Raw genomic sequence first — 46,513 nt, 5'->3', positions numbered from 1 at the left:
CGCCGGTTGGTACGAAGAGAAAACCGAGCCCCTCTCCCAGCGCCGTCTCTGGGCCGGCTACGGTGCGGAGCGGCTGCATTACGATGATCTGGTGAGGACATATGGGGTTGAGGCTGCCGACCGAACCTTCCGATTTCTGAACAGCTGGAAGACGCATTACCGTCGGGCGGCCTTTATCGATACCGGCGCAGGGAAATCGTTGAAATACGAGCAATACGCCCGGGACATGGCTGAAGAATACGGCTGGGATTTCGAGCGGATCGAAGGTGACCATGCGCTGATGGAGAGGCTCCTGAAGGCGATGGAAAGCAGCGACGACATACTGGTGGTGCCGCCCCATCACGTCATTGGCTTCGACGCGCTTCGGGCCGGTCTGACCGCCAATCCCGCCTGGACGGGTCGAGCTGCGGACGCCTCCGGTCCCCAGGTGATGGTGGTGGACGACGTCCGGCCCTCCCTCCCGCGGCCCGACACCCGTCCCGCTTATGGGCGTGAAGAGGGGCCTCCAATGGTCAAAACCGGCTTGGGGATCGATGCGGGGGGCACCTACACTGATGCGGTGATCTATGACGTTGCCCGTGGAAAAACTCTTTCAAAGAGCAAGGCCCTGACCACAAAATGGGATTTTACCCGGGGTATCGGGGAGGCGCTCGCCGGCCTCGACGGCGAGCGCCTCCGGACGGTGGAAATGGTGGCCCTCTCCACGACGCTTGCCACCAACGCCATTGTTGAGGGGGAAGGACAGAAGGTCGGTATGATCCTGATGCCGCCCTACGGGCTTTTCGACAGCCGGGACATCGCCTATGAACCCAAGGCCGTGGTCTCCGGCTCTCTCGAGATTTCGGGTCAGGAGCGGACCCCCGTCGACCCGGAGGAAGTCCGACGCATCGTCCGGCGGATGGTCGACCGGGATCAGGTTCGGGCCTTTGCGGTATCGGGGTTCGCGGGCAGTATCAACCCGGTTCACGAACTGGCGGTAAAGCGGATCATCCGGGAGGAGACAGACCTCTTCGTGACCTGCGGTCATGAGCTGTCGGACATCCTCGATTTCAAGGTCCGGGCCCACACCGCCATGCTGAACGCCAGGATCATCCCACGCCTGGCCAGGCTTCTCGTGGATCTTGAAGCGGAGCTTTCCCGCTTCCACATCCACGCCCCAGTGGTGGTGGTAAAGGGGGACGGCACGCTCATGAGCGCGGCCATGGCCAAGGAGCGCCCGGTGGAGACGATACTTTCGGGACCTGCGGCCAGCGTGGCCGGCGCCCGGCACCTTACGGGGCTTGCCGACGCTCTGGTGGTGGACATGGGGGGCACCACCACGGACACGGCGATCCTTCTGGGTGGAGGGGTATCCCTTTGTGACAGCGGCTCCAACGTGGGGGGGCACAAAACCCACGTCAAGGCTTTGGAAATCCGTACCCGTGGCCTGGGCGGCGACAGTCTGATCCAGATGGAGAAAGAGTCGATCATCATCGGTCCCCGTCGGGTCGCCCCCATGGCCTGGCTGGGGACCCGTCACCCGGCCGCGGACCGGGCCGTCGCCTACCTGGAGACACGGATCCACCGATATGCAGCATCCACCCGGGGCATGCAGATGCTGGCCCTGAACGGGACCCCGGAGGATATGGACCTGACCGATTCGGAGCGGGAGATCGTCGATCTCCTTGCCGAGAGGCCCTTCAGCATCGACGAAATTCTCGAAAGAACCGGGGCCATGATCGAACGGGCGTTGCCCATCCGGCGCCTCGAGGAATACGCCGTTATCCAGCGTTGTGGCCTCACCCCGACGGACCTGCTTCACATTACCGGTCGCTTCGATCGATGGGATGGTCGGACTGCGTCGCGATATGCCGCCATATACGCGGCCCTGGAGAAAAAAGATACGGCGGAGATGGCCGAAGCCATGCTGGATAAGGTCGTCCGGGATCTGGCCTTGGAATTGCTCAAGCGGGAGTTGGACGGCAAGATCGATCCGGAGGCCGTTCACACCTGTCCCGTCTGCCGCACTTTGGTGGAGAACATGTTTGCCGGCGGCAGCGATCACTACCGTGTAAAGATTGACCTCAAACGCCCCGTCGTGGGTATCGGCGCACCCATCCACTACTTTCTGCCCCGGGCGGCAGCGGTTTTGGGGGCCAAGGCGGTCCTGCATCCGGATGCGGACGTGGCCAACGCGATCGGCGCCATTACGAGCGACGTCGTGGTCAAGCGCCACGTGCGCATCGTTCCGGATCAGGCCGGAGGATTTTTAATTGAAGGCATTTCCGGCATCCGGCATTTCCGGCGGTTCGAAGAGGCCGACGAATATGCCCGGGATCGGCTCGTTGCCCTGGTTCGGGACCAGGCCGCCGTTTCAGGCACCAGCGCCCGAAGGGTCGAGCTCATCACCGAGGATCAGGTTCCCAGGGCTGCCGGGGGCGCGGAAATCTTCATCGGCCGTGTCATCTCTGCCACGCTGGTGGGTCGACCCGATCGGGTGCTGCAGAAAACATGATGCCGCGTGTCGCGGACATGCAGCTGAGGCTGCGACGGTGATGGCCGCCGGCATGACGCACCTCCCCTTCAAGGTTGATGCCGCCATACACCCCCTTGGCACGGGAAAAGGCGAGATCGTCGAAGCATATGACCAGAATATTCGAATCGGTTTTCGAAGGTCACCTGTTTTTGCCGGATATCTTATTTTATACCGGGCGGATGCGGGAGTATCGTATTGGTGGCGGCGGGGTGCTGATTCGGCTTATCACCCGAGCAGGGTGTTTATTTTTTTCACAAGTTCCGTATTGGAGAACGGCTTGGTGATGTATGCGTCAGCCCCGAGATTCAAGCCTTTGGCGATATCCACATCCCGGCTCCGGGCCGTCAGGTAGATCACCTTGATGTCATCCCACTCCGGTCTTTCGCGGATCATCTGAAAAATTTCATACCCATCCAGATCGGGCAGCATGATGTCCAGAAGAATCAAATCCGGCTTGGACTGGGCAATGGTTTCCAGGGCGTCCTTACCACTTTGGGCCAGTTCCACTTCAAACCGGTTTTTTTCCAGCAGGAACTTGAGGGGGACAAGGATGCTCAACTCATCATCGACGATCAGTATTTTCTTTGAACCCATACACCCCTCCCATCTGTGTGGCAGCGATGCCGCGCCGTATCGTTTTTTGAGCCGTTTCCCGGGGTTGATGCCCTTTCGACAGATTGACGCCTATTCAAAATTGGATTATGCTGTCACTATCTGAATTATATCTGTTATTATAAGTATCAATAAATCCGACCGGCGACAATCGCAAATTGTAGTCGTGACGTCCGTTTCACCTGCGGCGAAACCGGATTTCCGGTATGGAGGAGGCTGTCATGGCACCGGACTCTCTTTGCAACAAAAGGCTTATCGCCTTGTTTTTGTTGGGCTATATATTACTGAACAACCCGTTGCTGTCGTTGTTCAATCAGCCCGGAATGGTTTGGGGGATTCCCCTGTTTTTTGGATATATTTTTGGCGTCTGGCTGTTGCTGATCATCCTGATCCTATTGGCCGTCGCTTCCGTCCCTCCGTCGTCGTGACGGCGCCATCCATGTTCCAACGCCCTCCCGCGGTACCAGGACATTAGCCCGTGTCGCCAATGCTGTCCACCGAGACCATTCTTTTCGCTTCCGTGTGCTATCTCGGCGCCTTGTTCGCCATCGCTTATTATGGCGACAAGCGCGCCGACGCCGGTCGCAGCATCATCAGCAACCCTTATGTCTATACCCTGTCCCTTGCGGTCTACTGTACGGCATGGACATTTTACGGCAGCGTGGGCCGGGCTGTCCGATCGGGCCCTGAATTTCTGGCCATCTATATCGGCCCGACCCTGATGGCCGCCCTGGGATGGGTGGTGATGCGGAAAATTCTGCGGATCAGCCGCATCCACCGGATTGCCTCCATCGCCGATTTTATCGCCTCCCGGTATGGGAAAAGCGTGGCACTGGGGGGGGTGGTGGCGGTCATTGCCGTGTTGGGCGTCGTTCCTTACATCTCCCTTCAACTCAAGGCCATCTCCGTCAGCTTTCTATTGTTGAGTCATTATTCCGAAGGTGCCGTTGCCGTGGGCTTCGGGAGTCTCTTCTTTCTCAAGGACACGGCGTTTTATGTGGCTGTTCTGCTGGCGGTGTTCGCCGTTCTTTTCGGTACGCGAAAACCGAAGGTGACCGAACGCCATGAAGGCCTGGTGGCGGCCATTGCCCTGGAATCGGTGGTCAAACTGGTCGCGTTTCTGGCCATTGGGTTTTTCGTGACTTACGGGCTTCATGACGGTGTGGCCGATCTCTTCTCCCATGCGGAGCATCGGCCTGATCTTCGTGATCTTTTCACCCTGGATATGTCCGCCGGCGCTTCCGCCGACTGGACCGTCCATGTCCTCCTCAGCATGCTGGCCATCGTTCTCCTGCCCCGACAATTTCAAATGGCCGTCGTTGAAAACGTCGATGAGGCGCATCTGAAAAAAGCGATGTGGCTATTTCCGCTTTATCTCCTGGCCATCAATCTGTTTGTTCTGCCGGTGGCCTTTTCGGGTATGATCCAGTTTGGCGGTCAGGCCGTCGATGCCGATACTTTTGTGCTGCGTTTGCCGCTGGTTTACGGTCGGCATGCACTGGCGCTTCTGGTATTCGTCGGGGGCATGTCGGCGGCTACGGGGATGGTAATCGTGGAAACCATCGCCCTTTCCACCATGATCAGCAATAATCTGGTGATGCCCCTGTTGCTGCATATTCCCGCCCTGAGACTGGGGCGACACAGCGATTTGGGCGCCTGGCTGGTGGCCGTCCGACACGCGGCGATTCTGTTGACGGTTCTTCTCGGCTATATCTACTTCCGTCAAACCGCCGAATATTACCCCCTCGTCGCCATCGGCCTGGTCTCTTTTGCCGCGGCGGCCCAGTTTGCGCCGGCGCTTCTGGGCGGGATATTCTGGAAGGGCGGCACCAAGGCCGGGGCCTTGAGCGGCCTCATCGCGGGCTTTCTGGTGTGGCTCTATACCTTGGTTCTTCCCACCATGACGGATGCCGGCCTGCTGTCTTCGGGATTTATCCGGGAAGGGCCCTTCGGCCTCCATTGGCTGCGGCCGTTCCATCTCTTCGGGCTTACGGGCCTGGATACCATTTCCCACGGCGTCTTCTGGAGCCTTCTCATCAATACCGGCGCCTATATCGGTGTATCGCTTTTCAGTGAACAGTCCGTTTTGGAAAAAAACCAGGCGATCCTGTTTGTGGATGTCTTCCATTTCTCCCAGAAAGCCGAAGATTCCGCCATCTGGCGCGGGACGGCAAGAGTTCCGGACCTGACATCGCTTCTGGAACGATTTCTGGGGAAGGCGCGTACCCAGGAGGCCTTGGATGCCTATGTCCAAAAGCACCACGCGGACCGGAATCGGCCTCTGACCGCCGATCCGGGGTTTGTCACCCATGTCGAAAAAGTCTTGACCGAAGTGATCGGTTCGGCCTCGGCTCGTGTCATGGTGGCCTCGGTGGTGACCGAAGAAAGCTTCGGCATCGAGGCGGTGATGGATATCGTTGACGAGACGCGTCAGGTCATCATTCACAGCCACGAGTTGGAGAAGGCGACCGCCGATCTCAAGGCGGCCAATGAGCGGCTTCAGGAGCTGGATCGCCTCAAGGATGAATTTATTTCCACGGTGACCCACGAGCTGCGCACGCCGCTCACCGCCATTCAGTCGATTGCCGAGATTTTGAGAGAGTATCCCGATACAGACAAAAAAGAACAGGGTGAGTTTCTCGAAATCATGATCAACGAAATCCATCGCCTGGCGCGTTTGATCAATCAGGTGCTCGACTTTCAGAAAATCGAAGCGGGCCGGATGGCATGGCAGGTCACCGCTTTGGATCTCGGCGGGGTGATTCGCCACGCCGTCACTGCTACGCGTCAGCTTGTCGCGGAGAAAGATCTCCGATTGACGGTGGCTTTGCCGGAACATACCCCTGAAATTTCAGGAGATCGAGATCAATTGGTGCAGGTTATGGTCAACCTGATTTCCAACGCGGTCAAGTTCTGCGACCCTCATACCGGCCGAATTCATATCGCCATGGTTCATCAGGACAACATCCTGACGGTCAGTGTCAGAGACAACGGCGTCGGTATCAGTGAAGATGCCCAGTCGTTGATATTTGAGCAGTTTACCCAGGTTTCGTCCGCCGGTCGCGGCCGGCCCCAGGGCAGCGGCCTGGGCCTTGCCATCACCAAGCGCATCGTGGCGTTTCACGGCGGCACCATATCCGTTCGGAGCGCGCCGGAGCAGGGGACCGTCTTTACGGTTGCCCTGCCGGTTGACCGAACGGGCGGCATGCACTAACTCTGGCGGTGAACATTGGTGGACATCTTGTCGACAGACCACATGTGGTAAATCAGACCTATTTGAGCGGGATGTCGTTTTGAGCTTTGCCGTCCTGATAGACAGCCGAGAGCGCGGCATAGGTGCGCTTCAGCCGCGCCACACGCTGATTCATCACACATGTCTTCTCCAAAGTCATGAGGGCGCCGGAGAAGGTGACGATCAGGAAGAGATGTCGGTGTCGTCCGAGGCCGTTCGCTTCCGGCTGTAGCGCGTCATGCATTTATCCAGGCAATCCGGGCAGTTGGACTCGACGATCCTGTTCCTTGAAAAAAAGGTGTTGAAGTTGGCGATCCAATCCTCTCCGGCCCGGGGACACTGGTGAACATAGTCGATGAACTGCACCAGGCGGTTGATGGCGACCTTGTCCATGGCGTGCTCCATCCGGCAGGCGTTCTCTTCCGCCCGGTCTTCGTCGAGAAGGAGAACACAGTGCAGGAAATCTTTGATGACATGGTGGCGCCGCAGGACTTCCATGGCGATCCTTTCGCCTTCAGGAGTCAGGGTGATAAAACTGTAGGGCTTGTAGTTGACCAGCCCTTTCTCCGACAAGGTTCTCAGGGCGGAAGTAACGGTGCCGCTCAGCACGCCGATCTTCTCGGCGATGTCCTTTACCCTGGCCACGGTGTTCTCCCGCTGCAACTCCAGAATTGTTTCAAGGTAATTCTCTAAATTTTCGGAAAGCCCCTGCATGCGCCCTCTTGTGCTTTTTTCCGGGATTGACGACGTCGGATGATGCGGCGAATTTTTTAACGATCGCATACATCAGATCAGCTGTCAAATTTTTTTCCCTCCGTCATAAAAATGTTGTTAGGCGTATCAAAATTTTGACAAATCAAATATTTTTTGATTGATGCGTCGTTTCCCGGACGGGAGTGATGGATCCGGATGAATCTGCCGTTCAGGAGCCGGTGTCGTTGTGGAAGCGTGAATAGGATTCATCCAGAGCTTTTTGAATGGCGAGGATGGCATTGCCGACGTCATTTTTTCGGCCTGGCCACTCGCTGTCACCAGAGGCTTTCATTTTTTTGAATTTGGCCCATGCTGCCTCGTTTTTCTTTTTGAGGGCATCCAACTCACGGTTATATGCCGCCTTGTCCGCGTTGGCGATCCGGTCTTTTCGGGATTCCAGTGCCTCAAGCCTGGCCATGCAGGTGTTGAGTTCTTCACCGAATTTGCCTTCACACGCATCTCGTGTTTCCATGTCTCGCTCCTTTAATTATGCAGATTATGCAGATGGTTGTTTTTCAACTTTCGACTTTTATGATGGTGACCGGTGAGGTGCCGGGCCGTATCCGCCCGGCACCGGCCTATCAAAGTCGAAAGTTGCGTTATTTGTCGTACGGTTTTTCCCGGTATGAACACATGGTAATACCTGAGACGAAATGCTCAAGTGCGAAATTGGGCGCGCTATGGATCGTTGCATGTGCAGGAGCCCTCCAGGCCGGCGGTTGGATGCCGGCCCGGCCTGAAGGTTTCCAGAATATGCTGCATTTATGCAACATCCTCGTACTCGGCGTCGATGACGTCATCGACGTCCCGGGACCGACCGCCCTGCGGCGATGTCGAGGGGCCGCCGGCCGTCTTCGTTTCCGGACCCTGAGCGCCTTGGGGACCTCTCTGGTACATGGCCTCGGTCATACGATGCACAGCCTGGGTCAGGATTTCCGAGCGCTGCTGAATTTCCGCCGCATTATCGCCGGCCATGGCCTTTTTCAGGTTGTCGACGGCTGTCTCGATGTCGCGTTGAATTTCCCCGTCCACGGTGGAACCCTGCTCCCGCAGACTTTTCTCCGTCGAGTAGATCAGGGTGTCGGCCTGGTTACGGGCGCTCACCAATTCCTTTCTACGACGGTCCTCTTCCTGATGCAACTCGGCCTCACGGATCAGCCGCTCGACTTCGGCCTTGTCGAGGCCGGATGCAGCCGTAATGCGGATGGACTGTTCCCGGCCGGTGGCTGTGTCCTTCGCCGATACGCTGACGATGCCGTTGGCGTCGATGTCAAAGGTCACTTCGATCTGAGGGGTTCCCCGGGGTGCCGGGGGAATGCCGACCAGTTCGAATCGCCCCAGGACTTTGTTGTCTTTGGCCATTTCGCGCTCGCCCTGCAGCACCTGTATGGTCACGGCTGTCTGATTGTCCTCGGCCGTTGAGAAGATTTCGCTTTTCCTGGCGGGAATCGTCGTGTTCTTTTCAATCAGCTTCGTCATGACGCCCCCCAGGGTTTCGATGCCGAGAGAGAGCGGTGTGACGTCGAGCAGGAGCACGTCCTTGACGTCCCCCTTGAGAACGGCGCCTTGAACGGCAGCCCCCATGGCCACCACTTCATCCGGGTTGACGCCTTTGTGGGGTTCCCTGCCGAAAATCTTCCTGACCCGCTCCTGGACGATCGGCATCCGGGTCATGCCGCCGACCAGAATCACCTGGTCGATGTCCGATGTGGATAGACCGGCGTCTTTCAGCGCTGTTTCGCACGGGCCGGTCAGCCGATCGAGCAGATCCGAGACCAGGGATTCGAGTTTGGCCCGGGTAATACGGATGTTGAGATGCTTTGGGCCGCCGGCGTCCGCAGTGATGAACGGGAGATTGACGTCGGTTTCCAGGGTCGTGGAAAGTTCGATTTTGGCCTTTTCGGCAGCCTCCTTGAGCCGTTGGAGAGCCATCTTGTCCGTCCTCAGGTCGATTCCCTGGTCTCTTTTGAATTCGTCCGCCAGGTAATCGACCAGCCGCAGGTCGAAATCCTCCCCACCCAGGTGGGTGTCACCGCTGGTGGCCTTGACCTCGAAGACGCCGTCGCCGATGTCGAGCACCGAAATATCAAAGGTGCCGCCGCCCAGATCAAAGACGACGATCTTGCTGTCGCTGCCTTTGTCCATGCCGTAGGCCAAAGCTGCTGCCGTGGGTTCATTGATGATTCTCAGGACGTTCAATCCGGCGATCCTGCCCGCATCCTTTGTCGCTTGACGCTGACTGTCGTCAAAATACGCCGGCACTGTGATGACGGCGTCCGTGACCGCTTCCCCGAGGTAGGTTTCGGCGCTTGCCTTGAGGTTGGACAGAATGAAGGCGGAAATCTCCGCCGGGCTGTAAGACTTGCCCTCCAGATTGATCCGTACGTCCCCGTTGGCCGCTTTTTCGATTTTATACGGCAGAACGAGTCGGTCTTTCCGGACTTCCGGAGAGTCGAATTTTCGCCCGATCAGCCGTTTGACGCCAAAGACCGTATTTTCCGGATTGGTGACTGCCTGGCGTTTAGCGATCTGTCCTACGATCCGATCGCCGTTCCGGGTGACGGCGACTGTTGAGGGCGTTGTTCGGCCGCCCTCCGTATTGTTGATAATCACGGGCTCGCCGCCCTGCATGATCGAAATGCAGGAATTTGTCGTTCCAAGATCGATACCGATAACGTGTTTCATGGAATGTCCTTTCTTGTGCAGTGATATTATTTTTATCAATTTTTAAAAAAAGTAATATGCGTAAAAAATAAGTCAATATAAATTTGTTGGGTTTTTGTTTTTTTCGAAGTTTCCTGGGAATGAAATTCCATCCTCAAAAAAATGAAAAAACCTTTATTGATCTATTGGTCACAAATGGATAAATTTCGAAACTGAACAGTTGAATGAGGAAAATGTCGTGATGAAGGATGAAGATATCAGGGATAAGGTTGACATCCGGGATGAAGACATCAGAAGGCTCAACTTCATTCGGGATGCCGGGCGGTATGTGTTTCGAAAACACTTTCGTCAGGGCCTCCGATCCCGAATCATGGCGGTGCTGGACGCCGATGATGTTGTGCGGGAGACCTCGGGGGAGATGGTGGACGGTATTCGTGTCTTCCCGCGGGCTCGCCCCAGAAAAATGCTCCGGATATTTACGAAACGATTTGAGCGTTCGGCTCATGCCCACGAAGAGGCCCGGACCTACAAGATCATCGAGGCGGGCCTTGGTAACCGACATGTGGCGACGTCCAGCGAATTTATCGTGACGTATCGCCGAACGGGCCGGGGCCGTCCATGGGAGATCGTGCTGTGTGGCCTTCAAGAGTACGTTGCGGGAGAAATTCTTGATCCCTGGGGTTTTTTTTATGAAAAGCACCTCGAGGCGCTCTGCAGCAGCATTCAGGCCAAAGACGGCGATCCTCGGGGGCATTCATTCGAAAATTGGGTCCGGAACGTCCGCAAGAGCGCCGAAGATCTCATCGTCCGGCTCAAGGAAATGATTTTGAAAACAGGGTTCATCCCGGATTTGTCGGGCTTTGGCAACCTGATTCTGACCCCTGAAGGCGACATCAAACTCGTAGACATCAACAACGTTTCAAGAGTGGTATTTGACGATGTCGTCCGCACAGACGACAGAGGGTATCCGGTATGCGACAAATCCATCGAAGTTATGGCCGTGCTGGAGCAGCAGCTGCTCGGACGGGCCGTTGATATGAATGCGCTCCTCTACAGGCACTTTCTCGACACCGAAAGAACGAACCAGGTTAAAATCCTCGAGGAAAAATTTTACGCAGCGCACTCCGGCGGCGCGTAAGCGCCGTGTTATCGAGGCGATGGGATAGAGAGGACATTCCCCATATCATCTTTTCGGATCTCAGGCTTCAGCGGCGACGGCGAAGGTTGACATCGCCGGGAGAATACCGGACCGACGCATGATTCGGATACCGGGTTTTTCGGCGGAAGGGTTCCCGGAAACGGGATTTTCGCCGGCCTTGTACTCGGCGCGGCACCTGTGGTATAGGCGAGGATCATTCAAAATCGCAGCAGGAGAAGATTCCATGACAGACGCCAGACGAGACGATTCGGCCGCTCCGCCGAATTTCATTCGACATATCATCAAGGAAGACATCGCCGGCGGCAGGTACGACGGTCGGGTCGTCACGCGTTTTCCGCCCGAGCCCAACGGTTACCTCCACATCGGGCACGCCAAATCCATCTGCCTCAATTTCGGGCTGGCCAAAGAATTCGGGGGCGTCTGCCACATGCGGTTCGACGACACCAATCCCGCCAGGGAAGAGACGGAATACGTCGATTCGATCCTGGAGGATGTGAGGTGGCTTGGCTTCAGCTGGGGTGAACATCTCTATTATGCCTCCGATTATTTCGAGCGGCTATACGATTTCGCCGTTCGCCTGATCGAGATGGGCAAGGCTTACGTGGACAGCCTCAGTCCCGATGAAATAAGGGAATACCGGGGAACCCTGACGTCGCCGGGAAAGGAGAGTCCTTACCGGAACCGCTCCGTGGCGGAAAATCTCGATCTGTTCCAGCGCATGCGCGCGGGTGAATTCGAGGACGGCGCGCACGTCCTGCGGGCAAAAATCGATATGTCCGCACCCAACATCATCATGCGGGACCCGGCCCTCTTCCGTATCCGCAAAGTCGGTCACCACCGGACCGGCGATACATGGTGTATCTATCCCATGTACGATTTTACCCACTGTCTTTCGGATTCCATCGAGGGAATCACCCATTCCATCTGCACCCTGGAGTTCGAGAACAACCGGGAGCTTTACGACTGGGTCCTTGACACACTGGCGGTTTACCATCCGCAACAGATCGAGTTCGCTCGGCTCAATCTCAGCTATACGGTGCTCAGCAAGCGTAAACTGATTCAGTTGGTGTCCGAGGGGCATGTGTCCGGCTGGGATGATCCGAGAATGCCCACCATCTCGGGATTGCGACGCCGGGGATACACGTCCGCGGCCATCCGGAATTTCTGTGAAAGGATCGGTGTGGCCCGCCGGGACAGCATGGTGGACATCGCTCTTTTGGAATACAGCATCCGGGAAGACCTGAATCGACGTGCCCCGCGAATGATGGCCGTCTTGAGACCCCTCAGGATTGTCATCGAGAACTATCCCGAGGGCGAAGTGGAAGCGCTTGAGTTTATCAACAACCCCGAAGACCCGGCGGCCGGCACCCGTAAGGTCCCGTTTTCCAGGGAGCTCTACATCGAGCAGGAGGACTTCATGGAAAATCCGCCCAAAAAATTCTTCCGATTGGCGCCGGGCCGGGAGGTGCGGCTTCGATACGCCTATTTTATCACCTGCACCGAGGTGGTGAAGGATGATGCAGGGCGGATCGTCGAGCTGCGCTGCACCTACGATCCGGCGACCAAGGGCGGAGACGCTCCCGACGGCCGGAAGGTCAAGGGAACCCTCCACTGGGTTTCGGCGGCCCATGCCGTTCCCGCGGAGGTGCGTCTCTACGATACGCTTTTCACATTGGAAAATCCAGCGGAGTGCGAGGATTTCCGGTCGTGCCTCAACCCGGATTCCCTGAAGGTCCTCACCGACTGCCGGGTGGAGCCCGATCTGGCCGATGCCCTGCCGGAGACCGGCTTTCAATTCGAACGGACGGGCTATTTCTGCGCGGACCGCGACAGCCGGCCCGGCCGACCGGTTTTCAACCGCACCGTGACGCTGCGGGACACCTGGGCCAAGATCCAGAAAAAAGAGCAGAAGCAGGCCTGATAGGCTGAACCGCCATAAACCGAGGACTGAAGGCGCAGCAGCGCTTTCTTTTCGGTCTTCAGCCTGATGTTCACACAACCTTTGGGAAGGCAGCATGACGACATCAGAGTCAACCGACTGCTGCGAGCTCACCGTCTGCACCCTGGCCAGCGGGAGCCGGGGCAACGCCGTTTACATCTCGGACGGACGGACCGGACTTCTAGTGGACGCCGGGCTTTCGGGGGTGGAGATCGAGCGGCGTCTGGCCGCACGAAATCTGTGCCCGAAGAACATCGACGCCATTCTCGTCTCCCACGAGCACACGGATCACATCAAGGGCGTAGGCGTCCTCAGCCGGAAGTATTCCCTTCCCGTCTACATGACCCCCAAAACGGCCCGGGCCGTTGGGTCCAAACTGGGACGGATCGACGAGGTGCGGCACTTCGAGCCGGGCGTCCGGTTTCGGGTGGATCGACTCACGATCCACCCTTTCTCCCTTTCACATGACGCGGCCGACCCTGCGGGATTTACCATCGGCCGGAACGGCACCAGTATCGGCCTGGCCACCGACCTGGGCGTGGCCACCGCCCTTGTCAAGGCCCACCTCCGGGCTTGCACCCTGCTGATCCTCGAGGCCAACCATGATCCGGACCTCCTCATGCACGGTCCCTACCCGTGGCACCTCAAGCAGCGGGTCAAAGGTCGGACCGGCCACCTCTCCAACAGCCAATCCCGGGAACTGCTCCAGGAGGTCATCCATGAAGGGATGCGTCACGTCATTCTGGGGCACCTGAGTCAGCAAAACAACACTCCGGACCACGCCCTCCGGGAGGTCGCCCTGGCCCTGAACGGCCACAAGACCCGTATTTCCGTCGCACTTCAGGACACCTGCGGGGAACTGATCCGGGTGCAGACACCCGCTGAAAAAGCGCCTTAATCCCGCTGATGGATGTGCCGGAGGACGGTCCGCTGGATGCGCAGACCGAAACTTAGCCGTTAGCCGAATGGAGGGGCTCTGATGAAAAAAGGAGCTGTTGCGCTTTTCCTGGAAAAACTGGCCCGGCATCTGGCCCTTCTGGCCTGCCTGGCGATCGTGGCCAGGGCCTCGGGCTGGACCGATGCCGGCCCGACGTCCATTATGGTTCTGATCGTCCTGGCCACAGCTACCCATTGGGGCGGCAGAGCGTTGTCCGGTGCCCGCCGGGAGCCGAGGTCCAGATGATCCACGAACGCCTTCAACCGGATCACGTTCACCTGGACGTACGGGGGGCTCTGGAGCCGGTCCTCCGGCGAATGGCAGGAGGGCTGCCCCACGGGGAAGAGCTGCTGGAGAGGCTGCAACCGCTTCTCGAAGACCTGGACACCCTTTTGCTCATGCCCTCCGACGATGTGGTGTTGCCCCATTTCCGGATGGCCGGCCTCGAGGAGCCCCAACTGGCCCTGGGGATCTCACGCCGCGGGATCGCCTGCCGCGGGAAATCCCCACGCATCATCCTGTTTTTGGTGTCGCCGGAGGAGGATCCCTCGGGCCATCTTAAGCTGCTGCAGCGGGTGTCGGCCCTGCTGCCGGAGCTGGCGAAACGTCTGGCCGCCGTTCGGTCCCCCAGCCAGGCGATCCGTATCCTGGCGGAGGGGGAGCAGCACTCCATTCGCCCCACCTTTCTCAATCTTACCCAGGACCAGGTCGCCCTTGAACTCCGAACGGATTTTACAACCGGTCTGAGCGCGCCGGAAGCGGCGCGTCGCCTGGGCCTGCACGGTCCCAACCTGATTCGAAAGAAACGCCGGGTGCCCTGGCATCTGAAGCTGCTGCGCAATTTTTTCAGCTTTTTTGCGGTGCTTCTGTGGCTGGCGGCCCTGCTCTGCTATCTCCCCGGCGTGGACATGCCCCAGTTGGGGGCGGCCATCCTGATCGTGATCCTTCTGAACGGCTGGTTCTCTTTTTTACAGGAATATCGCTCCGACAAGGCCGTGGAAACGCTTCAACAGCTCATAGCCCAGCGGTGCCGCGTGGTTCGGGACGGCAGCGTCACGGAGATCGACGCCGCCCGCATCGTTCCCGGGGATCTGCTGCTGCTGGAGGCCGGCGACATCGTTCCCGCGGACGCGAGGCTTATCGAGGCGAACGAGCTGGAGGTCGACAACGCCTCCCTCACAGGGGAGTCGACCTCGGCCAAGCGCTACAAATCGGACCGGCCGGCGCTTCTGCCCGGTCGGTTTCTCTGGATCGAACTGCCCAATGTACTGTTTGCCGGGTCCATCATCATCACCGGCACGGGAAAGGCCTTGGTGTTCGGAACGGGTATGAACTCGGAGATTGGCCGGATCGCGCAGTTGACCGAGGCCGTGGCGCCCGAGAAGAGCCCCCTGCAGAAACAGCTCCAGGGCACGGTTTATGCCATTGCCCTCCTGGCCACCGTCCTGGGCATCGCCTTTCTGCTCCTGGGATGGTTGGTGGCGGGTCTGGGGTTCCTTCAGGCTATGATCTTTTTTATCGGTATTTTCGTGGCCAATGTTCCGGAAGGGCTCCTACCCACCGTCACGCTCTCCCTGGCGATGGGGGTCTCCCGGATGGCCAAGCGCAACGCCCTTGTCAAACACCTCTCCTCCGTGGAAACCCTTGGGTGCACCACCGTGATCTGCAGCGATAAAACCGGAACGCTGACCCAGAATCTCGTTATGGTCAGCCGCTTCTGGGCCGGCGGCGAACTCTACGAGGTCACCGGCGAAGGATACTGTCCAGAAGGCGAATTCCGCCTTGGGGGCCGGAAAATCGAACGGGAGCAGGTGACCGAGAATATCGCTGCCGCCAGGCTGCTGGAATGTGCCTACATCTGCAACAACGCCCATCTGGAAAAGAACAGGGGCGGGTGGCGGATTCTGGGCGATCCGACCGAAGGCGCTCTGGTTGTTTTCGCCCGAAAGGCCGGTTTGCTGGGCATTCACCAGCGCCTGCATGTCAATCCGTTCGAATCGATGCGCAAGCGCATGAGCGTTTTGGTGAAGGTGGCGGCCACCCGGGAAAAAATTCTTTATCTCAAGGGCGCTTTGGTGGAGACCCTTGAACGCTGCGACCGTATTCTTCACAACGGACGCCCCCGGGCCATTTCCGAGGACCAGCGTCGGGAAATTCTCACCGCGAGCGACACATTTGCACGCAGAGGGTATCGGATTATGGCCTTTGCCTACCGCGATGAACCCAGCTTAGCCGGCCTTCAGGATTTCGGCATTGAATCGGCCGAACAAAAGCTGATCTTCATCGGGTTCACGGCCATGTCCGACCCGGTGAGGCCGAATGTGCCCGAGGCCGTCCGGATCTGCCACAAAGCCGGCATCCGGGTGATCATGATCACCGGCGATTATCCCCTTACCGCCGCGAGCGTTGGCCGGGAGATCGGCCTCGGCGAGGGGAGCGACGCTCCGCCGAAGGTGTTCACCGGTGCGGAAATCGCCGACATGGCGGACAGCGAGCTCAAGGATATCCTTGCCCGGGAGGAGACGATTTTTGCGCGGGTTTCGCCTGAACAGAAGCTGCGAATCGTTTCGCAGCTCAAGGCCCTGGAAGAGGTCGTGGCGGTGACCGGTGACGGGGTGAACGACGGCCCCGCCCTGCGGCGGGCCGACATCGGCATCGCCATGGGGCGCCGCGGCGCGGGGGTGGCCAAGGAGGCGGCCCATATGATCCTGAGCGACGACAACTTTGCTTCCATCGTCGCCGCGGTGGAGGAAGGGCGTGGCGTTTTCGAGAACATCAAGCGTTTTGTCGCCTACATCCTCAACAGCAACCCCCAGGAGCTTTACCCTTACATCTTCTGGATGCTCTTTCCCGGAACGCCCCTGGCCATGACGGTCATGGGCGTGCTCGCGGTGGATATCGGCACCGATCTGATTCCAGCCATGGGACTGGGTATCGAACGGCCCGAAAGCGGCATGATGGATCGGCCCCCGCGGCGAAAAGATGAAAAACTGCTCTCCATGGGGTTCATCCTGCGCTCCTATTTCGTCCAGGGCACCCTCCTGGCCCTGGCTTGTTATACCAACTATTATTTTGCGGGCTGGTACATGGGGTGGTGGTCGCCGTCATCCTCTCTCGCCGTCATGCCGGCCTCACCCGAAGGCCTCGATATGAGCGAGGCATCAACAGCCTACCTGATGTCGCTATCCGCCTATTTTTTGCCCACGGTGACCACCCAGATCGCCAACGTTCTTTGCAAGCGATCCTGGGCCACCTCTCTTTTCAGCCGGGATTTCCTGCCTCCCCATCACCGGGAGGAGATCCTGGAGCGTATCCGCACCTGGCGGCCATTGGCATATCCGCTCCCCGAGAGGCTCGATCGAAGCATCATCGAACAAACCTCTCCCGGCGCCGTGCGCCGACCCATCACGTTGCTCTGGCACTGGTTCGCTTTTCCCCCGCGTCTTGCGCTTCACTATCTTTCGCGCTTTTTCCTGCTGCTGGAGCGTCCCTTGGTGCGGCCGGCAATGGCGGGATCCGGCCGTTTTCTGGCGCGACATCCGATTCTGTTGAATTTCATCTCCAACCCATTGATTGACCTGGGGATTTTGTTCGAGGTAGTGCTTTGCTGGGCCTTTTTCTACACCGACCTGTCGCATATTTATTATTTTGCCCCGGTGCCTTGGCCCGTTTATCTCTTTGCCCTTCATGGAATCCTCATCCTGTTTGCCTTCGAGGAGACCAAAAAATATTTTCGTCGGCGGGGCCACCGATTGGATTTTCTGGGATGAAAGCCCCGAGACCCCATGATTCTTCGGAATCCCTGGAAAACCACGTGTGTTATGGATTCAACCCGGCAGCCCTTTCTCGGCCCTTTCCTTGAGCAGCAGGTGATAGATAATGTCACAGTACCGGTCCATCTTGACCATCCCTTCTTCGGCCGCGCTGTAACGCCAGAATCCATAGAGATTGGTGAGGTTCAGAAGTTTTTCGGAATAGAGTTTCCATGTGAAATGTTCCCGGACCCTTCGAATGCCGGCATCGGAGATCTTCTTCCAATGTTCTCCGTCCTCCCGGCAAGTCTCGAAAAATTTCCAGACGGCTTCGGCGATGAGTTCCGGTTTGCTGGTATTCATCAGGAATCCGCATCGGCAGTCCTCGATGATCTCCGACGGTCCCCCGAATTCGGGGCCGAAGGTCGGCAACCCCGAAAGCATGGCCTCAAGGATGGTCAGTCCGAAGGCTTCGAACAGCGCCGGCTGAACGAAGATGCCGCCCTGGTCGGCGATAAGCCGATAAACCTCGCCGGTCTCGCTTTTTTCAACGCTGGGCAGCCATCGCACCAGACCGCCAAGATCGAGGTTTTCGATGAGCGCATGGGCTTTTTGGATCTGCTCCTTCTCTTCCCGGTCCCGGGATTCTTCGACCCGCGTGGTGCCGGCCGCCAGGATGAGGTTGCAGTGTTCCCGCAGCTTCGGGTGTCCGCCAAAGGCCTCGATGAGCCCGGTGATGTTCTTGATCTTGTCCAGCCGCGCCATGGTGAAGATGGGCGGCTTTTCAGGATCCTCGAGATGCCCGACGATGTCTGGAGCGTCGTCGGTGAAAAGGCGCTTCTTCCAATGAAGCTTAGGGCCCTCCACCCGGCGGTCTTTTTCGGTGTAGGGGAAATAATTGTTTTCATCGACCCCCGGCGGAACGATATTGAATTTCGGATTGAACAGGTTGACGCCTCCCACAGCCTGATAGAGCCCGGGCAGGGTGAAAAACTGGTAGGATTCATATTGCCCCACCGTGGTGTCGGTGCCGGCAATCTCCTGGTAGGTGCTGGTGATGACGAAATCGGACTTGTTCATGGCGATCATGTCCGCGGTGAATTGGAGGGAGAAGTTGTAATCCGGCTCCATCTGCTCCCAGTAAAGATCGGAAAACAGGTACTTGGTCTTTTCCAGAGCGTGGGCGATAGTGCATTGGATAACGTCCAGCCGGTCCGACAAAAGGCTCGCCACCAGGTTGCCGTCGGAGTAATTGCCGATAATGAGATCGGGGCGGCCTTCGAATTCGCTGACCAGCTCCCGCCGGGCATCATAGGCAAAACGATCGAGATAGGGCCAGATGTCGAACCGGGAGATCCAGTGTCGCACCGTTGCCATGCTCGCGTCCCGGAAGGGCAGACGGAGGATCCAGCAGTTCTGGGTGCCGTGGATCTTTTCGATGCGGTGGTCGCAGGTGGTGCCTTCCGCCTCGGGAATCAGGCGGGTCAAGACAATGATTTTTGGCATGACGTGGATGCCCGCCAGGTGGAATCGCTGGATCATATGGTTTTCCAGTGCCCGAACCTGATCGAGGATATAAATGACCTGACCACCGGTGTCGGGGCGGCCCAGGACGTTCTCCTGGCCGAACCATCCGTGGGGAGAGATGACGGCGATCTTGGAGATCATGGGAATACGGGAAACGAAGCGTTCGAGGAGATCGCTCTCGGGCTCGTTGAAGAGGTCGTAAACAAGCGACATCGTTTCCCGAGCCCGGGCCACGTTGTGACCCCATCCTTCCTCGAATCCCCGTTTTTTCAGGTAACCTTCGAATTCGTGGTAGGGGGTTTCCGGAGGCTGATTGCCCAGCCAGTCGATGGCTTTCCCCAGTTCCTCCATGAATTCCGGGATGCTGCTCAGGATATTGCCGTTCACCAGAAGCGGGTTGCCGTTGATTTTGTGGAGTTTGATGAAATTGAAAAGTTTGATTCCCCATTCCTCGGATGCCTGGAAGAGGCTGCTGGAAAGGTGTTTGTTGAGAAACCGGATGCCGTTCCCGATACTCTTGCTGTCCCGCATGGAAGGCGAATAGTCGTGGAAAGGCATGAAGTCGATGACCAGAGGCGCTTGGCGGCGCCAGGCATCTTTATCCATGACGCAGCGGTCTTTCTGTCTGAGGTAAGCTGCCGTGGAGATCTCCTCCATGAATTCGCAGTGGCGGTTGGTTTGATAAAATCGATATTTGGCGATGGCATAGCGATGCAGAATCAGAATCGTCCCGTCAATGGCGAACATCTCCGGGATCTGATTCAGAAAACGCGCCATTGTCGAGCCGGTGAGAAACACCTTGTCCCGGTCCTCGAAAACCGCTTTGAATTTCAAAAGGATATCATTTCTGAGCAGATACTTGTGATCCACGTCGAACAGAATGAGGATGAACTCTTTGAAATCCTTCTGCTCCTGCTCCGGTATCAGTCGATCTAAAAGTGATGTCATCATCAACTCCTGCTGATAAGGCCGTAGTGGTGTAACCCATCGATAATTCCGGCCGCATAGTTTTCAGGGGAAAAATAGATTCGCCGTTTTCCCTTCAGGGTTTCGAGTTCCTGAGCGTAGTTGCCCACCACTACTCCCATGGCGCTGCCGACGAGCATCTCCTGGTCGTTGCCCGAATCCCCGCAGACGATGATGTTTTGAAGCGGGATATCCCATTTGTAGCTGAGGTAGCGGACGGCCTTTCCCTTGGAGGCCCTGTGGGGCAGGATATCGAGGTACTTGTCATGCGAATAGATGACGGTGCAGTGGCATTTGTTGTGGTTGAGGATGGCGTTGATTTTGGCAATGCGATTATTTTTCGGCGACATGTAGTAGCTCAACTTGAAGGGGAGCTGATGCTCGCGTTCCTGAAGCTCGAGGAAGTCAAGGGATGTCAGGAGGTTTTCGATTTTTTTCCGATCCCACCATTTGGAGATGTGGCGCTGCCAGCCTTTGTCCGTAAACGCATCGGATCGGTAGTAGATTTCCGATCCCACCGAGGTAATGAGTATCTCGGGGAGCGCCAGCCCCTTGCGCTCGAAGAGGGCCTGAGTCGAGGTGATGGAGCGTCCTGTGGCCACGCCGAATCCAATGCGATCCTTGTGGGTTTCCAGCAGATCGAGTAACTCATGAAGGGCGGCATCGTCTCCCATCAGGGTGTGGTCGATGTCCGTGATGACCAGAAATTCCAGCCGGATCAGCCGTTCGCCCACCGGATTCTGGGCTGATCGCTTGAAGACCTCCCGGCCGCCGAATCGATCGAAGACTTCGATTCTCTTTAGATATTTTTCGACATGGGCATCCCAGCTGTAGTGCTGTTGGACCCCCTTGATGCCGCTGTCGGAAAAATTGCGCCAGAGGTCGTGGTCTGCGATGATGCGCTTGATGGCGTTGCTGATGGCCTTGACATCCTTGGGGTCCACCAGAATACCGTTTTTACAGTTGCGGACGATGTCCCGCGGCCCGCCGTCATTGGTGGCCACGATAGGCACCCCGCACGAGGATGCCTCGATGAGCGTAAGCCCGAAGGGTTCCACCAGGGCGCAATTGACGAAAACTCCCTTCCGTTCGGCGGTGATGCGATAGAGCTCCGGGACTTCGTAAGTGAAGTCGTGTTTTTTAGGGATGGCCATCTTGCCGTAGAGATCGTAGCGATCCATCTGAAGGAGCATGTCGGTGAGGACCTCCTTTTCGTTCTCCCCCATCTCTTGAATGTTCTTGCGAATTCCCGCGAAGATGGCCAGGTTGGCCATGGCCTGAAGATCTCTGTCGGTGCCGTAAGCCTTGATGAGTCCGGCGATGTTCTTGCGCTTGTCCGCCCGGCAGAGCGCGAGGATGAGGGGCTTGTCCGGAAAGATGAAAAAGCGGTTGAGCTCCTCCATCACGCCCCCATAAGCCATGAGGCTTTCCTCTTTTCTTTGTACCGAGGGCAGCATGTTCCGATAGTAGGGGTAAAAATGCTCAAGGTTGATCCCCGGAGGGATGACGGCGTATCGTGCCAGATCCCGGTTCCGGTACATGCCGTACTGCTGTTCCACCTCCTGGCTGGTGCTGGTGACGACGAGATCCGCGTTCCTGAGAATCTCCTCCTCCACGGCGATGCGGTGATCGATGAAAAGCTTTTTCTGGATCTCTTCGGGACGCATGCCCTCATTTAATAACCGTTTTTTCTTTGGATGGCCCAGGGAGTGACCCGTGTAGATCAAGGGGGTGCCGAAATACTCTGAAAGGGTGATGGCGACATAGCCGGCATCGGGGTAATGTCCGTGGACGATGTCGGGATGACGGCCTTCTCGTTTGATGAACTGGATGGTTTTGTCGATATACTCGTCCAGATGCGGCCAGAGGAGCTCCTTTCGCATGTATTTTTTACCGCCGCATTGAATCCGGACGATGCGACATTTGTCGGAGACCTGCGTTACCGGCTGACTGTAATCGGCGGACACGCGTTTGTCGGCGATGAGGCGCGTAAACAGATCGACCTGGGCGACCTTTTTGTGACGGCTGAGGGTTTCGGCCAGTTCCACCACGTACTTGATTTGTCCGCCGGTGTCGGCGTCCCGGCCCAGTTCCATGGCTTCATGGCGCAGAAGACCGTGGATGCTGAAGAGTTGAAAATAGAGTCCCTGGCTCATGATTCACCTCCGTCGTTCATCCAATTCAGAAAGGGGCGGTAGAAGACCATATCCTCGGGTATGGCTCCGGAAAGGCCGCAGAGGGCACCGGCGAACCGGGTCGCACGCCTCAAAATCCGGGCCGGTTCCCAGCCCCGGAGGTATCCGGCCGCGAGGACGGCGGCGTACGCGTCGCCTGCTCCCACCGTGTCCACCACGTTTTCCGATACGGACGGTTCCGCGGAAAAGACCCCGTCCCCGGTAAACAGGGTTGAACCTCGGGGGCCGCTGGTCAGGCTGACCCATTCAATGGCGAAGTTGTGCATGAGATCGTCGATAAAAAGCTTGTCGACGGTCTGGACGTTGAACTGGTTTTTGAGGATCGAAAGTTCCGCCTCACTGAGTTTGAGAATGTCGCAATGAACCAGGGATTTGGTGATGCTGTTCTGATCGTAGCAATTCTTCCTGAGATTGAGATCGCAGAAGCATCGTGTGGAAGGCGGGCGGTTTTCGAGAATTTTCATGACGGTGGCGGATGCGGTTTCAGACCGCTGGATCAAGGTGCCGTAATAGATCATTTCAGGCCCCTGGGCAACGGCGGCGGCTACGGCATCACTGTAGGCCAGATAATCGTATGCGACGTCGGGAACGATGGTGAACTCCGGAACGCCGTGGTCGTCCAGGCTTACGGTGACTCGCCCGGTGGCGTGGTGTGCATCCCGCTGAATGATATCGATGTCGAATCCGCGGCGGGCGAGTGCGTCGAGGACGGCATTGCCGTCATCATCCATTCCCACACGGGTGATGAACGTCACGGGAAGTCCAAAGGCTTTCAGGTGCGCGGCGAAATTGAAGGGTGCACCCCCCAGGCGTTTGCCGTCTGGAAAGTGGTCAAACAGAATTTCTCCTACAGGGAGTATCATCTATGGCCCTCCTGGCGTTGTGGATGCACGGTTGTGTTACCGGCAACGAATGGCGTGTTGAACCGCCACTCTTCCGGCACGGCTGCGGTAAAGACAGGGGAGTTTAAAATTTTTGAAGCTTTTCAAGATAATGGCTTTCACTATACCTGTTGTGAGAGAACTTTTCAAATGAAGAATTTCAAAATATGTATCCGAGCCTCGAAAACGTGACATAAACGTGACATTGGTGTTGAACAGCCGATGACGAATCCCTCCCGGCGCTCATAGCGTTGCGGCCGGCCGCGGATTTTTGGATACAATATCCTGCAATATCCTTGCAATATCCTATAGACGGGTGCACAAACCGTCGCGAACAACGCTGCGGGATCGCGACATAACCTCTATGAGGCCTGATTTTCCAACCATAGAAACTGGTATGGATCGACCTGGAGCGGCTCCCGGGCCGACCGTTCCTTACCGGTGATATGGTCGATGAACCGGTATCCCAGGCCGTAAAGCCGCAGTCGGTTCTCCCCCATGGTCTGAGGATGCTCGGAAAAATTGTTGATCACCAGAAGCCGCTGCCCGTTTTTCTGGCGGACATAGCCCAAAAGGTGAGGATTCTGGGTGCTGATGACCTCCATTCCACCGTTGTAAAGGGCTTTCAGTTGTTTTCGAAGGCGGATGAGCCTTGCAATTTCATCGTAGATACGCCGTTCAAGGGTTTGAGGGGTTTTCCAGGAGGCCATCTCGGCCCAGCGGGTCTTGAGCCGGTGGACCCATCGGCTGTCGCCGGCCTTGGTTTCGTCGCTGGCGAAGGAATAGTCGTTCAGAAGCCCCCATTCCTCTCCCAGGTAGATCAGGGGAATGCCGCCGATGCTCATCACGATGCTGCGCAGCAGGATGATTCGCCGAACCGCCATGTCGATGAGGACCGGATCCTCCGCCTGAACCGCCTGTTCTAAACCGGCCAGAGAGGCGAGCGTTCCCGAGATCCTGAGATCCCCGTTGGCCGGATTGAACTGGAAGGGCAGCCCCCTGGCAAAGGACCCTGGAAACTGGCCGGTATAAAACTCGTTGAGGAAACGCCGGTGGGCGGTCGGATCGATGCCCAGGCTGCGAGCGTCGCTGTCGTCGAAGGTCCAGCCGATGTCGTCGTGGCACCGGAGGTAATTGACCCACGCGCAATCGTCGGGAATGCGGCTGCGATTGTGCATGGCCAGCTCGAGGAGCCCGCACCTTCGGGTGGCCAGTGCTTCCCATAGCAGTGCCATGAGCATGGGGTTATAGGAGAGCCGGCACTCCCTGGCGTCGATATAGCGGATCACTTCATCGGGGTGGACGATGGCCTCGGACTTGAAGAGCAGGGACGGTGCCGCCAACCGGGCCACGCTGTTGAATGCTCGGATGATTTTGTGGGCTTCGGGCAGGTTCTCACAGTCCGTCCCCAGGCGTTTCCAGATGAAAGCCACGGCATCCAATCGAAGCACTTCCACCCCCGTGTTGGCCAGAAACAGCATCTCTTCCACCATGGCCCGAAAGACCGCGGGATTGGCATAGTTGAGGTCCCACTGAAAGCTGTTAAAGGTCGTCCAGACCCATTTCCTCATGCCCTCGTGCCAGGTGAAACTTCCCTTGCGAATGGTGGGGAAGATGTCCCGCAGGTGTTGTTCGTATTGTTCGGGCAGGGTTCTGTCCGGAAAGATATGATAATACTCCTGATATTCCGGATCTCCCGCGACGGCGGCACGGGCCCAGGCGTGTTCGTCGGAGGTGTGGTTGAAGACAAAGTCGAGCACCAGGCTGATGCCTTCCCGACGCAACCGGGTAGCCACTTCGGCGAGCTGTTCCATGGTGCCGATCTGGGGGTTGACGGCTCGATAGTCGCTCACGGCATAACCCCCGTCGCTGTTGCCGTGCGGAACGGCGAAAATGGGCATCAGATGAAGATAAGTGAGGCCCAACTCCTTGAAATAATCGATATGATCGCTGAGACCTGCCAGGTTGTCGCTGAAAAGGTCGACATAGAGGACACCGCCGACCATCTCCTGGGTGTGGAACCAGTCCGGACGAGCCTCCCGCGCGGCATCGAGAGCCTTGAGGTCTTTGGATCGCTCCATCCAGCTTTCGGCTGCCGCGGCCAGTAGTGCTTCCAGGTGGTAAAAGAAATCGTAATGCCCGCCATAGAGTTCCACCAGAATTTGAAAAAGCCCGTGAAACTCTCGATGCAGACGGATTTCAAATTGATTCCATTCTTCGGGAGCTCCGGAGATCTCGGTTTTCAGGTTCTTTCGGAGCCGGGGCACTATTCTCTTCAGTGATCGTTCGGCATGGCGTTCTGTCCATTCTGATGCCATGGGGTCTCCTATAGCGTCTCGGGGCTTTCCCCGATAGACCGTATCGCCGCGGCGTCGTGCCGATTTCCCCGAATCGCAGGATGGGGTTCGACACCGTTGGCGGTTTCCGATTAAAACTCTCGTCTCAAGGGTGAATCGGTCCCCCGACATCACCGCTTTTCGTTCAACATCATCAGACTCGGGTTGAGTTAAAGCTTACGCAATGGACCAATTCTGTCAAGGTCCCATTGATGAGCCGTCAAATCCCGATGGGTTTCAAAAAGAAAATGACGAACCCTTTCATCTCAAGCCGGCACCGGTATCGGTTTGATTGGATGAGGATTCAACCATTCCGACCGTGATGTGTCTCGTCACGCTTCTCCGGGCGAGTCCGGCAGGTCGATGGGGCCGCCGGCCAGAATCGGCACGGCATCGATGGCTTCGGCATTCATGAGTTGGACGATGCGCTGAAGCGCACTCAGGATCATCAACTGTTCCCAGCTGTCGAGGTTGTTGAAGGCGATCAGGAACCGGTCTTGCAGCGGCGGCGGTGCTTCGGCCAGAAACCGTCGGCAGGTGTCGGTGAGATCGACATTCACGGCCCGACGGTCCTCAAGGCTTTTGTGGCGAACGATCATCCCCCGGTTTTCGAGGCGGGCGAGGATTCCGGTTACGGTGGACTGGCTCAGGCTGATGGCTTTGGCCAATTCCCCCACCGTCATTTCTCCGTTTTTACCGATCTCTTTCAAAATGATGAGTTGCGGCCCGGTCAGGCCATAGTGTTTGGCCAGGTATCGTGAATGAAGGTCGATGGCCTGGGTGATCTGGCGGATGGCAAGCAGGACCTGGTCGGTGATCTTGTCGTCGGACGGATGACGGATATGTCTGTTTGAGTTCATGGAAAGCGATTTTCCTCCAAAAATGATAATACCTCCTTTCAACTTTCGGTGTCCATATGCCGGTGCCGGAAGTTGAGACCCCCTTATAGCCCAGGAAAAACAGGCGATCAACCTGTTCAGAAATATTTTCGGCAGGTATCCTGCCCTTGACAATATTTTCAATGCATTATATATTATATTGATATGATGGATGGGTATAGCGGTATGAGCCTGTATCATGCTGATTTTCAACTAAATTATTTCACAATATGTTCATTCCGTGATTTCAGAATGATTTGAGCCGAAAGAACGTATCTCACAGGATAGTCTTTTCCGGCACGGTACATCCATGAAACACGGAAATGATGGTTGAAGGGTCGCCGTTCAACCGAAAACGGTACCCGCCCCCGTTTCATCTGCCCACGATCCACCTCCGATATAACAGCATCTGACGGGCTCGAGGTCTTTTGCCGTGAAGCCCGGTGAGAAACATTCTCTGCGTCGGGGAAGCGCCTTTCGTCGACCTGTATAGGTTGGATCGGTGACGCGTGCGCCCGCAGGGGTTCAGGCCTGGTTGTCGGGCTGTTTTGATTGATGGAACGCGGGGACGGACGGCGGCAAACAACCTTTTCTAACTGAAAGGAGATTATGGAAACAGAATTTACATCGAATCCGACTCAGGAAAAAGAGATCGACGTTGTTTTGCACGAGATACGGAAAGAACTGGAAAACGCTCACAAGGGGCTGCTTCACCTTCAGGACAAACTGGGGGACAGTATGGCTCGTGCGGCACTTGGAGAGGATAACCACACCCAGATCGCCCGCATCAAGCGCCGCATCGGCGAAATAGAGGAGACCATACAGCAGGCGCCGCTGGTGATCAGAGGGTTAAAGCGGCTGAAAACGGACAATCGTTCCTGACGCTCATCGGCCGGACCTTTTCGCCCCGGCCGGCTTCACCGGCAGGGGCGGTTGATGAACTCCGAAGATGCGTCACTGAATGGGGTATTTTTTTTGAAGCGCCTCCCTTTCCGCAACCAGATCTTTTATCAGCGCGGACAAGGTCCATTCGATTGAACTTTCCGTGAGTGCGGCCCAGAGCGCTCTCGGCTGCCCGAGCCGCCGATATCCCATCATAACATCACCGAGTTCATTTTCCGTCAGCCCCGATAGAATTACCGTCCGGTCAAGTTCCGATGCCTCTCCATGCCCTGTTCCGTCGGGCATGTCGACAACCTCCCCGAGGGTCGCGGACGCCTGTCCGGCCCCGGCCGAAATCACGGATATATCATTCATACCCAGCTCTGCCGTCATTTTTCTGAAATCATTCTGATCGGCAGGAGAAAATCCACAAACAATGATTTTTCTTGGGCCGAACATACGTTCGTCGGAGTTGCCCACCGCTTGAAAAGTGCCGTCACTCACGTCGTCCCTCCTAACTATAGCTTTAAAGGTTAGCGGTTGAGTGCCGAAAGGGGAGACTCGAAACATGCCGTTTCCGCGCTTACCTCTTTCGGACATCAATAAAATAAAGTGGTTAAATAGGAAAAAGTCGTTGTGGCGTTGACCATAAAACGCTATTCATAAAGTTAATTCATTGAATTCAAACAGAACAACCTATTTTAAAAATTTATTACAAATTCAGATTAATAAAATTAATTCAAATGGTTAATGGATTAAGTTTTGTTGTAGGGTTAAGCGGTACTGAAAACTCACTGCTCAAAGGGCGCTGTCGTCTCCTGAAATCATCTCTTTAGGGTCGACATTGTAAACGTTACTAATAAAAGGGTGTTATATTTTCACGAGATTGTATTGACGGGTTCCAAGGCCGATCTCTTCGGCGTAGGCCAACTGGATAGGCCAATCCACATTGGGGTACAGGCCTTTGAATTTGTCTTCCCCAGCCTTATGGTGGGTGGTAAGACTTGAGCCGGGAAGGGCGTTTTCCCGATTCACGAGATCCGCCGAAGCCTGATCGATGGCTACGGGATCCCGGGCGGCCAGGATACCGATATCGCGAACGATGGGCGTATCGTTGTGATCGCAGCAGTCGCAGGCCGGCGATACGCTCGTAATGAAATTGAGGAACAGGGATTTCTGGGCCTTATGTTTGAGTACCCCTTCGGTGTATTCCACCATGTTTTCGAGGAAAACAGGGATGGCCTGGTCCCATTGGATGGCGATGGCGCCGTTGGGGCAGATGAGAATGCATTCGCCGCAACCGATACACTTGCTTTCGTCAAGAACGGCCTTGTCATCCACTATCGTGAGGGCGCCCTGGGAGCAGTGTTCGGTGCAGTCGCCGCAGCCAACGCATTTGTCCTCGGAGATCTGCGGGGAAACAGTGGAATGCTGGGCTAATTTTCCCCGACGGGAAGCACATCCCATGCCGATGTTCTTGATGGCGCCGCCGAACCCGGCAAGCTCGTGCCCCTTGAAATGGGCTACCGATATCAGTGCATCGGCCTGGGCGATCTCGTTGGCAACAAACACCTCAGTGAAACGTTTGCGGTTGATGGCGACTGCTGTTTCGCTCTTTCCCCGGAGACCGTCTGCGATAATCAGCGGTGCGTCGACCACCGCATAGGAAAAACCGTTGCGGACGGCGGTGTTGAGGTGGTCTGCGGCGTTGCCGCGGGTTCCGGCGTAAAGGGTGTTGGCGTCGGTCAAAAAGGGATTGCCGCCATGCGCTTTTACCGCCTCGACGATGCGGCGAAGGAATACGGGTCGAATAAAGGCGGTATTACCCATTTCCCCGAAATGGAGTTTCACGGCTACGATATCCCGCCTCGAAAAGATCCTGGCGATCCCGGCCGCTTCCATCAGTCGACCTAACTTGGCATAAAGGTTTTCTTTCGGGTTGGCTCTCAGATCCATGAAGTGGACCGTGCTTGTCATGGTTGACCTCCCTTTCTAGTCCCTGAACACTAATTTCCCGCCGATCAGCCCGGCAACCGCGGCGGCGAAAAGCATGATGAGGTTGACCAGGATGAAACTTCCCGGCTTGTGCTGGACAACGGCCGGATCGATCCACCACCAGACGATCACTGCGACCGCGGAGACCGTCACGACCGCCGCGGCGACAATTTTGGCGATGAAGCGGTTGCCGGGGAACCCTTTATAGCGTTTCTGCCATTCCACATAGCCCGAATAGAGCACGATGGGCATGGTAAGAACCACGAAGATCATGTTGCACTGGGCCGCAATCTCGAGTGCCCGGCAGTCGAATGCGGCTGCCAGCATGACGAACAGGACGGAAAAGGGAATGACGCCGTTGGGGATGTGGACGGAAACCGGATGCACATGGTGTTTCAGTATCTGGGCGATGACCCGGTGGTGCAGGCGGGCCTTGAAAGACGCGGGCTCGGGGCCCAGGTCTACCGACCGGGGATCTGTCGCGGAACCGCCATGGCGAGGCGCCTCTGGAATCTTGGGTTTTCCTGGCTGGGAGGCTCCGGCGGCCGTTTCGCCGATGCGATTGAACAGGCTCTGATCGGCGCCGCAGACCGGGCATTCCGCCGGCGGATTGTCGCCGTCGTCCAGGGTTCCGCAAACGGTGCACTCCCATTTGCCGTTCACTGCGCTCGTTGTCGCATCGGTCGACGGGGCCGGGATTGTCGGCTCCGGCGCCATCGAATCGATCGCCGCTTCCTTAACCTCTTCGAACATGCTTTTGTCGGCGCCGCAAACCGGACACGTATCCGGGGGCTCATCTCCCACATGAATATACCCGCATACCGTGCAGACCCACTTCTTCATGATGTAGCTCTCCTGTCTCAATTTAAATATCGCGGTCAATGATTGGCGCAATCGTAACAAGTCGCTTCAGCAAAATTTTGACACGCCTGCAACGATTATATTTTGGGTCAACAGCATTATAATGTGGTCATAACAATAAATTGTGATTTTTTGCGAGACCGTGAATGATCCAAAATTCTATAACTCATATCCGATAAAGCGAGGATTCTCAAGAGCTTTTTAGGCGAGGGGATTCGGCGGGAGCTGTGTGTCGAATTGCGTGATGATGTTTCGGGCCGGGCATCGCCTTTGAGGCGATGCCGTTGGGTTGATATGTCACGGGGTTTTTAGAGGACGCGAAAGGCCTACGCTTTGTTGCGAAGCATAGCCTCGGTCGGGGCTCAATCTGAGTAGCCGCTGCCTACGATGAGGTTGCCGCCGGTCTTCCTGACATAGGAATGCTTCATCGCACCCTGCCATTCATAGTCGACCCAGATGCCTTCGGGGGTTGCCTTGATGATGGCATTGTAAACCGGCTCGGCTTTTTCCTTGAGACTCTGGCCGGTCAGGGAGGGATGGACGATCAGATTGCCGTTTTCTTCCATGATGAAGACATAAGGCTCGTAATCATTGGCCTTGAAATCCGCAGCTGCTTTTCCACCGTCGATGGCGGCCACAATGCCGTCGACATTCTTTTGAATCGCTTCCTTGTCGGCGGCGAAGACAGTGATGGAGAGGCATAAGCCGAACACGAATACCATGGCCGGAAGTGCAAATTTTTTCATTCCTGAACTCCTTTGCTTAAAAAAAAGTGATGGGAATGCTTCGATAATTGCCTTTCACGAAAACCTCGGCAGGGCCTTACAATTTCACCTCCTTTCCGTTGAGGGTCGAACGCTGATGGGTGAACCGCCGTATTGTGGTTTTGACATTGCAACAGAAGGCCCGAGGATCGCGTTTGAGGGAGGATTAGACGAAAATTGCGGCTTTCGCTTTTTGGGCCTGAACAATATTTAGTGAATATTGTCTATTTAAAAAATATGAAATTCACTTAACACAACCTTATAATTTATGTCAAGGTATAATGCCAAAGCGTTCGCAAAAAGTCAGAAGCTGTGGTTATAACCACATTATGATGTGGTTGATCAAGAATATAGTCGCTATATTTTGTGTTCAAATCGTGCTGAAGCGACGTTTTACGAACTCGACTTTCGACTTTCACAGGCCGTATCTATCCGGTCACCATATTGAAAACCGAAAGTTAAGGCTGAAGGTTGGAGGAATGTCCCCGTAACAAACGGGAGTGCTTATCCCCCTTCAGTCTTCAGCCTTCGGCCTTCAGTCTCTATCCGGTCACCATCATGAAAGTCGAAAGTTGAGTTGCGAATATATCGAGGTCGGAAAAGGGGTGGCCGTGGGTCGGGTCCAGACCTGAGTCCAAGCGCGAATATTACGATATCCGCGATGCACGATTCATGTTGTTGCGGCGCTTATTCTCTGAAGTGGCAGCCCTTGTTCTGGTTGTTTTCCCATGCGGCGAAAGTAACGATGATGGCGTTTCGCACCATGTTGCGAAGACCGATCAGGCTGTCGTTGACCCGGGTGACGCGGTAGAAGTGTTCGATCTCCACCTCGAGGCTGCGGAGTTCGCGGATGGCCCGCTTGAGGCGCTGGGAATTTCTCACCAGGCCTACGTAATTCCACATGATATGGCGGATGTAGCTCATATCCTGGGCGATAAGGGCGGGGTCGGCCGCTATGGATCCCTCATCGCACCATGGGGGGATATCGCCGGCGTGGACAAGATAAGGGTTTTCCCGGTGCTTCAGGATATGTCGAGCGGTCCGGCTTCCCCAGACCAGGCCTTCCAGAAGGGATGTGCTGGCCAGGCGGTTGGCGCCGTGGACGCCGGTGCACGCCGTTTCTCCGGCAGCGTAAAGATGCCCGATGGTGCTTCTGCCCCATATATCCACCCAGATGCCGCCGCAGAAATAATGGGCCGCGGGCACTACCGGCACGAGATCCTTCGAGATGTCGATGCCGTATTGGAGGCAGGATCGACGGATATTGGGAAAATGTGATTTAATCCGACGGGCGGGAATATAAGAGCAGAGGTCCAGATAGACGTTGGGTACGTCGTGTTTGATCATCTCTTCATGGATGCTGCGCGCGACGATGTCCCGGGGCGCCAGATCCTTCCATTCCGGGGCGTAATGTTGCATAAAAGGGGTGCCGTCGGCATGGACGAGGCGGGCGCCTTCCCCGCGTACGGCCTCGGAGATCAGGAGGTGAGGCGCCCGGCTTTGGTAGAAGGTGGTCGGATGAAACTGGATGAACTCGGCGTTGATGATTCGGGCCCCGGCCCGATTGGCCATGGCGATCCCGTCCCCCCGGGCGCCCGCGGGATTGGTGGTTCGGAGAAACAACTGCCCTACCCCGCCGGTGGCGAGAAGGGTCTTTTTCGCCGTGCATAGGACAACCCGTCCGGACTTCTGGTCGAAGAGATAGGCGCCGATGCAGGCCAGAGGCTCATAGACCGCCAGACGGTTCAATGAGTGATGCGATGGGGTCAAAATGTCGATGGCCGTATGAGCGGCGAGCAGTTGGATGTTGGGGTGCGTTCCGACGGCCCGGATCAGCGCGATTTGAATGGCCTTTCCCGTGGCGTCGGTGGCATGTACGATGCGGGGGATGGCATGCCCCCCCTCCCGGGCCAGAGAGAGAGCCCCGCTGTTGTCGTGGTCGAACGCAACGCCCAGTTTTTCGATAAGGATGCTTTTGACGAGTTCCGGACCCTCATCCCCCAGGATCGTGACGGCCTCGGCGTTGCAATGTCCGGCGCCGGCACGCATGACGTCCTCCGCGAGCATCGCCGTCGAGTCGTTCTCTCCTCGATAGATGATACCGCCCTGGGCGTAATAGGTGTTCGATTCGTGCGGATCCCTGGATCGCGTGACAACCGTCACCGCCAGGCCGGCCTCGGCCAGAAGAAGCGCCGCCGTGGCCCCCGCTATCCCGCTGCCGATGATCAGTACATCGCTCTCATAATGGGTCGTCATCTCGGCCGCCTATCCTATTGTCAGCATCCGCTCGACGGCGCGAGCCGCGCGTTTGCGGATGTCCTCGGGGACCTCGACGATATACCGATTGTATTTGAGGGCGTCACGGGTGTTCTCGAGGGTTATGAGCGCCATGTGGGGGCAGCGGATACGGCATAGGGGCAGGATTTCCTTGTCCGGAAAGGCTGCGGCCACGTTCTCGCCCATGGCCGACTCGGTGAGGAGCAGATAGCGCGGCGCCGTCGTTTCCTCGACATACCGGATCATGGCCGAAGTGCTGCCGGCGAAATCCGACGCATCGACGACCTCGGGGCTGCATTCGGGGTGGGCCAGCACCACAACGTCGGGATAATCCGCCCTTACCCGGGCGATATCCGCCGGCGTGAACTGCTCGTGGACCTCGCACCGGGCATCCCAGACGATCATATTCCCATCCCGCGTCGGCGGTTCCGTCCGGGACCGCTCTACACGCGGCGGAAAGATAATTTGTTTTCGGCTCCGGCGGGCCACGTTCCGCCCCAGATACTCGTCCGGCAAAAAGATGACGGTGTCCGAATCCAGGGCTTCCACCACTTTGGCGGCGTTTCCGGAGGTGCAGCAGACGTCGCACTCGGCCTTGACCTCGGCGTAGGTGTTGATATAGGTCACCACGGGTACACCGGGGTGCCGGGCCTTCAATTGTCTGACATCCTCGGCTGTAATGCCTGCGGCGAGAGAGCATCCCGCCTTTTCCGCCGGGATGAGGACGGTCTTGTCGGGGCTCAGGATCTTGGCGGTCTCCGCCATGAATTCGACGCCGCAAAAAACGATGACCTCGCAGTCGGTTCCCGCCGCCTTTCGACTCAGTTCCAGGGAATCTCCGGTATAATCCGCGACGCTATAGTACAGGTCGGGCGACATATAGTTGTGGGCCAGGATCACGGCGTTTTTTTCCTTTTTGAGCCGGAGGATCTCGCAGGCCAGTTCGGCCTTGTGTTTCAACTCGGGTTCGGTCGCCCTGTCCCGCAGGTATTTCTTCATTTTTGACGTCATTTCCTCGATATTCATGATCTTCTCTTTCAGTCCCGGGTTACGGATGTATCGGTGGGATGTTCCGGATCAGCAGGCTGATGTCCAGAGCTTTGGCCGAATGGGTCAGCATGCCGACGGAGATGCAGTCGACCCCGGTGGCGGCAATGTCTTTCACAGTGTCCGGCGTTACGTTCCCGGACGCCTCCAGCGGCACGCGACCGGCCGCGATACGCACCGCCGTCCGCATCTGGTCCGGGGTCATATTGTCCAGCATGATCCGGTCCGGGAGGAGGGCCAGCGCCTCTTGAAGTTCGGTCAAATCCTTGACCTCGACCTCGATGGGCCGTTTTCGATCGTCCGCCGCGCGTACGCCCGCTACGGCACGGGTGATGGAGCCGGCTGCCGTGATGTGGTTGTCTTTGATGAGGGCCATATCGTACAAACCGAACCGGTGGTTCCGCCCGCCACCCAGCCGGACCGCCCATTTGTCGAAAAGGCGCAGCCCCGGGGCCGTCTTTCGCGTGTCGAGGATGACGGCCGAGGTGCCCTTGACCGCCTCCGTGAAGCGGTGCGTGAGGGTTGCGATGCCCGACATTCGCTGGAGAAAATTGAGGGCCGTCCGTTCGCCGCTCAGAATCGCCCGTCCGGAGCCCCTCACCTCCGCGATGATCTGACCCGCCCTCACCGTTTCGCCGTCGGAGATGCGGGCGTCGAAGGTCACGGTATCGTCCAGGAGAGAGAATGTGAGGCCGGCCACTGCCAGGCCGGCGACGACGCCCGCCTCCTTGGCGGTGAACGTGCCGGTAAAGGCCGCTTCCGGCGGCACCGTGCCGAGAGTGGTGATATCCCCGTCGCCCATATCCTCCGACAGCGCGGCCAGGACCACGGCCGCCGCACCTTCGGGCATCGGCTCCGGGGAGATACCGGAGATATGTATGTCGGTCATGTTGGTATGTCTCGTTCGGGTGGTTGTCTGCAAATCGTCATTCAACTTTTATTGAATACTTACTTACTCAACCTTCGACGTTCATGATGGTAACCGGATAAAGGTGCGCGGGGCGTATCCTCCCGGCACCGGCCTATGAAAGTCGAAAGTTGAGTTACTTATACAATCGATTCAGCACAATGTTAAGAGGGGATTTGAATTTTATATGATTTTACTGCCGATTCGGCGCCGTGGAAAGAAAAAAAGCAATCGCCGGCGATTGGGAAACAGCCGGCGACAAACCGATGGAAACGGCATGCGGGGAGGGGTAAAGGTTCAGGTGTCGTTCTTCGGAGGCGCTTAGAGCATCTCCAGGGCGCAGGCCATGGAAACCCCGCCGCCGCCGCAGAGGGTGGCGAGTCCAAGGGTTTTTCCCCGCTGTTTCATGGCGTGGATCAGGGTGACCATGATCCTTGATCCTGTAGAGCCCACGGGGTGGCCCAGGCCGATGCCGGAACCGTTAACGTTGGTGATCTCCCGGTTGAGACCGAGCTCCCGCTCGCACCCGATGTACTGGGATGCAAAGGCTTCATTGACCTCGACCAGTTCAAAATCGCCGATGCCGAGGCCGCTGCGGTTGAACAGATCCTTGACCGCGGGCACGGGAGAGAGCCCCATTACCGAAGGGTGGCATGCGCCTTTTCCCACTGCCTTGATCCGGGCGATGGGGGTCAGGTTCAGCTCTCCGGCCTTTTCCGCCGACATGATGATCATGGCCGATGACCCGTCGTTGATGCCGCTGGCGTTTCCGGCGGTAACCTTGCCGATTTCGGGTACAAAGGCCGGCGGCAGTTTCCGGAGTTGCGCCATGGTGATGCCGGGTCGAAAGTGTTCGTCCTTGTCGAAGAGGAGAGACGCTTTTTTCCGTTGAGGCACCTCGACGGGTACGATTTCCTCTCTGAAAGCGCCGTCCCGTGTTGCCCGTTCCGCATTGTTGTGGCTTCTCAGGGCTACCTCGTCCATCTCTTCCCGGCTGATGCCCAGATGCTGCGCCACGAATTCCGCTGTGTGGCCCATGATATAGGGTTTGCCCAGAAACATGCCGGCCGGAGCCGCTTCAGTGTCCACCGGACCTTCGGCGGAAAGGGGAATGAGGTGGGAGCCGCAGTGGAGCGCGTGAATCAAGGCATCGACGAAAGTGTGATCCTGGAGCCGGCAGCCCCACCGGGCGTTGGGTACGGCATAGGGAACGCCGGACATGTGTTCGACGCCGCCGGCGAGGATGACGTCGGCCATGCCCGCCTGGATCATGGCCATGCCGGAAAGAACGGCTTCCATGCCGGAAATGCATACCCGGTTGATGGTGACGGCGGGGACGGATTCCGGTATTCCGGCCATGAGGGCCGCAACCCGGGTGACATTCAGCGTGTCGTGGTGCTCGAGACAGCATCCGTAGCGAACGTCATCGATGATGGCCGGGTCGATGCCGGCTCTTTCAATGGCGGATTTCATGGTGACACAGGCGATGGCGGCGCCGTTCATGTCTTTCAGGCTCCCGCCAAATGCCCCAATGGCCGTCCGGCAGGCTGAAACGATGACAACATCTTTCATGTGGGTCTCCTTTAAGGGATTACAAATCTAAGGGATTACAAATCCATCCACCACCGATATCCATGGAATTCAGCGGTGGATGGTCAATGGGATCAATTCGGATTTCGGAGAGGCGGCATGCGGTGACGCCTTGAATACCGCCTATTTCCCCCCGAAGGACTCCTCGTCCATTTCCATGATGGTGCCATCGTCGGTGATGACGGCGCTCATCTTTCCGAGCGTGACGGGGAGCAGAGAACCGATGAAGAACCGGGCGCTCCTGATCTGGCCTTCATAGAAGACGACGTCTTTTTTCTTGGCGCCGCTTTCCAGGCTTTTGGCGGCGACAATCGCGCGCCACAGCAGCATCCAGGCCATGATCGTGTCCCCTGTGACCTCCATGAACGGATAGGCGACGGCGTAAGCACTCATCATTTTCTCGGAACGGGCTGTTTTTGTCATGTGAAGAGCGAGTTCCTCCAGCCGCGCAATGACATTCGAAAGCCCCTCGGCAAGTCCTTCCAGCCGGCCGACAGCCCGTGCCGCATCAGCCGTTTTTGTCATTTCGTCCAGAAGATCCCTGAAAGCCTGCCCCTGGTTGAGGCTCAGTTTCCGCCCTAACAGATCCATGGCCTGGATGCCGTTGGTGCCCTCGTAGATATGTGTGATCTTGCAGTCCCGGAGGAGCTGCTCCTGGGGATACTCTTTCGTGTATCCGTATCCGCCGAACATCTGAACCCCCATGTTGCAGACGTCGAAGGCCCGGTCCGAGGCGTATCCCTTGGCGATGGGGATCAGCACGTCGATGAGCCCCTGCCACCGGGCTTTTTCATTGGCGTCGCCGCTGATTCGGATCATGTCTTCACAGAAACCGGTGAAATACATGATGCTGCGGATACCTTCGGTATAGGCCTTCATCGTGAGCAGCATGCGGCGGACATCCGGGTGCTGGATGATGGGCACCGGAGGGGCATCCTTGCCCGCAGCCTGAAGATGCCGTCCCTGAACCCTCTCCCGGGCGTAATTGAGGGCATTCGTGAACGAGGCCGAAGCGCATCCCAGGGCTTGCATACCCACGTCCAGCCGGGCCTCGTTCATCATGACGAACATGGCCCGCATGCCTTTGTTGACCTCTCCCAGCAAAGTCCCCCGGCACTGCCCCTTGCCGCCCAGCGTCAAGGAACAGGTGGCGCTCCCGTGAATGCCCATCTTATGTTCGATGCCGGTGCAGACCACGTCGTTGAATTCACCGAGACTGCCGTCGTCGTTGACCCGGATCTTGGGCACCAGAAAGAGAGAGATGCCCGAGGTGCCGGCCGGGGCCCCCTCGATCCGTGCCAGGACGGGATGGATGATGTTTTCGACCAGGTCGTTCTCGCCGCTGGAAATGAAGATCTTGCTGCCGGAGATGGAATAGGTGCCGTCGTCGTTCATGACGGCGGTGGTGGTGAGTGCCCCGACATCCGATCCGGCTTCCGGTTCCGTGAGCAGCATGGTGCCGCCCCACTCGCCGGTATACATTTTTTTGAGGAACAGCTGCTTCTGTTTTTCGGTGCCGAAGATCTCCACCAGCTTTCCCGCCCCGTGGGTCAGAAGGGTGTTCAGGGTGAAAGGGAAGTTGGCGCCGTTAAAGAAGTTCTTGGCGGCCAGAGCCACTGTGGCAGGCATCCCCTGGCCGCCCCACTCGGGGTCGTCGCACATGGCGATCCATCCGCCCTCCCTGAAGAGGCCGTGCAACTTGTGAAAGGATTCCGGGACGCGTACCTGACCTTTGTCGAAGGTGCATCCCTCCTCGTCTCCGGGTTTCAGGGTCGGGAGCATCTCCTTGACGGCCAGATTGCGGGCCTCGGAAACGATCAGATCGATGGTCTTGCGGGTGAATTCCTCAAATTTTTCGTGTTTGGAAAGTGTTTCAACCTCCAATTGTTCGTGAAGAACAAAATCCACGTCTCTTCTGTCCAGAATAACTTGTGCCATGATTCTCTCCGTTTTGTTCAATAATGGTCGATAGGGTTCAGCGATAGAGTCGCCGCATCACCTTTTTATCCAGCTTGCCCACGCTCGTCTTGGCGATCTCATCCACGAATTCATATCGGTCGGGGACGCCGTATTTGGGAAGTTTTCCGTCCTGAGCCGCCTGCTTCATGTGCTGCTTCAGGTCATCGGGGGTCACCTTGTCGACGAAATCGGGCTTCAGCACCACGATCATCATGGGGCGTTCACCCCATTTTTCGTCGGGAATGCCGATAGCAGCCGATTCCAGTACGGCATCGTGTTGACTCAGTATATTTTCCAGGTCCAACGAAGAGACCCACTCGCCGCCGCTCTTGATTACGTCCTTGACCCGATCGGTGATCTGGAGATAACCGTTCTCGTCGATATGGCCGACGTCACCGCTGTGGAGCCATCCGTTTTGCCAGAGGGCTTTGGTTTTCTCCGGCGCCTTGAAATAGCTTCGGGTCAGCCAGGGGGTCCTGAATACCACTTCGCCCGCCGACATGCCGTCATGGGGAAGCGGTTTTCCATCGTCGTCCAGCACCTCGAACTCCACCAACGGGAGCGGCAGACCGGTCTTGACGACGATGTCCAGCATCCGGTCCTCGTCCCAGTCCTTCATCTGTTTCGGGGGGACGGAGAGGCTGATGAGGGGACAGGTTTCCGACATGCCGTATCCGGTGTAGACCGTGATGCCCAAACTTTTTGCGGCCTTGGCCTGCCCCCGGGACAGCTTTGATCCGCCGATGATCACCTTCCACCGGGAGAGATCACACGCCTTTGCCGACGGGCTCGTGGCGATCATCTGAAGAACGGTGGGCACGCAGTGGGAGAAGGTGACCTTTTCGTTGGCGATCAGTTTCAAGAGCATCTCCGGCTCGTATTTTCCAGGATAGACCTGTTTGACCCCCAGGAGGGTGGCGACGTAGGGGAGGCCCCAGGCGTGGACGTGGAACATGGGCGTGATGGGCATGTAGACGTCGTCGGACCGGAACCGTCCGATGGTTTCGTAAGCGCCCAGGGCGACAGCGGCGGAAAGGGTGTGCAGCATCAGCTGCCGGTGGGTGAAATGGACACCCTTGGGGTCCCCGGTGGTGCCGGTGGTATAGAAGGTGGTGGCTTTGGTATTTTCGTCCAGATCGGGAAAAGCGTATTCCGGCAAGGCATCGGCCAGCATCTCCTCGTAGACGGCGTCGATGGCGACACGGGTCTCCGGAATCGTGCCGTGTTCGGCGATCACCACCACGGCCTCGACGTTGTCCAGCTTTTCACGGATGGTTTCCAGGATCGGCAGGAAGTCGGTGTTGATGACGATCAGTTTGGCTTCGGCGTGGTTGATGGTGTAGATGATCTGATCGGCGGAAAGCCGCCAGTTGACCATTTGCAGCACCGCACCCATCATGGGAACGGCGAAGAAGGCCTCCAGGAAACGATTGCTGTCATAGTCGAACACCGCCACCGTGTCGCCGGGTTGGATGCCTTTTTTTTCGAGGGCGTTGGCCAGGCGATGGATGCGTTCGTTCAGGTCCCTGTAAGTGTATCGCATTTTGTCGCGATAGACGATTTCCTGATCCGGCGCATAGATCAGGGGGGTATTCAACAGTTTTTTGATGATCAGCGGATAATCGTAAAATTCCCCGGGTTGATAATTTCTCTCCGTCATACTTGTCCCCCATTGTTGTCATTGTGATCGTTATGAATGTTGCGGATCCTTATCATCAGTTCACGGTATCATATCATCAGTTCACGGTATCATCGGTTCACGGTGCCGGTATTATTGCTTCGGTGACCTGACGCCGGTGTTTTGAACGGCGTCATTCCATACGGGCCCAGGCGGCATAATCCACGAGCCCGAAACGTTTAAGCTCCTGGGTGAGACCGCGAGCCAGGTCGCTTCCCCAGGGGATGGGGATCGCCCGCATCCACGTCAGTATGATCATCAGGTCGTTGGACACGGAAAGATTCGCGTACACTCTCGCGCCGACCAGCGACGGCGCCGTCAAGGACCGCTTCATTTCCTTCAGATATCGGGCGTCGATACCCTGGTCCCCGGTGCCGCCCATCCGCACTTTAATGATTTCCAGCCATTCCATTGGTTTGCCCCTTGATTGACGGTTGCGGGATCAATGCACTTGATAAGCATAAAGCATACCATATTTGTATTGTCTCATAAAAACAAAGGGTAAACTATAGAGAACGTTTTTGGCTGGAAAATAGGACAGAAAAACTGTTTTATTTTCCAGTTGGCATATAAACTGGAACATTGTACAGTTCTTTGGGGTCATCATCCCATATCCTTCTGTTTGATCGTATTGCCTGGAGGCTAAATGACGACGGATGAAAAAGAGTTTTTCCGTGAAGCCACCCTGAGAATCTGCAGCAGCCTGGAGATCGAAAAAGCCCTGTGGCAAAGCCTGATGTACATTCGGGATTTCATGCCGGCACAGCAGATGAGTTTTCACGTTTACCATCGCGATCTGGGTATTGTCGAAACAGTGGCCCATGCCACGATCGATGCCGGCGAGGCCATGTCCATCAAGAGCCCTCTGTCGTCAAAAGCCCGAAAGCAGGTGGAGATTCAACGCTCCATCAGGGTCCGGGTCATCGATCGGCTGGGGGATGATCCGGTGACGAGTCCGGTGGCGGGAAGACTGGGTGCCCTCGATCTGTCGGGGGTGGTTATGGATCTCGTTCTTGAAAAAAAGCTGCTGGGGGTCTTATCGGTGTTCAATAACGGCAGGGAAAAATTCAATTCAGACCATGTCCGACTCCTGAGTCTCCTGAACGAACCTTGTGCCGTCGCCCTTACCAACAGCATGAGATACCGGGAACTCATGACGCTCCGGGATCTCCTGGCCGACGATAACCGCTATCTGCAGGATGAATTGCGTCGGATGTCGGGAGAGGAGGTTGTCGGAGCCGATTTCGGATTGAAGGGGGTTATGGAGATGGTCCGTCAGGTGGCGCCGCTGGACAGCCCCGTACTGCTTCTCGGGGAGACCGGGACGGGCAAAGAGGTCATCGCGGGCGCCATCCACAAGTCGTCTCCACGAAAGGATGGTCCTTTCATCAAGGTGAATTGCGGTGCCATTCCCGAAACGCTCATGGACAGCGAACTCTTTGGATATGAAAAAGGCGCCTTCACCGGCGCGGTGGTCCAGCAGCGCGGGCGCATCGAGCGAGCCCACGGCGGCACCCTGTTTCTCGATGAAATCGGAGAATTGTCCGCTGAGGCCCAGGTCCGACTGCTTCGGGTGCTTCAGGAAAAAGAGATCGATCGGGTCGGCGGAAGCTACCCGATCAAGGTGGACATCCGGATCATCGCGGCGACGCATCGGGACCTGGAGGAGATGATGGCCCTCAGGAAATTTCGGCACGATCTCTATTTCAGACTCAGGGTTTTTCCCATTGTCATTCCGCCCCTGAGGGAACGAAAAATCGATATTCCCGCTCTGGTACAGCATTTTATCCTGAAGAAATCGCGCGAAATGAAGCGTCTGGTAGTGCCGTCCCCCACGCCGGACGCCATCGACCGCCTGATGGCATACCATTGGCCGGGCAACGTTCGGGAATTGGAAAACGTCGTGGAACGCTCCCTGATCCTGAACACGGGCGATCGCCTTTTTTTCAATGAGATCGGGGCACGGCTCATGGGGAAGTCGCCGGAGAGCCGCCTTCCCCAGTCCGCAGAAACAGACGAATCGATGACGCTTGACGAGATGGTGTCCCGTCACATCCGACGGGTTCTCGACAGGTGCGGGGGCCGTGTGGAGGGAGACCATGGGGCCGCCCGGCTGCTCGGCGTCCACCCCTCCACCCTCAGGAAGCGGATGGCAAAACTCGGGATCCCTTTCGGGCGAAAGGCGAAGATATATCGGGGATCATGAAACAAGACCGCCACTGCCCCGTGAATTCCGCATGACCGGTGCTCCGGCAACGGTTTTTTTCCCCAGATCACGAAGCCTTTCCGGAATTGACGACAGGGCCTTCTCGGCCGTTTCGCTCAGGCCCTCGCCGTGATTGAAATCGACGCCTGGAACCGTCGCGAGCCATACCGGCGGCGCCTTGTGGTAAAGAAGGCGGACACAGGCCATGATCGTCGCCGGATCGAGGCCGTGTCCGAAAACGAGGGCGCGGGATTTCGCGGAGAGGGGGTGCACCCGAATCCCAGGCTGCGCATTGCCGCCTTCCGCGGAGATGACCCGGGCATCCGTGAAGACAATGCCGGAGACGTCATCCCGGGCGACGTCTTCTGCAAGCTCGGGCGTCAACTGGTGCACGGCGATATGCAGGACGTCTCCGTCGCGTTCCCGCCAGAGGCGCTCGAGCATCTCCCCCAGCCGCAGCCCCGCGCCGTCGTCCCGGCGCAGGGGGTTGCCCCAGGCGATAATCAGCATCATCGGCGTCAGCCCCGGATCTTTTCGTCGACCAGGCATCCCCGGGCATCCAGAATCTGAACCTGCATGGGCATTTGGCCGACGGCGTGGGTCGAACAGCTGAGACAGGGATCGTAAAGACGGATGCCGTGTTCAATCCGGTTCAACACCCCTTCGGTCACGGTCGATCCCCTGATGTAGGCCCGGGCGATCTGGGCGATGGTCCTGTTCATGGCCAGATTGTTGTTGCCGGTGGCCACCAGGAGACGAACCGCCTGGAGTATGCCGTCCTCGTTGACGCGGTACTGGTGAAAGAGGGTGCCCCGCGGTGCTTCCATGACGCCGATTCCAGTCAGCTGGTTCACGCCCGCCCGGCTGCGGAGTTGAGCGTCATGGACCAGGGGATCCTCGATGATGCCGGCGATCCGCTCGAGGGAGAAGAGAATCTCGATGAGGCGGGCATAGTGGGCGTGAAAACTGCCCCAGACCGGCTTGTCTCCGTCGCCCAGACGCCTGAACCGCCGGAGCTCCCGGTCGGCCCGGGGCGTACCCGCGAAATCGCAGAGATTGAGTCGCGCCATGGGGCCTACCCGGTATAGACCCGGTACATCGCCTGTGCCGTCGCCGTACCCGAGGGGTCGGTAGTAAGGAAACTTGAGATAGCTCCAGGGTTGGACCGCCTCGGCGATGATCTCCTGCCATCGATGGTCCGCCAGTCCCGATTCGAGATGTCTGCCGTCGGCATCCATGACCCGAAGTACGCCGTCGTAATGCTCCAGGCCCCCTTCCGGGGTCGTCAGGCCGAGGAAGAGACTGGGAAAATTGCCGTAGCAATCCGCTTCCTGCTGAAAGGCGTCGTATCGGTCCAGGAGCAGATCGATGGCCGCATCGACGGTGTCGAAGGCCTCGGGCAGACTCCTGCCGACGGCGTCGACATCCTCGGGCGTCAGACCTTTGCGCACGCCGCCGGGAACGGCCCAGGGCGGGTGGACGCTCTGGCCGCCGAGCATCCGGATGATTTCCTGGCCGAACCGGCGGAGACGGATGCCTTTTCGAACCAGGTCGGGGTGTTTCGCCATGAGCCCCACCATGTTGCGCCGGGCCGGGTCGCTCTCCATGCCCAGGATCAGGTCGGGACCGCTCAGAAAAAAGAAGCTGAGGGCATGGCTTTGGACATACTGGGCGTGGTTGATGAGCCGCCGAAGGATTTCCGCGGCGGGGGGGATCCGGACGCCCAGAATGGCGTCGCCGGCCTTGGCCGAGGCCAGCATGTGGCTCACGGGACAGATACCGCAAATGCGCATGGTGATGCCCGGCATCTCCGAATAGGTGCGGCCCACGCAGAATTTTTCGAAGCCGCGGAATTCCGTTACATGGAATCGGGCATCGGCCACTTGTCCGGCATCGTCCAGGTGGATGGTGATCCTGGCATGGCCTTCGATCCGGGTCACCGGTTCTATGGTCAATTGTTGTGTCATATATACCCCCTCAGGTTTCGACTGTCACAGGCCGGTGCCGGGAGGATACGCCCGCGCCCCGCGCGGTTTCGTTCAATCGCCGCTGAAGCCTGCTCCGGTCGGCCCGGAAAAGCGCTTGCGCTCAAACAGTCCGGGCCGCTGATTCGGCGGATCGCCGCGGGTCCCCTTTACCGGCCGGGCCTCAGCCAAAGGTGCGCATCTCTTCCGGGAGGACGATGGGCTTGCCTTTGAGCAGGGCGTCCAGGGCCGTCCAGATGCGTTCCCTGCCCGGGGGGCAACCGGGCAGGAAGGCATCCACGGAGATCACCTGGTGGAGTGGGAGCACCCGGGGCAGCAGGCGCGGCAGCGTTTCGGAAGAATGCCCGCCCGGGGGCGCTTCTCCCGGCCCTTCGGCATAGACTTCGGCAACGAGGCGGCGCGCATCCAGTCGGTTGCGCATGGCAGGCACATTGCCCGTCACGGCGCAGTCGCCGAAACTCGCGACCATCCGGCTGTTTTCACGGATCCTGCGTGCGTCCCGCAGGTGGTCCGTGTTGACGACGGCGCCTTCGACCAGGGTGACATCCACGTTCAGGGGAAAGGTCTTGATGTCCATGAGGGGGCTGTAGACGAGATCGACCGCTTCGAAGACCTCGATCAACCGCTCGTCCAGATCGAGAAAGCTCATGTGGCAGCCGGAGCATCCGCCCAGCCAGGCGGTGGCCAGCCGTATCCGGGCGGTTCGGTTCAGGTCCATATCATTCCCCCCAATTCCATATGTTGTCGTCGCGGCCGCTCAGGATCCAGGCCAGAAAGTCCTGCCGTTTCTCCATTTCGGCAACACCGGTCCCCTTGCTGAAGATGGCGCCGGTGGGACACACCTGTACGCATTTGCCGCAAGAGGTGCAACTCCGGGTCTTTCCCCAGGGAATGTTCATGCCGGTGATGACGTTCGTATGAATTCCCCGGCCCATCATATCGAGGGTATGGGCACCCTCCACCTCGTCGCAGACCCGGACGCACCGCGCACAGAGAATGCAACGATTGGGATCCCGGACATGGCGCTCGTGACTGGCGTCCACGGCAAGGTCGGGGTAGCGGTATTCATAACGGACGTGATCCACCCCGAGCCTCGCGGCCATCCGCTGAAGCTCGCAGCGGCCGTTCATGACGCACACGGCGCAAACGTGATTGCGTTCCGTAAGGAGGAGTTCGATGATCATCCTGCGATACCGCCCAAGGGTCTCTGTTTCGGTTCGCACCACCATGCCTTCCTGGGCCTGGGTGATGCAGGAGGCCGTCAATCGGGGGCTCCCCTCGACCTCGACGAGGCACAACCGGCATCCCCCTCTGGGGCTGAGGCCTTTGAGACGGCAGAGGGTGGGGATGAAGATGTCCGCGTCCTCGGCGGCTTCGAGGATGGTGCTGCCCTTCTTGGCACTGATGAGCCTGTCGTTGATGGTGAGGGTGACGACCGTCATGATCAAAACCTCCGCGTTGACGTTGAAGGCCGGGCATGGGAAACCTCCCGGACGGGCTTATATCGCCCGGGAAACAGCGTTGTCAAAGCGACATACCCCGGCCGGGCAGTGATGATCCCGGATGTGAACCTCGTATTCGTCCCTGAAAAAACGCAAAGTGCTCAAAATCGGATTGGGTGCTGTCTGCCCCAGACCGCAGAGACTGGTATCCTTCACCATCCCGCAGAGCTCCTCGAGGTTTTCAAGGTCCTTCATGGTGGCGGCACCTTCGGTGATGCGAGTCAGGATGCGATGCATCTGCACGGTTCCCCCTCGACAGGGGCCGCATTTGCCGCAGCTTTCATCCATGCAGAACGCCATGAAAAACCTGGCCACGTCGGGCATGCAGCTGGTGTCGTCCATGACGATAAGCCCCCCTGATCCCATGATTGAGCCCAGGGCCGCCAGGGCTTCATAATCCATGGGGGTGTCGAGGTTGTCCGCAGGAATGCAGCCGCCGCTGGGCCCGCCGGTCTGTGCGGCCTTGAAGGCGCGGCCGTCCTGTATCCCGCCGCCGATGTCATATACGATCTCC

The 46,513-nt window shown here is 57.6% G+C and carries 35 protein-coding genes; 10 read left to right on the top strand and 25 right to left on the bottom strand.

Annotation, left to right across the window (positions count from 1 at the left end; all coding sequences use genetic code 11):
- A partial coding sequence (locus AB7S84_RS06110) for a hydantoinase/oxoprolinase N-terminal domain-containing protein (RefSeq protein ID WP_428153439.1) occupies window positions 1-2,494 on the top strand: 2,494 nt, incomplete at its 5' end.
- Window positions 2,495-2,740: 246 nt separating this feature from the next.
- Here AB7S84_RS06110 and AB7S84_RS06105 read toward each other — a convergent pair.
- Complete coding sequence (locus AB7S84_RS06105) at window positions 2,741-3,109, bottom strand: response regulator transcription factor (RefSeq protein WP_020876232.1); 369 nt, start codon at window positions 3,107-3,109, stop codon at window positions 2,741-2,743.
- Between the two features lie 239 nt (window positions 3,110-3,348).
- Between AB7S84_RS06105 and AB7S84_RS06100 the strand changes: the two genes are divergently transcribed.
- Window positions 3,349-3,555 (top strand): hypothetical protein, encoded by a 207-nt coding sequence (locus tag AB7S84_RS06100; protein ID WP_020876233.1) that lies wholly within the window; start codon window positions 3,349-3,351, stop codon window positions 3,553-3,555.
- Between the two features lie 59 nt (window positions 3,556-3,614).
- Complete coding sequence (locus AB7S84_RS06095; protein ID WP_428153441.1) at window positions 3,615-6,341, top strand: ATP-binding protein; 2,727 nt, start codon at window positions 3,615-3,617, stop codon at window positions 6,339-6,341.
- A gap of 201 nt (window positions 6,342-6,542) precedes the next feature.
- On the opposite strand, the gene AB7S84_RS06090 is transcribed toward AB7S84_RS06095, so the two are convergent.
- From AB7S84_RS06090 to dnaK, 3 genes are all read right to left on the bottom strand, one after another.
- Complete coding sequence (locus AB7S84_RS06090; RefSeq protein ID WP_020876236.1) at window positions 6,543-7,073, bottom strand: metal-dependent transcriptional regulator; 531 nt, start codon at window positions 7,071-7,073, stop codon at window positions 6,543-6,545.
- A gap of 208 nt (window positions 7,074-7,281) precedes the next feature.
- Window positions 7,282-7,584: a hypothetical protein gene (locus AB7S84_RS06085; protein WP_428153434.1), complete on the bottom strand. Its 303-nt coding sequence runs from the start codon at window positions 7,582-7,584 to the stop codon at window positions 7,282-7,284.
- A 290-nt stretch (window positions 7,585-7,874) separates the two neighbouring features.
- On the bottom strand, window positions 7,875-9,797 hold the full coding sequence (gene dnaK / locus AB7S84_RS06080; protein WP_428153432.1) for a molecular chaperone DnaK: 1,923 nt from the start codon (window positions 9,795-9,797) through the stop codon (window positions 7,875-7,877).
- A 220-nt stretch (window positions 9,798-10,017) separates the two neighbouring features.
- Here dnaK and AB7S84_RS06075 point away from each other — a divergent pair, with 220 nt between their 5' ends.
- The 5 genes from AB7S84_RS06075 (at window position 10,018) to AB7S84_RS06055 (ending at window position 17,581) form a co-directional block, all read left to right on the top strand.
- Entirely contained in the window at window positions 10,018-10,914 is an 897-nt protein-coding gene (locus tag AB7S84_RS06075) for a hypothetical protein (protein WP_020876239.1), read from the top strand.
- Window positions 10,915-11,158: 244 nt separating this feature from the next.
- Complete coding sequence (locus tag AB7S84_RS06070; protein ID WP_428153430.1) at window positions 11,159-12,856, top strand: glutamine--tRNA ligase/YqeY domain fusion protein; 1,698 nt, start codon at window positions 11,159-11,161, stop codon at window positions 12,854-12,856.
- A gap of 94 nt (window positions 12,857-12,950) precedes the next feature.
- Entirely contained in the window at window positions 12,951-13,772 is an 822-nt protein-coding gene (locus tag AB7S84_RS06065; protein WP_020876241.1) for an MBL fold metallo-hydrolase, read from the top strand.
- 81 nt (window positions 13,773-13,853) lie between these two features.
- Window positions 13,854-14,057 (top strand): hypothetical protein, encoded by a 204-nt coding sequence (locus AB7S84_RS06060; RefSeq protein ID WP_020876242.1) that lies wholly within the window; start codon window positions 13,854-13,856, stop codon window positions 14,055-14,057.
- The gene (locus AB7S84_RS06055) at window positions 14,054-17,581 is read left to right on the top strand and encodes an HAD-IC family P-type ATPase (protein ID WP_428153427.1); all 3,528 of its coding nucleotides are present in this window, start codon (window positions 14,054-14,056) and stop codon (window positions 17,579-17,581) included. The genes AB7S84_RS06060 and AB7S84_RS06055 overlap by 4 nt, the downstream gene beginning before the upstream one ends.
- Window positions 17,582-17,638: 57 nt before the next feature.
- Here the strand turns inward: AB7S84_RS06055 and AB7S84_RS06050 are convergent, their stop codons facing one another.
- From AB7S84_RS06050 to AB7S84_RS06030, 5 genes are all read right to left on the bottom strand, one after another.
- Window positions 17,639-20,038, bottom strand: coding sequence for a sucrose synthase (locus AB7S84_RS06050; RefSeq protein WP_020876244.1), 2,400 nt, complete (start codon window positions 20,036-20,038; stop codon window positions 17,639-17,641).
- Between the two features lie 2 nt (window positions 20,039-20,040).
- Complete coding sequence (locus tag AB7S84_RS06045) at window positions 20,041-22,212, bottom strand: HAD-IIB family hydrolase (protein WP_020876245.1); 2,172 nt, start codon at window positions 22,210-22,212, stop codon at window positions 20,041-20,043.
- Window positions 22,209-23,114: a carbohydrate kinase family protein gene (locus tag AB7S84_RS06040; protein WP_020876246.1), complete on the bottom strand. Its 906-nt coding sequence runs from the start codon at window positions 23,112-23,114 to the stop codon at window positions 22,209-22,211. Before AB7S84_RS06040 ends, AB7S84_RS06045 begins: the two co-directional genes overlap by 4 nt.
- 380 nt (window positions 23,115-23,494) lie before the next feature.
- Window positions 23,495-25,450, bottom strand: a complete 1,956-nt coding sequence (locus tag AB7S84_RS06035) for an alpha-amylase family glycosyl hydrolase (protein ID WP_428153423.1) — start codon at window positions 25,448-25,450, stop codon at window positions 23,495-23,497.
- 350 nt (window positions 25,451-25,800) lie between these two features.
- Window positions 25,801-26,328, bottom strand: coding sequence for a MarR family winged helix-turn-helix transcriptional regulator (locus tag AB7S84_RS06030; RefSeq protein WP_428153421.1), 528 nt, complete (start codon window positions 26,326-26,328; stop codon window positions 25,801-25,803).
- Window positions 26,329-26,955: 627 nt separating this feature from the next.
- Here AB7S84_RS06030 and AB7S84_RS06025 point away from each other — a divergent pair.
- The gene (locus tag AB7S84_RS06025) at window positions 26,956-27,228 is read left to right on the top strand and encodes a hypothetical protein (RefSeq protein WP_020876249.1); all 273 of its coding nucleotides are present in this window, start codon (window positions 26,956-26,958) and stop codon (window positions 27,226-27,228) included.
- A 72-nt stretch (window positions 27,229-27,300) separates the two neighbouring features.
- Here AB7S84_RS06025 and AB7S84_RS06020 read toward each other — a convergent pair whose 3' ends face one another.
- From AB7S84_RS06020 to AB7S84_RS05970, 11 genes are all read right to left on the bottom strand, one after another.
- Entirely contained in the window at window positions 27,301-27,603 is a 303-nt protein-coding gene (locus tag AB7S84_RS06020) for a DUF3783 domain-containing protein (RefSeq protein ID WP_428153418.1), read from the bottom strand.
- A 495-nt stretch (window positions 27,604-28,098) separates the two neighbouring features.
- Window positions 28,099-29,205 (bottom strand): DUF362 domain-containing protein, encoded by a 1,107-nt coding sequence (locus AB7S84_RS06015; RefSeq protein WP_428153416.1) that lies wholly within the window; start codon window positions 29,203-29,205, stop codon window positions 28,099-28,101.
- A 15-nt stretch (window positions 29,206-29,220) separates the two neighbouring features.
- Entirely contained in the window at window positions 29,221-30,066 is an 846-nt protein-coding gene (locus tag AB7S84_RS06010; protein ID WP_428153413.1) for a rubredoxin-like domain-containing protein, read from the bottom strand.
- A gap of 380 nt (window positions 30,067-30,446) precedes the next feature.
- Window positions 30,447-30,830 (bottom strand): hypothetical protein, encoded by a 384-nt coding sequence (locus AB7S84_RS06005; RefSeq protein WP_020876253.1) that lies wholly within the window; start codon window positions 30,828-30,830, stop codon window positions 30,447-30,449.
- A gap of 705 nt (window positions 30,831-31,535) precedes the next feature.
- On the bottom strand, window positions 31,536-33,104 hold the full coding sequence (nadB, locus tag AB7S84_RS06000) for an L-aspartate oxidase (protein ID WP_428153411.1): 1,569 nt from the start codon (window positions 33,102-33,104) through the stop codon (window positions 31,536-31,538).
- Window positions 33,105-33,113: 9 nt separating this feature from the next.
- On the bottom strand, window positions 33,114-34,151 hold the full coding sequence (gene nadA / locus AB7S84_RS05995) for a quinolinate synthase NadA (RefSeq protein ID WP_428153408.1): 1,038 nt from the start codon (window positions 34,149-34,151) through the stop codon (window positions 33,114-33,116).
- A 22-nt stretch (window positions 34,152-34,173) separates the two neighbouring features.
- Entirely contained in the window at window positions 34,174-35,061 is an 888-nt protein-coding gene (gene nadC, locus AB7S84_RS05990) for a carboxylating nicotinate-nucleotide diphosphorylase (protein ID WP_020876256.1), read from the bottom strand.
- 339 nt (window positions 35,062-35,400) lie between these two features.
- Window positions 35,401-36,651, bottom strand: coding sequence for a thiolase family protein (locus AB7S84_RS05985; RefSeq protein WP_020876257.1), 1,251 nt, complete (start codon window positions 36,649-36,651; stop codon window positions 35,401-35,403).
- A gap of 141 nt (window positions 36,652-36,792) precedes the next feature.
- Entirely contained in the window at window positions 36,793-38,607 is a 1,815-nt protein-coding gene (locus AB7S84_RS05980; protein WP_428153405.1) for an acyl-CoA dehydrogenase, read from the bottom strand.
- 37 nt (window positions 38,608-38,644) lie between these two features.
- Entirely contained in the window at window positions 38,645-40,288 is a 1,644-nt protein-coding gene (locus AB7S84_RS05975; RefSeq protein WP_428153403.1) for a fatty acid--CoA ligase, read from the bottom strand.
- A 151-nt stretch (window positions 40,289-40,439) separates the two neighbouring features.
- Window positions 40,440-40,718: a hypothetical protein gene (locus tag AB7S84_RS05970; RefSeq protein WP_020876260.1), complete on the bottom strand. Its 279-nt coding sequence runs from the start codon at window positions 40,716-40,718 to the stop codon at window positions 40,440-40,442.
- A gap of 234 nt (window positions 40,719-40,952) precedes the next feature.
- Between AB7S84_RS05970 and AB7S84_RS05965 the strand changes: the two genes are divergently transcribed.
- Window positions 40,953-42,512, top strand: a complete 1,560-nt coding sequence (locus AB7S84_RS05965) for a sigma-54-dependent Fis family transcriptional regulator (protein ID WP_428153400.1) — start codon at window positions 40,953-40,955, stop codon at window positions 42,510-42,512.
- On the opposite strand, the gene AB7S84_RS05960 is transcribed toward AB7S84_RS05965, so the two are convergent.
- The 5 genes from AB7S84_RS05960 to AB7S84_RS05940 all read right to left on the bottom strand — a co-directional run.
- A complete protein-coding gene (locus tag AB7S84_RS05960) occupies window positions 42,507-43,025 on the bottom strand; it encodes a hydrogenase maturation protease (protein WP_052018528.1) in 519 nt (172 codons plus the stop codon). The genes AB7S84_RS05965 and AB7S84_RS05960 overlap by 6 nt on opposite strands.
- A 5-nt stretch (window positions 43,026-43,030) precedes the next feature.
- Window positions 43,031-44,479 (bottom strand): Ni/Fe hydrogenase subunit alpha, encoded by a 1,449-nt coding sequence (locus tag AB7S84_RS05955; protein WP_020876264.1) that lies wholly within the window; start codon window positions 44,477-44,479, stop codon window positions 43,031-43,033.
- A gap of 181 nt (window positions 44,480-44,660) precedes the next feature.
- Window positions 44,661-45,215, bottom strand: a complete 555-nt coding sequence (locus AB7S84_RS05950; protein WP_020876265.1) for an NADH ubiquinone dehydrogenase — start codon at window positions 45,213-45,215, stop codon at window positions 44,661-44,663.
- Window position 45,216: 1 nt separating this feature from the next.
- Window positions 45,217-45,939: a bidirectional hydrogenase complex protein HoxU gene (hoxU, locus tag AB7S84_RS05945; RefSeq protein ID WP_020876266.1), complete on the bottom strand. Its 723-nt coding sequence runs from the start codon at window positions 45,937-45,939 to the stop codon at window positions 45,217-45,219.
- A 57-nt stretch (window positions 45,940-45,996) separates the two neighbouring features.
- On the bottom strand, window positions 45,997-46,513 hold a 517-nt coding region (locus AB7S84_RS05940; protein WP_428153396.1), incomplete at its 5' end, for an NADH-ubiquinone oxidoreductase-F iron-sulfur binding region domain-containing protein.

The organism is Desulfococcus sp. (assembly GCF_050178255.1).
GTDB lineage: Bacteria > Desulfobacterota > Desulfobacteria > Desulfobacterales > Desulfococcaceae > Desulfococcus > Desulfococcus multivorans.
Note: the sequence above shows the minus strand (reverse complement) of the source record. Positions and strands in the feature narration are given on the sequence as shown.

Coding starts and splice junctions, on each gene's coding strand:
- AB7S84_RS06105 (WP_020876232.1), bottom strand. CDS start 3,109: ATGGGTTCAAAGAAAATACTGATCGTCGATGATGAGTTGAGCATCCTT.
- AB7S84_RS06100 (WP_020876233.1), top strand. CDS start 3,349: ATGGCACCGGACTCTCTTTGCAACAAAAGGCTTATCGCCTTGTTTTTG.
- AB7S84_RS06095 (WP_428153441.1), top strand. CDS start 3,615: ATGCTGTCCACCGAGACCATTCTTTTCGCTTCCGTGTGCTATCTCGGC.
- AB7S84_RS06090 (WP_020876236.1), bottom strand. CDS start 7,073: ATGCAGGGGCTTTCCGAAAATTTAGAGAATTACCTTGAAACAATTCTG.
- AB7S84_RS06085 (WP_428153434.1), bottom strand. CDS start 7,584: ATGGAAACACGAGATGCGTGTGAAGGCAAATTCGGTGAAGAACTCAAC.
- dnaK (WP_428153432.1), bottom strand. CDS start 9,797: ATGAAACACGTTATCGGTATCGATCTTGGAACGACAAATTCCTGCATT.
- AB7S84_RS06075 (WP_020876239.1), top strand. CDS start 10,018: ATGAAGGATGAAGATATCAGGGATAAGGTTGACATCCGGGATGAAGAC.
- AB7S84_RS06070 (WP_428153430.1), top strand. CDS start 11,159: ATGACAGACGCCAGACGAGACGATTCGGCCGCTCCGCCGAATTTCATT.
- AB7S84_RS06065 (WP_020876241.1), top strand. CDS start 12,951: ATGACGACATCAGAGTCAACCGACTGCTGCGAGCTCACCGTCTGCACC.
- AB7S84_RS06060 (WP_020876242.1), top strand. CDS start 13,854: ATGAAAAAAGGAGCTGTTGCGCTTTTCCTGGAAAAACTGGCCCGGCAT.
- AB7S84_RS06055 (WP_428153427.1), top strand. CDS start 14,054: ATGATCCACGAACGCCTTCAACCGGATCACGTTCACCTGGACGTACGG.
- AB7S84_RS06050 (WP_020876244.1), bottom strand. CDS start 20,038: ATGACATCACTTTTAGATCGACTGATACCGGAGCAGGAGCAGAAGGAT.
- AB7S84_RS06045 (WP_020876245.1), bottom strand. CDS start 22,212: ATGAGCCAGGGACTCTATTTTCAACTCTTCAGCATCCACGGTCTTCTG.
- AB7S84_RS06040 (WP_020876246.1), bottom strand. CDS start 23,114: ATGATACTCCCTGTAGGAGAAATTCTGTTTGACCACTTTCCAGACGGC.
- AB7S84_RS06035 (WP_428153423.1), bottom strand. CDS start 25,450: ATGGCATCAGAATGGACAGAACGCCATGCCGAACGATCACTGAAGAGA.
- AB7S84_RS06030 (WP_428153421.1), bottom strand. CDS start 26,328: ATGAACTCAAACAGACATATCCGTCATCCGTCCGACGACAAGATCACC.
- AB7S84_RS06025 (WP_020876249.1), top strand. CDS start 26,956: ATGGAAACAGAATTTACATCGAATCCGACTCAGGAAAAAGAGATCGAC.
- AB7S84_RS06020 (WP_428153418.1), bottom strand. CDS start 27,603: ATGAATGATATATCCGTGATTTCGGCCGGGGCCGGACAGGCGTCCGCG.
- AB7S84_RS06015 (WP_428153416.1), bottom strand. CDS start 29,205: ATGACAAGCACGGTCCACTTCATGGATCTGAGAGCCAACCCGAAAGAA.
- AB7S84_RS06010 (WP_428153413.1), bottom strand. CDS start 30,066: ATGAAGAAGTGGGTCTGCACGGTATGCGGGTATATTCATGTGGGAGAT.
- AB7S84_RS06005 (WP_020876253.1), bottom strand. CDS start 30,830: ATGAAAAAATTTGCACTTCCGGCCATGGTATTCGTGTTCGGCTTATGC.
- nadB (WP_428153411.1), bottom strand. CDS start 33,104: ATGACGACCCATTATGAGAGCGATGTACTGATCATCGGCAGCGGGATA.
- nadA (WP_428153408.1), bottom strand. CDS start 34,151: ATGAATATCGAGGAAATGACGTCAAAAATGAAGAAATACCTGCGGGAC.
- nadC (WP_020876256.1), bottom strand. CDS start 35,061: ATGACCGACATACATATCTCCGGTATCTCCCCGGAGCCGATGCCCGAA.
- AB7S84_RS05985 (WP_020876257.1), bottom strand. CDS start 36,651: ATGAAAGATGTTGTCATCGTTTCAGCCTGCCGGACGGCCATTGGGGCA.
- AB7S84_RS05980 (WP_428153405.1), bottom strand. CDS start 38,607: ATGGCACAAGTTATTCTGGACAGAAGAGACGTGGATTTTGTTCTTCAC.
- AB7S84_RS05975 (WP_428153403.1), bottom strand. CDS start 40,288: ATGACGGAGAGAAATTATCAACCCGGGGAATTTTACGATTATCCGCTG.
- AB7S84_RS05970 (WP_020876260.1), bottom strand. CDS start 40,718: ATGGAATGGCTGGAAATCATTAAAGTGCGGATGGGCGGCACCGGGGAC.
- AB7S84_RS05965 (WP_428153400.1), top strand. CDS start 40,953: ATGACGACGGATGAAAAAGAGTTTTTCCGTGAAGCCACCCTGAGAATC.
- AB7S84_RS05960 (WP_052018528.1), bottom strand. CDS start 43,025: ATGATGCTGATTATCGCCTGGGGCAACCCCCTGCGCCGGGACGACGGC.
- AB7S84_RS05955 (WP_020876264.1), bottom strand. CDS start 44,479: ATGACACAACAATTGACCATAGAACCGGTGACCCGGATCGAAGGCCAT.
- AB7S84_RS05950 (WP_020876265.1), bottom strand. CDS start 45,215: ATGGACCTGAACCGAACCGCCCGGATACGGCTGGCCACCGCCTGGCTG.
- hoxU (WP_020876266.1), bottom strand. CDS start 45,939: ATGACGGTCGTCACCCTCACCATCAACGACAGGCTCATCAGTGCCAAG.